The following is a 56,145-nucleotide window of genomic DNA, read 5'->3' on the forward strand; positions in this document are numbered from 1 at the left end:
TTCCGGCTCGCGCCGGCGGGCTGACCCGACCCGCGCGGCGCCGGCGTACGAGGGAGACGCCGGCGCCGCGCGGCACCATGCCCTGAGCGGGCGGCCGAGCGGTACGCCACCCCGGCGCCCGCACCGGCCGCAGCGGGCGCCGGGCACGTCCCGGACGGCCGCACCAGGCCCTTCAGCGGACGGCGGGTACCAGCCGCACCAGGGTGAGGGAGGTGCGGCCGCCGATGTCCGCCTCGACGGCGTGAACCGTCCAACGTCCCGGAGGCAGCGGGACGGAGGCCCGTTCGGGCAGGCCGCCGCCGGCGTGTTCGACGCCGAGCAGGCTGCCCGCCTCCGCTGAGTCCATGAGCACCGCGGGCCCGTCGGTGTCCCATGTCCCGCACTGCTCCCCCGTGATGGCCGGATTCACGAGTGCCGCCTCGGCCGCCCCGGTCGACTCGGCCTCGGAGTCGGAGTCGGCAGCGAGCCGCCGCAGGAAGGCCCGGTGCGCGGGGAGGTGACGCGTGGTGGCGGGCTGGTCCCCAGGACCAGCGCCAGGGCGCCGTCCCGGCCGACGGGTATCACCCCCGCCAGGTCGTCCACGGCGCAGGCCCGATCGTAGTCGTCGGGGACGTCTCGGTCGCCCACGACCATCCCGGCTTCGGTGCAGCCGCCCCAGGCGGGCGGCGCGGAGACGGGCACGACGATCAGCGGACCGCCCATCGACGCGGCCCAGTCGGGCGCGCGGCGGGTTCCGGTGGCGGGGCCGGACGGGAACGCGTTCATGGCACAAGTGTGCCGCCGGGCACCGACAGCGCCGCTGTGAGCCGGTGACGTCGCCGGCGGCGCGGGGAGGAGGGCGGTCGGGGCAGGGCCGTACGCCGTGCGGGACGGGGCCCCTCAGGCCAGCGCCTCCCAGCGCCGCGTGAGGCGGGCCGCGCCCGCGTCCGTCAGCGAGCCCCACAGGCGCAGCCGCGCGACGCCGCCGTCGGGATAGGTCTCGATCCGCACGTGGGTCGCGGCGGGCGCGACCACCACGAACCGGTGGACGGTGTCGGGCTGCAACGGTGTGCGGGGCAGGATCGTGAACCACTCGCCGCTCCGGCCGTCGCGCCCCAGCAACGCCGCCCAGCCCGCGGCGTTGCCCTTGTAGTAGCCGGTGTCGATCTCGACGGCGCGGACCACGCCCTGTTCCGCGAGCCGGTAGCGGGCCCAGTCGTGGCCCTTGTCGCGGCGCCGGCGGGTCTCCCAGCCGTCGCCCATGCGACGGGACCTCCCGGGCAGGATCGGGTTGACCGGCGAGGAGTAGAAGCGGTCGGAGACGTCCTCGGCGGAGCCGCCGTTCTCGAGGGCGACGAGGTCGAAGGTGCCGAGCGCCGCCAGCCACGCGGGATCGGGGACGACCTCGCCGTGGACCCGCAACCGCGCGATGCCCCCGTCGGGGAACTGCCGCAGCCGCAGATGGGTGAAGCGGCGTTCCACGGTCACCTCGAAGCCGTTGGCGGCGTGGCCGCCGACGGCCGTGCGCGGCACCAGTTCGGTCCACTCCACCCCGCCCGCGAGCAGGTGCCCGGGAGCGGCGGACAACGGCGCGGAGGTGGCCTCGACCGCGACCTGCTGGGGGTGGTTGCCGCGGAAGTGGGCCGTGTCCACGACCAGGCCGCGGACGACGCCGGGGGCGGCGAGGCGGATCAGCGCCCAGTCGTGGTCGGCCTCGGCGGGGTGCGGGTCGTCGGGACCCGCGCCGCGCCGCCGCCGGGTCTCCCAGCCGTCCATGACCTGTCCCTTGTGACCGAAGTGCTCGGGCCGGAACTCGGGGCGCCCGGGGACGAGCAGGTTCTCGCGCTCGGCGAAGAACTCGTCGTTGGCGGCGATCACCCCGGCGCCCAGGCGCCGGTCGGCGAGGTCGGTGAGCGTCGTGAACGGCAGGTCGGCACCGCGGTAGTCGGCCCAGGGGTCGCCTCCGGGGTACGGCTGGGCGTCGCCGGTGTACCGGGGTGGGGCGGTCACGCGTCCTCCCTCTCGATGAGGCGGCCTGAGGGGTGTGCCGGGGTGCCCTGGTCGGCGATGCGCTCGCCGCGCAGCCAGGTGCCGCGGACGACCCCCTGGAGGGTGCGGCCGGCGTAGGCGGTGACCTGGTTGCGGTGGTGGAGTGCTGCGGGGTCCACGGTGAAGCTCTCGTCGGGCGCCAGGACGGCGAAGTCGGCGTCGTACCCGGGCGCGATCGCGCCCTTCGTGCGCAGGCCCGCCAGGCGCGCCGGGCCCTGCGCCATCCAGCGCACCACGTCGGTGAGCGAGGCGCCACGCCGGCGGGCCTCGGTCCAGATCGCGGGCAGTCCGAGCTGGAGGGAGGAGATGCCGCCCCAGGCGGCGCCGAAGTCGCCGGTGTCGAAGTGCTTGAGGTCGGCCGTGGAGGGCGAGTGGTCGGAGACGACGCAGTCGATCGTGCCGTCGAGCAGGCCCTGCCAGAGGGCGTCCCGGTTGGCGGCCTCACGGATCGGCGGGCAGCACTTGAACTGGGTGGCGCCGTCCGGCACCTCCTCGGCGGTCAGCGTCAGGTAGTGCGGGCAGCTCTCGGCCGACAGGCGTACGCCCTCGCGGCGCGCGGCGGCGATCAGGGGCAGCGCCTCGGCGGAGGACAGGTGCAGGACGTGCACCCGGCAGTCGAGGCGGCGGGCGAGGGCGATCAGGCCCTCGATCGCGGTGTTCTCCGCTGCGCGCGGGCGGGAGGCGAGGAAGTCGGCGTACTTCCGGCCGGAGGGCCGCGGGGCGCCGTCGATGAGCCCGGGGTCCTCGGCGTGCACGATCAGCAGCCCGTCGAAGCGGGCGATCTCGCGCATCGCCTCCTCCAGCTCCGCGGGACCGAGCTGCGGGAACTCCTCGACGCCGGAGTGCAGGAGGAAGCACTTGAAGCCGAAGACGCCGGCCTCGTGGAGCGGGCGCAGCTCCTTGGCGTTGCCGGGGACGGCTCCGCCCCAGAAGCCGACGTCGGTGTGGACCCTGCCGCGCGCGGTGTCCCGCTTGAGGTCCAGGTGCGCGGTCGTGGTGGTCGGCGGGATGCTGTTGAGCGGCATGTCGATCAGCGTGGTCACGCCCCCGGCGGCGGCCGCGCGGGTGGCGGTCGCGAAGCCCTCCCACTCGGTGCGGCCGGGGTCGTTGATGTGGACGTGGGTGTCGACCAGGCCGGGCAGCAGCGCGTCCTGCCCCAGGTCGACCAGGCGGGCTCCGGACGGCGGCGGGCTCCCGTACGGCAGGACGGCGGCGATCCGGCCGCCGACGACGGCGACGTCGGCGGCGCGTTCGCCCTCGGGCGCGACGACCCGCGTCGAGCGCAGCACCAGCCCGGTCGCGGCGGCGACCTCTGACACGCGTTCCCCTTCCACCGGCGGTGCCCGGAATTCAACGTTCTGTTGAAGCAAATCCTCCGCCGCGCCGTACGACCCGTCAAGACCCGGCCGGGCGCGCGGCACCGGCGGCCGACGGGGCGCGGGCCGGGAGCTTCCGGAGTAGGGTTTGGTGGATTCCGCCGAACGGAATCCGGCTTCCGCCACAGCCGTTCGTGGCTCCGCACAGGGACGCGACCGACGCCGGTCACCCCTGCGTGACCGCCGGTAGGCTGCACCACCACAACGTCCGCCTGGGGAGGAACCGTGGCGTCAGACCGCGCCGGGGGCGTCCAGTCCCTCGAACGCGCCTTCGACCTGCTGGAGCGGATGGCCGACGCGGGGGGCGAGGTCGGCCTCAGCGAGCTGTCCACCAGCAGCGGGCTGCCGCTGCCCACCATCCACCGCCTCATGCGGACCCTCGTCGACTGCGGCTACGTACGCCAGCAGCCCAACCGGCGCTACGCGCTCGGCCCCCGGCTGATCCGCCTCGGCGAGACCGCCTCCCGCCTGCTGGGCACGTGGGCCCGCCCCTACCTCGCCGAACTCGTGGACGCGACCGGGGAGACCGCCAACATGGCCCTCCTCGACGGCGACGAGGTCGTCTACGTCGCCCAGGTCCCCTCGCGCCACTCCATGCGGATGTTCACCGAGGTCGGACGCCGGGTCCTGCCCCACTCCACCGGGGTCGGCAAGGCGCTGCTCGCCCAGGTTCCGCCGGAGGAGGTGCGCGCGTTGCTGGCCCGCACCGGCATGCCGGCCGCCACGGAGCGGACCATCACCGAGCCGGACGCCTTCCTCGCCGAGCTCGCGCACATCCGCGCGCAGGGCTACGCCGTGGACGACAACGAGCAGGAGATGGGGGTCCGCTGCCTCGCCGTCACCGTCCCCGGCTCCCCCTCCGCCGCCGCGATCTCGGTCTCCGGGCCGGCCGGCCGCGTCACCGACGCCGCCACCGAGAAGATCGTCCCCGTCCTCCAGGCCGCGGCCCGTGAGCTGTCCGCGGCCCTCGCGGGTGCCACCGGGACCGGAGCCTGACCCCCTCCCCGCACGGCCCCCGCGGACCCGCGCGGGGAGGGGCTTGACCTGGAGCGCACTCCAAGGCCTAGCGTCGTACGGGACCGCGACAACGACCCGAGGCGGGGAGTGACCGTGCAACTGGGCCTGCATCTCACGAAGTTCGACCACCCGGACGGATCCGCCGGGCTGGGCCCCGCGCTGGCGCAGGCCGGGGCCGCCGCGGAGGCGGCCGGGGTGGGCTGGCTGTCGGTGATGGACCACTACTTCCAGATGGAGCACAACGGCGGCGCCGAGGCGGCGATGCTGGAGTGCTACACGACGCTGGGCTACCTCGCGGCCCGCACGTCCTCCGTACGGCTCGGGGTGCTGGTCACGGGGACGACGTACCGCCACCCCGGGCTGCTGGCCAAGATCGCCACGACGCTCGACGTGCTGTCCGGCGGCCGGGCGACCCTGGGGCTGGGCGCCGCGTGGTACGAGCGCGAGCACCTCGGCCTGGGCGTGCCCTTCCCGCCGCTGGCGGAGCGCTTCGAGCGGCTGGAGGAGACGCTGCGCATCTGCCTGCAGATGTGGGACCAGGAGGACAACGGCCCGTTCGAGGGCAGGCACTACCGGCTCGCGGAGACCCGCTGCACCCCGGCGCCCGTGAGCGCGCCGCATCCCGAGGTCATGGTCGGCGGCGGCGGTGAGCGCAAGACCCTGAGGCTCGTGGCCCGTTACGCGGACGCCTGCAATCTGTTCGGCTCCTCGCAGGCCGAGGTCGCGCACAAGCTGGACGTGCTCCGCAGGCACTGCGACGAGGCGGGCCGGGACTACGACGCGATCCGCAAGACCATGCTGTACCGGGGGACCGCGCTGGGCGACGGGGATCTGGACACCTTCAGCAAGGAGCTGTCCGGGTATGCCGCGCTCGGCGTGCAGACCGCGATCGTGATGCCCCCGGAGGCCGCCTCCGCGGGGTGGATCGAGAGCCGCTGCGCTCCGGCGGTGCGCCGTCTGGCCGAACTCGGCTGACCGGCGTCAGTCGGCGGAGGACGGCGCGCCGAACAGCTCGATCGCGCGCCGGACCTCCGTCAGGGCCGCGGACAGCGCGCTGACGGAGCCGAGGGCGCCCGTGAGGACCAGCAGGCCGCGCCGCAGCCGCGGGACGTCAGGGACACCGGCGGTGGCCGCGGACGCCAGCGCCACGAGTTCGTCCTCGGCGATGTGACGGTCCGGTAAGTTCGAGCGGTACCCGGCGAGCACGCGGCGGCAGTGGGAGACCGCCGCGTGCAGCGCGGCCACTCTCGGGTCCCCGGCCCCGTCCCCGTCCAGCGCAGCACTGGCCGCCATGTCCTTGACCACTGATACGTCCCCCACTGTTCGACCCCCGCTGACCTCACCCGTGCGGGACCGGCCCCACCCGGGCCGCATCGGGGAGGACAGTAAACGCGACGGAGCGCTCCGCCCGCTATACGGAGAGCGAAATCGGCCGTAAGTTCCTCTCGCGCAAGGCGGCTTGCCGACATTCAACGCACGACGGGCGGCGTTCGGTTCCAGTCGGCGAGCTGCCATCCCGAGGCACTGTTCCGCCAGCGGGCGAACGAGCCGTTGGCGACGAAGGCCCCCTCCGGCAGGGGCGGCCCGAGCAGATGACGCAGTGCCAGTACGACGGCGTCGTGGGCCACCAGCAACCACGGCCCGCCGGCGGCGCCGTCCCCGCCCTCCCCGACGATGCGGAAACCGTCCAGCACGGACCGCACGCGCCGCACGACGTCCTCCAGCGACTCCCCGCCGCCGGTCGGCCGGTACGCGCACTCGCCCTCGCGTTCACGGCGGGCGGACTCCTGCGGGAAGCGCTCCCGGACGGCCTGCGGCGTGAGCAGTTCGAGGTCGCCGGTGCCGCGGTCGCGCAACCCGGGCTCGTACCACGCCGGGGGCAGCGGGTACCCGGCGGCGGCATGCACGTCCACGAGCACGTCGAGGGTCTGCCGGGCGCGCTCGTAGGGCGAGCAGAGCACCGTGCGGGGAGGGTCCCCGCCGAGCGCGAGCAGCGCACCGGCGAGCCGCGCCGCCTGGCGACGGCCGCGGTCGGTGAGACCGACGTCTGCGTCGCGGACGCCCTCCATGGAGTCACCGCGCGCGAAGGCCGCGTTCGCGGTGCTTTCGCCGTGCCGCACGGCGATGAGCCAGTTCGCCATGGCGGGTCCTTTCCCTCGCCCGCCATCCACGGTATCCAGGGAGCGTGGAACGGGACGGTTCGAGCGGGACGCGCCCGGCCGTCGCCGGGCTCCTGCTGGCCGCCGGGGCCGGCCGACGGCTCGGCGGGCGGCCGAAGGCGCTGCTGGAGTACGGCGGGCGCCCGCTGGTGGAGCATGCCGCGCGGGCGCTGCGCGACGGCGTGCGCGGGCCGGTGCACATCGTGCTGGGCGCGGCGGCCGGCGAGGTCCGCGCGCGGGCGGCGCTCGACGGCTGCGCGGTGACCGTGAACCCGGACTGGGAGCAGGGCATGGGGTCCTCGCTGCGGGCCGGCCTGGCGTCGCTGGCGGCCACGGGAGCGGCGGCGGCGGTCGTGGCGCTCGTGGACCAGCCCGGCGTGGGCGCCGCGGCCGTGGCGCGGGTGGCGGCGGCGTACGCCTCACCGGAGACGCTGGCCTCCGCCGCGTACGACGGGAGACGGGGGCATCCGATCCTGCTGGGCGCCGGGCACTGGCCCGCGATCGCGGCGAGTGCCGTCGGCGACCAGGGGGCACGCTCGTACCTGAGGCGGCACGAGGCGGCCGTCGTCCTCGTGGAGTGCGCGGACATCGCGCTCCCCGGCGACATCGACACCCCGGACGACCTGTGGCGGCTCGGCAGCGGTCCGCCACGGCCGCCCGCGCCCGGTGCCACAAAACGTTGAAGTTCCGCAATGCAAAAACTATGCTCCACGCAGCAGAAACGCCCGTCCGGCCAGGACGCCCCGCGGCCGCCCGGCACCCTCCACCGCGCCGCGTCAGCCGCGTCCACCCGCAGTGAGAGCAGCCGCAGCCAGAGGAGATCAGCTTCATGTCCGCAGCAGGAGCAGGGCCTTCCCCGCACGCCGTCGTCGCCGGCACCGCGCCCCACGTCGAACGCGCGGAGGAGGTGCTGACCGACGCGGCGCTGGCCTTCCTCGGCGAACTGCACCGCCGGTTCGCCCCGCGCCGCGCCGAACTCCTCGCCCGCCGCAAGGAGCGCCGCGAGGAGATCGCCCGCACCGGCACCCTGGACTTCCTCCCGGACACCGCGCACATCCGCGACGGCGACTGGCGGGTCGCGGACGCCCCCGCCGCACTGAACGACCGCCGGGTGGAGATCACCGGCCCCACCGACCGCAAGATGACGATCAACGCGCTCAACTCCGGCGCGAAGATCTGGCTCGCCGACTTCGAGGACGCCTCCGCGCCCACCTGGGAGAATGTCGTCGGCGGCCAGATCAACCTGATCGACGCCTACGAGCGCCGCATCGACTTCACCTCCCCCGAGGGCAAGTCGTACGCGCTGAAGGACGAGGCCGAACTCGCCACCGTCGTCACCCGCCCCCGCGGGTGGCACCTCGACGAGCGGCACCTCACCGTCGACGGCGAGCCCGTGCCCGGCGCGCTGGTCGACTTCGGGCTCTACTTCTTCCACAACGCGCACCGGCTGCTCGCCAAGGGCAAGGGACCGTACTTCTACCTCCCCAAGACCGAGTCGCACCTCGAAGCCCGCCTGTGGAACGACGTGTTCGTCTTCGCGCAGGACCACGTCGGTGTGGCGCAGGGCACCGTCCGCGCCACCGTGCTCATCGAGACGATCACCGCGGCCTTCGAGATGGAGGAGATCCTCCACGAACTCCGCGACCACGCCGCCGGTTTGAACGCCGGCCGCTGGGACTACCTGTTCTCCATCGTGAAGAACTTCCGCGACGCGGGCGAGCGCTTCGTGCTGCCCGACCGCAACGCCGTGACGATGACCGCGCCCTTCATGCGCGCGTACACCGAACTGCTGGTGCGCACCTGCCACAAGCGCGGCGCCCACGCCATCGGCGGCATGGCCGCCTTCATCCCCTCCCGGCGGGACGCCGAGGTCAACAAGGTCGCCTTCGAGAAGGTCAAGGCCGACAAGGACCGCGAGGCCGGCGACGGTTTCGACGGCTCCTGGGTCGCCCACCCGGACCTGGTGCCGATCGCCCGCGCCTCCTTCGACGCGGTCCTCGGCGACCGGCCGCACCAGAAGGAGCGGCTGCGCGAGGACGTCCACGTCACGGCCGCCGATCTGCTGGCCGTCGACTCGCTGGAGGCGAAGCCCACGTTCGAAGGGCTGCGGAACGCCGTCCAGGTCGGCACCCGCTACATCGAGGCCTGGCTGCGCGGCCTCGGCGCGGTCGCCATCTTCAACCTCATGGAGGACGCCGCCACCGCCGAGATCTCCCGCTCGCAGATCTGGCAGTGGGTCAACGCGGGCGTGGTCTTCGCCGACAACGGCGAGAAGGCCACCGCCGAACTGGTGCGCGTCGTGGCGGGCCGGGAACTGGCCGCGATCCGCGCCGAGGTGGGCGAGGAGGCCTTCGCCGCGGGCCGCTGGCAGCAGGCCCACGACCTGCTGCTGAGGACGGCGCTCGACGAGACCTACGTCGACTTCCTCACGCTGCCCGCCTACGAGTTGCTCGGCTGACCGGCCCGGCGACCCGGACCCCGGGGCCCCGGCGACGGAAGCCGGGGCCCTGCCGTTCGGCGAGCCGACGGCGTGGGAAGGGTCCGGGCATGCCTTTCGACCACAACGACCACTACCACCGGCTGCTGCTGCGCCGCGTGCCGCCCGGCGCGCTCACCGCGCTGGACGTGGGATGCGGCACCGGCCGCTTCGCGCGCAAGCTTGCGGAACGAGGGCTGCGGGTGGAGGCGGTGGACGCCTCCGAGCAGGCCGTCGCGGCGGCCGGCACCGCGCCGGGTGTGGTCTTCCGGGTGGCCGACGTGACGGCCGTCCGCCTGCCCGAGGGCCGCTACGACGTGATCACCTGCCTGGCGAGCCTGCACCACGTCCCGTTCTCCACCGTCACCACCCTGCGGGCCTCGCTCGCGCCGGACGGGGTGCTCCTCGTCCTCGGCTGCTATCCCGAACGCACCGCCGCCGACTGGGCGGTGAGCCTGCTCGCCGTTCCGGTCAACGCCGTCGCCCGGCTCGCCTGCGCCGTCCGGGACCGGCTGCGCGGCCGCACCCGCCCGGCCGTGAACGCGCCGGTACGGCCGCCCACGATGCCCCTGCCGGAGATCCGCGCCGAGGCGGAGCGCCTCCTGCCGGGCAGCCGGGTGCGCCGGCTGCTGTTCTGGCGCTACCTCCTGGTCTTCCACGAGGACGCCGCGCGCTGACCCGCTCCGGTCAGGCCTGGCCGGTGTCGAAGCGGCTGATCTTCCCGTCGTCGACGGTGAAGTGCCACTTGGTGCGCATCTCGCCCCAGGTGTCGTTGCGGTAGTCGGCGATCAGGGTGCGGCCCGCGGCGTCCTGCGACTGGACGTCCATGTGGCCGTGCGAGTCGAAGATCTCCCGGTCGGCCCACTCGTCGAGGCTGCGGTCGGAGCCGTCGTCCGACATGGTCGCGTTCTCGGTGAGCGCCCGGTGGAAGGCCTCGCGGTCACCGGCGTTGACCGCCGAGACGAAGGCGCGGACGGCCGGCTCGTTGAGGGCGTCGGTGCGGATCATCGTCGGACTCCCTGTTCGGTGCGGTGACCACCAGCCTGGTCGGCCGCCGTGTCCTGCGCCACCCGGCGGACCGCGGTTCACCCAGGGGGCGGCCACCGCTGGCCGGGTGGCGCGGACGCGGGGAGTCTGGGACGACAGCCCGGCGGGCCGGGACGGACGGCAGGAGCGCGCGCGTGGCAAGTGTCGACGAGGACGGCACCGACGACCGCAGGGACGTGGCGCGCTACGTCCGGCTGCTGCCCGTCGTGCTGCTCCTCGGCGGCTTCCTCGTGGACTACCTGACTCCCGCCGAGTTCAGCGGCACGGCCTTCTACTCCGTCGCCCCGATGATCGCCGCGCCGCTGATGTCACTGGGCGGCACGTGCCTGATCGGCCTCGGGGCCGTCGCGGCGGACGCGGGCATCCTCAACCACTTCGGCTACATCGACGGGGCGGGCGGCGTCAGCGAGCTGCTGTCGATCACGGCGGTGGCGGCGGTCGCGGTCTTCATCAACCGGATACTGCACGTCCGCGAGATGCGGCTGCGCTCCGCCCGGGGCATCGCAGCGGCGGTGCAGCGGGCGGTGCTGCCCGAGCCGCCGCAGCACGTCGGGCCGTTCCGGATCGCGGCCCGCTACGAGGCCGCCGAGCAGGACGCGGACATCGGCGGCGACCTCTACGCGGTCCAGAACACCCCCTTCGGGCTGCGCTGCGTCATCGGCGACGTCCGCGGCAAGGGCATGGAGGCGGTCGAGGCGGCCACGGTCGTGCTGGGCGCCTTCCGCATGGCGGCCGACGAGGAGCCGACGCTCGCCGGGCTGGCCGCCCGCATGGACCGCGCCCTGTGGCGGGAGTCCGAACGGCGCGAGGGCCTGGACCGGCTGGAGGGCTTCACCACCGCCGTCCTGGTGGAGATCGCTCTCGGCGGCGGGGAGCTCCGCCTGGTCAACCGTGGCCACCCCTCGCCGCTCGTGCTCCGCGAGGGCGGGGTCCACTACGCCGAGCCCTCCCAGCACGCCCTGCCCCTCGGCATGGGCCTGGAGACCGGAGTGGCCGCGGTGGACGCCCTGGCCTTCCCGCCCGGCGCCTGCCTGCTGATGCACACGGACGGCGTCACCGAGGCGCGCAATGCCGACGGCACCTTCTACGACCCGGTCACCCGGCTCACCGGCGTGCGCTTCGACGGGCCCGCCGAACTGCTGCAGGCCCTGCTGGACGACGTCCACCTGCACACCGGCGGCCCCCGCAACGACGACATGGCCCTGCTGGCCGTCACGCACGACCCGCGGCCCTGAGGACCGCCCCGCACGAGGCCCGTACCCGCAGAGCGGGCAGCAGCTCGACGTGCCGTCGCGGCCCGCGGTCCCCGCGGCGGTCCTCGGCGAGCCGCTCCAGCAGCAGCGCCACGGCGGCCTCGCCGACCGCGCGATTCGGCGGCGCGACCGCTGTGAGCGGGGGGTCGGCCAGGCTCGCCACCTGGTCGCCGTGGACGACGATCGCCAGGTCCTCGGGGACGAGCACGCCGAGCGCCCGCAGCCGGGGGACGAGCACGACCGCGAACTCGTCGCCGTGCAGCAGCACCGCACGCACGCCGTGCTCCTCGGCCAGCGCCCGCAGGTGTTCGGCCGTCCGCTCGATCCGCTCGGCCTCGGGCAGCCGCGCGGACGCGACGTAGGGCGAGCCGGGCGCCGGCGTCAGCTCCAGCGCCTTGACGGCGGCGGCGTGGCCGGCCCGCAACTGTTCCGCGGACGCGGCCTCCCGCAGCACCAGAGCGACCGAGTGGTGGCCGAGCGAGACCAGGTGGCGCACGGCCGTCGCCGCGCCGTGCGCGGCGTCGGAGCGGACGTGGTCCAGATCGGCCCAGCGGCTGCCCGGCGGGCCGGCCCGCTCCACGAGCACCACGGGCACCCCGGTCCCGGGGATCCAGCCGCCGGAGTCGGGGCCGGGCGCCGGGGCGCAGGTGAGCAGCAGTCCGTCCGCACCGGCGGCGACCAGCCGCCCGGCCTGCTCGGCGTCGCCCTCGGCGTGTCCGCACAGGCCGAGCACCAGCCGCCCGCCGCGGGCTTCCAGGGCGTCGCGGGCACCCTCGACGATCTCGCCGAAGGGGCAGTCGAGTGTGGGGACGACCATGCCGGCGACCACGCCCTCGGCGTCCCGGACCCCGGCGGGAGCGGGAGCGGTGTCCGGAGCGGCGCCGGCCGTCGCGCCCGGCCACACGACCGAGCCGTGCACGCGGCGCAGCCTCCCCTGGGTCGCCAGCGTCTCGACGTCCCGGCGCAGCGTGACGGCGGAGACGCCCAGTTCCCCGGCCAGGTCCGCGACTCGTAGGCTGCCGCGTTCACGGACCAGTGCGAGGACCCGTTCGTGGCGCTGGTCGACATGGAACCGCACGGCCTTCTCCCTGATCAGGACCGTCGGGACGGTGATCCGCACTCCCTTGTCACTGTACGCCGCGCCGCGGCCCCGCCCGCTTGCGGTAGCCGTCCAGCACGTCCTGCCGCAGCAGGAACCCGAGACCGGCAGACTCCAGGCGCAGGCCGAGGGCCGCCTCGTCGATGCCGAGGCCGGCCGCCGTGTCCGCCAGGTGCCAGTCGTGGGCGGCCAGGCGGCCGAGGAGGTGGCCGCGGCGGACCTGGCTCTCCGAGAGCCGGAAGGACTTGAGGTACACCGTCCGCCCCGCGCGGTCCGTGATGGCCTCGCCGATGTGGTTCTCCTGCTTGGGCCGGAACTCCGGCAGGAAGCGGGCGAGGGCGAAGGGCCCCATCCGGTACACCGTCCGCCAGGTCCCGTCCTGTTCCGTCGCGCCCGCGGCCATCGTCGTGTCGTGGAAGTCGGCCCAGGCGCGCTCCTGTTCCCCGGCCGCCGCGCGCAGCCGGGCCAGGGAGTCGACGCCCTCGTCGGCCACGCGGGCCCGGAACTCCGGCACCGGCGGCATCAGGAGCGCGTAGTGGTGGACGAGTTCGCCGTACAGGTCCTGCACGAGGGTGGGATGGAGCACGCGGTAGTCGTCCGGGTGCGGCACGACGAACACCGCCGCCAGGGCGTCGGCGACGTAGAGCAGCACACCGCACTGCCCGGGGTGGATCTCGAAGACCCGCAGCGCGTCCGCGATTCCGGTGACCTGGGCGCCGGTGTACGCCTGCTCCACGCGCGGCGACAGACCGCGGCGCAGCGCCCGTTGCGACCACTCCTCCCAGGCGACCGAGGGGCCGCCGAAGTGCAGCGCCAGGTAGCCCTCCAGGGCGAGGTGCAGCGGGAGGAAGCGCAGCCGGTGCTTCTCCTCGCGGCGGGCCATTCTGCGGTGGAAGCGCAGGCCGGCGGAGGCGGGCGGTGCCGCGTCCGCCGCGGTGGCCAACTGGGTGCCGTAGGCGGCCGCCGGGGTGCCGTCGCCGTTCCAGTCGGCGACGAAGGCGTGCGGGATGTAGGAGAAGTAGTCGGTGCGCGGGCCGACGTTCACCACCGCGGGGCCGTCGCCCAGGATCCGCGGGTGCAGGCGCAGGTCCTCGACGGGTGCGGGGCGCACCAGCGGCACCAGGCGCACGGCGCCCCACACCTGGGAGGGGCGGGTGTCGAGGCCGGTCAGGTCCATCGCGGTCACCGGGCAGGCTCCTTGGGCGGCACGGTCTGCGCGGCCGTCATGCGGGCGGCGCGGGCGTCCATGTAGGCGACGAGTCCGGCCAGTTCGGTGCGGCCCTCGGCGAACTGGGCGATCTCCACGAGCGCGGGCAGGTCCTCGGCGTCGCGGATCCCGGCCGTGGCGACGGCCGCGGACAGCCGGCGCACGTCGAACGCGTCCGCGTCGTACACGGGGTTGAGGTGGACGACGCTGGTCCGCCCGGCGGGATCGAGGCGGGCACGCCAGACCCGCAGCACCTCGGCGGCCAGGCCCGGGGGCGCGTTGTCCCAGCCGTCGGAGACGATCACCAGTCGGGACGGCGCGGTCTCCAGGGCATCGAGCACGCGCCGGCCGAGCGGTGTCGGACCGTACGGGTGGACCAGCAGCGCGTCGTCCCGGCCGGAGGTCCACAGCCCGGTGTACTCGCCTGCCAGGGCCGCGAGCAGATGGTGGCAGGCCAGGGCGACGGCCAGCGGGCGGCGGCGCTTGGTGCCCGATCCGGAGGCGGAGAAGCTGTCGTCCAGGACGGCGGCCACCTTGCCCCAGCTTCCGCGGTGCCGGCCCGCCACCCGCGCCGCGGCCGCCTCCAGGGCGCCGGTCAGCTCACCGCGCCGGCGCCGGCGCTCGTCGAGCGGCAGCGCCAGCACGTAGGAGGCCAGCCGGGTCAGCGGCATGCGGTCCAGCTCACCGGGCACGGGCGCCGTGCCGCGTTCCCTGGCGGCCTCCCGCAGACGCAGCGTCTCCAGGCGCGTCATGCGCGGGGCGATGCGCTCCAGGAACACGTCCCGGGGAACGCCGTGCTTGGCGGCGAATCCCTCGGCGACGGTGTAGGGCAGCTCGTACAGGGCCTCCTGCTCGTAGTGCGCGCGGCGCCAGGCCTCCAGCAGGGGCGTCGCGTAGCGGGTCCGGGTCAGCGGCCGGAAGACGAACGTGCCCAGTTCGCCGCCGGCGGGTATCAGATGGGTGTGCCGCAGGGTCTCCCGCAGCCCGCCGCGGTACTTGACGGCGTCGAACGCGAGGTCCGGGCGCGCGGCCAGCCAGTCGCGGACGATGGCACGGGTGCGCCGGTTGTTCACCCCGGCCCGGCGCAGCGCGCCGAAGAGCCCGTACACCCGCTGCGGCGGCAGCATCGCCAGCCGGGCGGCGATCAGCCGGCCCTCCGCGCGCCGCTGTTCGGGGGTCGCCTCGGCCGCGGTCTCCAGCAGCCGACGGACGATCAGGACCGCGTTGTGGTCGTTGATGTCCAGCGCGAGCACCCCGGCGTACAGGTCGCGGTAGTTGCCCAGCATGTACGCGTGGAGGAAGTCCAGCGACAGCCGCTGCTGCCCGGCGCTGTCGCGGAACTCGCGCTGCCCTGTGGCCGTGATCGCCGCGTTGACGAACAGGAGCACGTCCTCTGCCGCGACGGCCGCCCCCCGCTCACCCATGCCTCGTCCGCTCCCCCGGTTGTGGACGCCGGCCGGGGAATGGGGGCGCGAGCAGCGAATCATTGCTTCAGAGGCAGGTTCCGGAAGTCGCACCGAAGTCCCGCGGCCGGCACCGGGACCGTAACAGAGCGCCTGCCGGCGGCTCCACCGCATTCCCCGCCGCACGCCCCGAGTGGCGGGCACTGCCCTTGGTGGCTCCGCGCCTGCCACCCGTCCTGGCGGCCCACCCGCGGGGCACCCTTCCGGGCCCCCTCGCGGAGCCGGCGACGGGCCGGGCCGGGCCGGGCCGGAAGCCTGGCCGGTGTCCCCGGCCCGCACGGACCGGCACTTCTCCCGTTGTCCCGTTCCGGGCTCCCGCGGGCGGGACCACGGCCTCGGGCGCCGGCCCCGCGAACACCGTCGCACCCGCGCAGGACCCGGCCTGCAGGTCAGCGGTGACCGTGGCCGATCAGCCCGTCAGGCCCGCGATCCGCGCGAGGCGCCGGGCCTCGGCGCGGGTGGCGCGGGCGATGGCGTCCTCGTCGGCGGTGACCAGGCGACCCTCCTCCACCACCGGCCGGCCGTTCACCAGCGACAGGGTGACGGGGGCCGCGGCTCCGAGGACCAGGGCGGTGACCGGGTCGGCGATCGAGGCGTGGGCGAGGGTGTCCATCCGCCACAGGACGAGGTCGGCGAGCTTGCCCGGCTCCAGGGAGCCGATCTGCTCGGCCCGGCCGAGTACCTGGGCCCCTCCGTACGTGCCCAGCCGCAGCGCCTGACGGGTGGTCAGCGCAGCCTCGCGGTGAGGGCCGAGGCGGTTGACGAGCAGCGTGTTGCGCAACTCGGTGTGCAGCTCGCCCGATTCGTTGGAGGCGGTGCCGTCCACGCCGAGGCCGACGGGGACCCCGGCCGCGAGCATGTCGGGGACGCGGGCGATGCCGGCGGCGAGGCGGGCGTTGGAGGAGGGGCAGTGGGCGACGCCGGTCCGCGTGCGGGCGAAGGCGGCGATGTCGGCGTCGTTCATGTGGACGCAGTGCGCCATCCACACGTCCGCGCCGAGCCAGCCGGTGGACTCGAAGTAGTCCGTCGGCCCCATGCCGAACAGTTCCTTGCAGAACTGCTCCTCCTCGACGGTCTCGCTGCCGTGGGTGTGCAGGCGCACGCCCCTGCGCCGGGCCAGCTCGGCGCCCTGGCGCAGCAGTTCGGTGGAGACCGAGAACGGCGAGCAGGGCGCGACGGCGATCTGCGTCATGGCGTCGAAGGAGGCGTCGTGGTGCCGGTCGATCGTCTCCTCGGTCGCGGCGAGCGCGCCGTCCAGCGTCTCGACGGCGAAGTCCGGCGGCAGGCCGCCGTCCGACGCGCCGCGGTCCATGGAGCCGCGGGCGAGGGTGAAGCGCACGCCCATGCCGGCGGCGGCCCGGATGATCGAGCCGGACAGGTCGCCGGTGCCGCGCGGGAAGACGTAGTGGTGGTCCATGGCGGTGGTGACCCCGCCCCGGGCCATCATCGCCAGGGAGCCCTGGGCGGCCGCGTGGGTCATCGGTTCGTCGATGCGCGCCCAGGTGGGGTAGAGGGCGACGAGCCAGTCGAAGAGGTTGTGGTCGGTGGCCAGGCCCCGGGTGATCCACTGGTAGAAGTGGTGGTGGGTGTTGACCAGGCCCGGGGTGAGCAGATGGCCGGTCCCGTCCACCCTGCGCACGACGTCCGCCAGTCCCGCGGGGGCCGGGCCGGCGCCGACGGACTCGATGCGGTTGCCGGCGACGACGACATGGCCGTCCGCGTACTCCGTGCCGTGCGCGTCGACGGTGGCGACGGCGCAGTTCTCGATGACGATGCGCGCTGCTGCGGCGGTCATGGCGGGCCTCTCAGTCCGTTCGGTCCGGTCGGTCCGGTCAGTCCGTCACCGGGATGCGGGGCTCGGCGCCTTCGCGCAGGACCGTGCCCTCGATGAGTCCGTAGGGACGGTCGGCCGCGAAGTACACCGCGCTGTCGGGGGTGTCGTTGACCAGGCCGAAGGGTTCGAGGTCGACGAGGAAGTGGTGCTTGTTGGGAAGCGAGAGCCGCACCTCGTCGATCTCCGGGCGGTGCTCGACGACCCGTTCCCCCATCGCGTACAGCGTCTGCTGGAGCGAGAGCGAGTAGGTACCGGCGAAGGCCTCCAGGAGGTGGCGGCGGACCTCGGCGTACGACTCCTCCCAGCGGGGGGCCGGGTCCTCCTCGCGGGTCCAGCCGAACCGCCACCGGGCGGCGACCTCGGTGGCGAGGACGCGGTCGCGGGTCTCCGGCAGCGTCGTGTAGGGGTCCTTGACGAAGCCCCAGAACTCGGAGTCGGTGGAGTTCATGACGACGAGGTCCTTCAGGCCGGACACGACCTGCCAGTGCGTGCCGTCGTAGGCGACCTCGGCGGTGCGGGTCTCCCGGCCGCCGCGGACGAAGGAGTGCTCGTCGGTGATGCGGTCCCAGGCGTACTCCTCGATGCGGATCCTGGCCCGCTCGATCGCGTCCTGGCTGGTGACGAAGTGCCGGGCGAGCCGGATGCCGAACTGCTCGGCGGAGTCGATCCCGTACTGCTTGGCGAACGCGAACACCGTGTTCTTGGTGGTGTCGGTGGGCAGGACGTTGGCGTTGCTGCCGGAGTAGTGGACCTCGTCCATGGCGCCGGACAGCGCGACGGAGACGTTGAGGTCCCTGACGTGGTGCGTACGGCCCTCTCGGGTGACGTGGACGACGCGGGTCTCCGCTTTGCCGTACTGGTTCTGGCCGAGACGGGTGGGCGACATGACGGTGCTAGCTCCCTCGGTATACGGAGTAGCCGAACGGGTTGAGCAGCAGCGGTACGTGGTAGTGCTCGCCCGGCTCGACGGCGAGGACGACCGCCACTTCGGGGAAGAAGGCCCCGCTGTCCCCGGCGCGGGCGGCGTCCTGCCGGCCCACGGCCCGGGTGCGGGTGAGGTACGGCCCGGTGGCGAACTGCAGGCGGGCGTGGGTCGCGGTGCCTGGCAGTGCCGGCAGGTCCTTGCAGCGGCCGTCGGCGTCCGTCGCCGAGGCGCCGTGCGGCACCCAGGGGGCGTCGCCCCCGGCGCGCACCTCCAGCAGGACGGCGACGTCCGCGGCGGGGCGGCCGATGCTGGTGTCCAGGACGTGGGTGGACACGGACGTCATGCGGGGTCCTCCTCGGCGGGCGCGACGAGCCGGGTGAGCCGGATGCGGTTGATCTTCCCCAGTTCGGTGCGGACGATCCCGCGTTCGGTGGCGGGGTCGTTCCCGATCCGCTCGCCCAGGGCTGCCAGCATCTCGTCGCCGGTCCGGCCGGTGGCGCAGATGAGGAAGACGTGGCCGTGCCGCTCCTGGTACGCGAGGTTCAGCTCCAGCAGCCGCGCGCGCAGGGAGTCCTGGACGCCGCTCTGCTCGCGGGCGGAGGCCGGGTCGCCGGGCTTCGGCCGGCCGATCGGCGGGTGCGCCGCCATCGCCGCGGCCAGGTCGTCGGCCGTGAGTCCCGAGGTCGCCGCGTCGCTCGCGGCGAGCAGGGTCTCGACGCTGCCGTAGGGGCGGCCTGCGGCCACCTCCGCGCCCCAGGAACGGCTCGCGCACACCTCGCGCAGCAGGGCGGCCGCCTCCGCCGCTCCGGCGCTGTTGAACCGGGCCAGGCCCGGGGAGGGACGGGAAGTCACATCAGCACGCTAGGAGCGCCTGCCGCGTGACGTCAACACTTTGTTGAAAGATGCCCCTGTGCGGCGGCCTCGCACCGACCGGACGGGCGACGCGAGCGGCTACTCGCGCTCCTTCGCCGCGTTCTCCCGGTTCAGGTAGTTGTAGACGGTGAAGCGGCTCACCCCGAGGGCCGAGGCGACCGTCTCCACCCCGTGCCGCACCGAGAACGCACCGCGTTCCTCCAGGATGCGCACGACCGTCTGCTTCTCCTTGCGGCCGAGTTCGGCCAGCGCCCTGCCGTGCCGGCGCTCCAGGTCCGCCAGGAGGTGATCGAGGGAGTCGGCCAGGTGCGGCAGGCGTACGGCGACCACCGCCCGACCCTCCCAGCTCAGCACGACGTCGTCGCCGCGCGCCTCGCCGGGCGGCACCATCTCCGCGCCCATCGCGGCGACCAGCGGCGTGATGGCCGCGCTGAACGGGTGCTCGCCGGCCGCGGTCATCGATCCGCCTCCCCGATGACACTGATCTGCAGCGACACCCGCGTGGCCCCGGCGTCCAGGGTGCGCCGCAGCAGGTCGCCGACCGCGTCCACCACCTGGTCGGCGGCGCCTTCCGCCGTGTTGCCGAACGGCCCGACGTCGACCTTCTCCAGCGCGGCCGAGCCGACGACGTCCCGGGCCACGGCGGCGTGCTCCGGAAGCACGTCGAGATCGAAGGGCTCGGTGGTGAATTCCAGTCTCAGGCGCACGCCTTCAACCTAGCTGGTCAGCGGCTTTCGAGGACATCCCCCTTGACAGTCCCCGGCCAGGTGATCCAGTCTTCCGTTAGGCAGAATTCAGTTTCCGCAATACGGAATCAATGGGGACCGACACACCGGACGGAAGGGGCGCACGAGATGGGCTTCGACTCCACGCGCTGCGATGTGAACCTCTCGATCCTCTTCACCGAACTCCCGCTCCTGGAACGCCCGGCCGCCGCCGCGGCCGCGGGCTTCGACGCGGTGGAGCTGTGGTGGCCGTGGCCGGACGCCCCCACCCCGCCGAAGGCGCGGCTCGACGAACTGCGCTCCGCCCTGGAGGACGCGGGCACCCGGCTGGTGGGACTGAACTTCTACGCGGGGCAACTGCCGGGACCCGACCGCGGCGCGCTGTCCGTGCCCGGCGAGGAGTCCGCCCGCTTCCGCGCCAACATCGACATCGCCGCGGACTTCGCGCGCTCGGTCGGCTGCACCGCCCTCAACGCCCTGTACGGCAACCGGGTCGACGGCTCGAGCGCCGAGGCGCAGGACGAACTCGCCCTCGAGAACCTGGTCCGGGCCGCGCACGCCGCCCACCGGGTCGGCGCCACCTTGCTCGTCGAGGCCCTCAACGCGGCGGAGTCGCCGCGCTGTCCGCTGGTCAGCGCGCCCGCCGCCGTCGAGGTCGTCGACAAGGTCAACGCGGAGACCGGTCTCGGCAACGCCGCCTTCCTGCTCGACCTCTACCACCTGTCGATGAACGGCGAGGACCTGCCCGCCGTGATCGACGCCTACGCCGACCGCACCGGCCACGTCCAGATCGCCGACAACCCCGGCCGCGGCGCCCCGGGAACGGGCTCGCTGCCGCTGGCCGGCCTCGTCGACCGGCTGCGCACCGCGGGCTACGACGGCTGGATCGGCCTGGAGTACAAGCCGGGACCGGAGGGGAGCGCCGCCTCCTTCGGCTGGCTCACCGGCGCCGCCCAGCACCCCGAGAGGACATCATGACCACCACGCCCCCGGCATCCTCCGGCTCCGCCCGCCCCTCCCTTCCGAAGGTGGCCTGGATCGGCCTCGGCATCATGGGCTCGCCCATGGCGGAGAACCTGATCAAGGCCGGGTACTCCGTCACCGGCTACACCCTGGAGCAGGACAAGCTCGACCGCCTCGCGGCCGCCGGCGGGACCGCCGCGGGCTCGGTCGCCGAGGCGGTCAAGGACGCCGACGTCGTCGTCACGATGGTCCCGGCCTCCCCGCAGGTCGAGGCGGTCGCGTACGGGGACGACGGCATCCTCGCCCACGCGAGGGCGGGCGCCCTGCTGGTCGACATGTCGTCGATCACGCCGCAGACCTCCGTCGACCTGGCCGACGCCGCGGCGGCCAGGGGCATCCGGGTCCTGGACGCCCCGGTCTCCGGCGGCGAGGCGGGGGCGATCGAGGCGGTGCTGTCCATCATGGTGGGCGGCGCCCAGGCCGACTTCGACGAGGCCCGCCCGCTGTTCGAGGCACTCGGCAGGACCATCGTCCTGTGCGGCCCGCACGGCGCGGGCCAGACGGTGAAGGCCGCCAACCAGCTGATCGTCGCCGTCAACATCCAGGCCTGTGCCGAGGCCGTGGTCTTCCTGGAGAAGTCGGGCGTCGACCTCGGCGCCGCGCTGGAGGTACTGGGCGGCGGTCTGGCCGGCTCCACGGTGCTGGACCGCAAGAAGCGCAACTTCCTGGACCGCGAGTTCGCCCCCGGCTTCCGCGTCGACCTCCACCACAAGGACATGGGCATCGTCACCGACGCCGCGCGCTCCGTCGGCGCCGCGCTGCCGGTCGGCTCCGTCGTCGCGGGCCTGGTGGCCTCGCTGCGCGCCCAGGGCGACGGCGGCCTGGACCACTCCGCCCTGCTGCGCGGCGTGGAGCGCCTGTCCGGCCTGCCGGCCTCCGGCTGACCCCGTCTTCCGGGCGGTGGCGTCCGCACGTCCTGTCGCGCCCGGCGGACGCCGCCGCCCGGAACTCCTCCCGACTGCCCGGGAGAACCACGCACCGTCCGCGCCGCCATGAACTTCCGAGGGGTTGGTCCTGGCGGCGCGGACCCCTGCCCGCGCGCCAACCGGCGCGCGCGGGACGGCAGGAGAGCTGCGGGAGCGGCGTACCGTGGGGGAACATGAAGGGTACGTCCGCCGCCCGGTAAGCACCCGCCCTGGAGTCTCGAACCATGGCAGAGAGCGTGCCCGTGCGCTGCCCGGCCTGCCGCCGGGAGCACACGTACACCGCCCCCGTCTTCCCCTGTGCCTGCGGCACGCCCCTGGCACTGCCGCTGCTGCGCGGCGGCATCCCGCTGCTGATCCGCCACCGGTCCTGGTCCGACTCGTGGGTGGGCATGCGCTGCCCCGACTGCCACCGCGAGGACCAGTGGCCGCAACCCGAACTGGGCTGCGAGTGCGGGGCGGTGATCCGGCTGCCGGTGGACACGCGGGCGCTGCGGATGCCGCCGTCCCGGCCCGCCGCCGTCGAGCACCCCGCAGGGACGGCGCCCACGACACCGGGGCAGCGGGCCCCCTTCCGGCCGGTGACGATCCGCACCGCGCGGGACGCGCTCACCGCGGCCGCGCAGTATCTGAAGTGGCTCGGCTTCGGCGGTGTACGGATCGCCTCGGAGCTTGCGGCGAACGGGATCGACCTGCGCGGCGACGGTCTCGTCGCCCAGGTGGACCCGACCACCCGGCCGAGCGTGCTGCGGGATGTGGAGACCCTCTGGCTGAACTGCCTCAACGAGGACGCCTCCGGCGCCTTCTTCTCGCTGGCCGGCTACGCGCACGACGCCCGGCTGCGGGCCGACCAGCTCGGGGTGCCGCTCTTCGTCATGGACCTCACCGGCACCCCGCAGCCGGTGAACGACGCCGCGGACGCCCTCATCCGCACCGGTCCGCGCGCCCGGCCCTGAGGGCCGCCGCCCGAGGGCCCGGGCGCGTCGGCCCTGCCCCCGGCCTCACCCTGCGTGCTCACTCGGGTCGCGCGAGCGGCGCTCCCGGGGGAACATCGAGAGGTTCCCCTCTCCCGACTCCAGGAGACCCCAGGACTACGTCAGGACGCAGCGATGTCTACCGCCCTCTTGAAGCGCAAACTCGACATATCCTTCCGCCGTCTGGACACGGACGGCAACGGGTATGCCGAGCGCGCCGACTTGCAGGACGTCGGCGCGCGGCTGATTCACGGTTTCGGCCAGTCCCCCACCTCGCCGAAGGGCAGGTCGGTCGTGGTGCGCCTCGACGCCGTCTGGGCGGAGCTCGCGGCCTATGCCGACGGCGACCGCGACGGGCGGCTGTCCTCCGAGGAGTACCGCCACGGCATGACCCGGGCCTTCATCGAGGGCCCGGCCTTCGACCCCGTCTTCCATCCCGCCGCCGAGGCGGTCGTCCAGCTCTGCGACACCGACGGTGACGGGCGGGTCCAGCGCGGGGAGTTCGAGATCCTGCAGCGTGCGTTCAACACCCCGGCCTCCGCGGTCGTCGCGGCCTTCGACCGTCTCGACACCGACGGCGACGGCCTGGTGAGCACGTCCGACCTCGTGACGGCGATCCGCGCCTACTACATCGGCACCGATCCCGCGGCCCCCGGCAACTGGCTCTTCGGACCGCTGTAGGCGGGGCGGCCGCACGCTCCGGGTGAGGCCGGCCGCCGCACCCGCCGGAATCGGGCCGGGATGCGGCGGCCGGACACCACGCCGGCGGTCAGGTGCCGGCGAGCGGGAGGATCTCGGTGGGAGCGTGGCCCGGCTCGGTGGCCAGTTCCTCGAACTCCACCACGTTGCCGATGTCGTTGGTGACGCTCATCGCGATGTTGGTGACGCGCTCCAGGATCGCCTCGACCACCACCGGCACCCGGTGCTCGGCGGCGAGCTTCTTCGCCAGTTCGAAGGCGGCGCCCAGTTCCGCCGGGTCGGTGACCCGCAGCGCCTTGCAGCCCAGGCCCTCCGCGACCTTGACGTGGTCGACGCCGTAGCCGCCCAGTTCGGGCGAGTTGACGTTCTCGAACTCCAGGTTGACCTCGAAGTCGATGTCGAAGGCGCGCTGCGCCTGGCGGATCAGGCCCAGATAGGCGTTGTTCACCAGGACGTGCACGTACGGGATGCGGTGCTGCGCGCCGACCGCCAGTTCCTCGATCATGAACTGGAAGTCGTAGTCGCCGGACAGGGCCACCACGGACGCCTCCGGGTCCGCCTTCGCCACCCCCAGGGCCGCCGGGACCGTCCAGCCCAGCGGCCCGGCCTGACCGCAGTTGATCCAGTGCCGCGGCCGGTAGACGTGCAGCATCTGGGCCCCGGCGATCTGGGAGAGCCCGATGGTGGAGACGTACCGGGTCTCGGGTCCGAACGCCTTGTTCATCTCCTCGTACACCCGCTGCGGCTTCATCGGGATGTCGTCGAAGTGCGTGCGGCGGTGCAGCGTGGCCTTGCGCTCGCGCGCGGACGCCGCCCAGGCGGCGCGGTCCGGCAGCCGCCCGGCCTCCTTCAGCTCCCGGGCGACGTCGACGAAGAGTTCCAGGGCGGCCGCGGCGTCGGAGGTGATGCCGTAGTCCGGCGCGAAGATCCTGCCGATCTGGGTGGGCTCGATGTCGACGTGCACGAAGGTGCGGCCCGCGGTGTAGACGTCGATGCGGCCGGTGTGCCGGTTGGCCCAGCGGTTGCCGATGCCGAGCACGAAGTCGGATTCCAGGAACGTCGCGTTGCCGTAGCGGTGCGAGGTCTGCAGGCCCACCATCCCGGCGTTCAGCGGATGGTCGTCCGCGATGGCTCCCCAGCCCATCAGGGTCGGCACGACCGGGGTGCCGGTCAGCTCGGCGAACTCCACGAGCAGGGAGGAGGCGTCGGCGTTGATGACGCCGCCGCCGGCGACGATCAGCGGGCGCTGCGCGGCGTTCAGCATCGCCAGCGCCTTCTCGATCTGCCGCCGGCCGGCCGCGGGCTTCCAGACCGGCAGCGGCTCGTACGTCTCGGGGTCGAACTCGATCTCGGTGAGCTGGACGTCCACCGGCAGGTCGACCAGGACCGGGCCGGGGCGGCCGGAGCGCATCAGGTGGAACGCCTTCTGGAAGACGCCGGGGACCTGCGCGGCCTCCAGCACGGTGGTCGCGGCCTTGGTGACGGGCCCGGCGATGGAGGCGATGTCGACGGCCTGGAAGTCCTCCTTGTGGATCACCGCGGTGGGTGCCTGGCCGGTGATGCACAGGATCGGTATCGAGTCGCCGATGGCCGAGTAGAGACCGGTGATCATGTCGGTGCCCGCCGGGCCGGAGGTGCCGATGCAGACGCCGATGTTCCCCGGCGCGGTACGGGTGTAGCCCTCCGCCATGTGGGAGGCGCCCTCGACATGGCGGGCGAGGGTGTGGGCGATGCCGCCGGAGGCCCTGAGGGCCGCGTAGAAGGGGTTGATCGCGGCACCGGGCACACCGAACGCGGTGTCGACGCCTTCCCGCTTGAGGATCTCCACAGCCGCTCGGGCGGCGGTCATTCGAGGCATTCGCTCACTCCTGCGTCGTCCTGCGGTCCAGGTGTCGCGCCCTAGCCCACCCTCTATATTTCCGCGATACGGAAAGATACTTTTGCCATGTGGAACTACATCGAACATAGGGCGTGCCGAGCGCACCGGTCAAGAAGATGGGGCGGTGCCGGTGCCGAAATCCGTGGTGGAACACCTGTACGGACCAGTAGGGTGCGGAGGCTCCATCCGCACATCAGCACCGCGCTTCAGCACCGCAGATCCCGGGGGGGACCTCCGTGACCACACCGACTCCGCCCGCGCCCGCGCCTCAGCCCGCGACGCAGACCCAGGCGCGGGAACAGCCGCAGGGACAACCCCAGTCCGATGCGCAGCGGCCGCCGTCGCTCTACCCGTTCCCGTGGCCGTACCTGCCGCAGAAGTCGATGAGCGTCGACGTCCCGGGTTACGGCCCCTCGTGCAGCTACTGCGGCTCGGTGCCCGCGACGGCCGCCACCGTGCGCGGCCATCAGGGCATGATCGTCATCATGAAGTGGCTGAAGGTCCGGGGCATGTTCTGCCGGTCCTGCGGCCTCGCCGCGGTCCGCAAGATGACCGGCGACAGCATGGTGCAGGGCTGGTGGGGCGCGGCGTCGATGCTGATCAACCCCATCGTCATGCTGCTCAACATCAGGCAGTGGGTGAAGATCAAGCGGCTCGGCGAGCCCGTGCCCGGCGCCCCGCGCAGACCCGCCGACCCCGGCAGGCCCCTGTTCCTTCGTCCGGTCGCCCTCGGCCTGCTGCTCCCGTTCGCGATCGTCGGGGCGCTCTGGTTCTTCCTTCACGACGACGCCGAGTACGCCGCCGTCGGCGACTGCGTGCACGCCGGCGGCGACCCGCTCTTCCCCGATGTCTCGGTCGTGGACTGCGCCTCCCCCAAGGCCCAGTACAAGGTGGTCGACCGCCTGGAGGGCACCACCGACACCAGCCTGTGCGGCGCGCACCCCGGCAGTGTGGCCGCCTTCTCCCAGGAGCACGGGTCCACCCGGTTCGTCCTGTGCCTGGGCCCCAACCGCGGCGACGCACCGGACAGCGGCGCCGCCGGGAGCGACAGCGTCTGACGCGCGCATGGGGTCACGGGCACGAAGGGCGGGGCGGGCGGCGACGGCCGCGCTGGCGGCGGCCGTGGTGTGGGGAACGGCCGGCGACGCGGCGATCGCGGAGAAGCCGATGAGCAGGGCGGCCGTCACGGCCGACATCGCCGCCGTGACGCAGGAGGCGGGTGCCGTGTCCGAGACGCACACCGTGACCGGCGTGCTCGTCGCCGGCACCGGCGGGCACGGGCGCCCACTGCGCGAGGAGTGCCTGGTGACGAAGGACATCGGCCCCGTGGAGGCGCGCGGTACGGCCTCCCGCATCACCGCGAGCCTGCGCCGGCACGGCTGGCGGCGGCTCGACCGTGCGCCGAGGCAGTCGCCCGGCTCCGTCCGGTACGCCCGGCGCGGCTGGACCCTGTCCGTCACCCACTCCGCGTGGCCCTTCGCGAACCTCGGAACCCGTGAGGACTGGACGTTCATCGCCCTCAGGGACAGGTGCTGATCCGGTGATCCGGCCCGCAGGCGAGCGCGACCGCGGTGCCATAATCGCCCGATGAGCGCGATCGTCTGGCTGAACGGGGCCTTCGGGGCGGGCAAGACCACGACCTCCGCGGAACTAACCCGCCTGCTGCCCGGGGCCCATGTCCTCGACACCGAGTACGTCGGCTTCATGCTGCGCCATGTGCTGGCGGAGCCCGCGCCGGTGCGGGACTTCCAGGAGTGGCCGCCGTGGCGCGCCCTGGCCGTGGAGTCGATCGCGCAGGTGCAGCGCTTCCTCGGCGGTCCGCTGATCGTTCCGCAGACCGTGGTCGTGCGGGCGTACTGGACGGAGATCCGCGACGGCCTGGCCCGACAGGGCCTGACCGTGCGGCACTTCGTCCTGCACACCGACAGCGCGACCCTGACGCGACGCATCGAGGACGACGCCGTCGAGACCGGCGGACGGCAGTGGCGGCTGGACCACCTCGCGGCGTACGAGGCGGCCCTGCCGTGGCTGCGTGCCGAGGGCACCGTGGTGGACACCACGGGCGTGCCGCCGCGCGAGGTGGCCCTGCGGATCGCGGCGGCCACCGAAGCCGTCACCGCGGGCTGAACGACTCCCGCAGCTCGATCTTGCGCACCTTGCCGCTGACCGTCATCGGGAAGGCCTCCATGAGCCGCAGATGGCGGGGCACCTTGTAGTGCGCCAGCCGGCCGCGGCAGTAGTCGGCGAGATCCTGGACGGTGAGCGCCTCGGCCGGGTCCTTGAGGATCACGCAGGCGAGGATCTCCTCGCCGTAGTGCTCGTCGGGGACGCCGACCACCTGCACATCGGCGATCTTGGGGTGCCCGTACAGGAACTCCTCGATCTCTCGCGGATAGACGTTCTCCCCGCCGCGGATGATCATGTCCTTGATGCGGCCGACGATCTGCAGGTAGCCGTCCTCGCGCATCACCGCGAGGTCGCCGGTGTGCATCCAGCGGCCCGCGTCGATCGCCTCGGCGGTCTTCTCCGGCTCGTCCCAGTAACCGAGCATCACCGAGTAGCCGCGGGTGCACAGTTCGCCCGCCACGCCGCGCGGGACGGTCACGCCGTCCGGGTCGACGACCTTGACCTCGATGTGCGGCAGGACCCGGCCGACGGTGCCCGTACGGCGTTCGAGGTCGTCGTCGCGGCGGGTCTGGCAGGAGACCGGCGACGTCTCGGTCATCCCGTAGCAGATGGAGACCTCGGCCATGTGCATCTCGGCGACGACCCGCTTCATGACCTCCACCGGGCAGGGCGAGCCCGCCATGATGCCGGTGCGCAGCGAGGACAGGTCGTACGTCGCGAAGTCGGGCAGGTTGAGCTCCGCGATGAACATCGTCGGCACCCCGTAGAGCGAGGTGCAGCGCTCCCGCTCCACCGCCCGCAGTGTGGCCGCCGGGTCGAAGGTGGGTGCCGGAATGACGATGCAGCCGCCGTGCGAGGTGACGCCGAGGTTGCCCATCACCATGCCGAAGCAGTGGTAGAAGGGCACCGGCAGGCAGACCCGGTCCTGCTCGGTGTACGCGATCGACTCCCCCACGAAGAAGCCGTTGTTGAGGATGTTGTGGTGCGAGAGCGTCGCGCCCTTGGGGAAGCCGGTGGTGCCGGAGGTGTACTGGATGTTGACCGGGTCGTCGCAGGACAACTCGGCGGCGCGTTCCTCCAGTTGCTCGTACGGCACATGGGCGCCGGCTGCCACGAGCGCGTCCCAGCCGGGGTCGCCGATGTACACGACCTCGCTCAGCGACCGGCACTGCGGGCGGACCTGGTCGACCATGGCCCGGTAGTCGCTGTCGCGGTACGCGGTGGAGGAGACCAGGACCTCGATGCCGGCCTGGCGCAGGACGTAGGCCAGTTCGTGCACCCGGTAGGCCGGGTTGATGTTGACCATGATCGCGCCGATGCGGGCGGTGGCGTACTGCACGAACACCCACTCCGGGCAGTTGACCGCCCAGATCCCGACCCGGTCTCCCTTGGCGACGCCCTTGGCGAGCAGACCGCGCGCCACGTCGTCCACGGCGGCGGAGAACTGCGCGTACGTCCAGCGGCGGCCGCCGGCCACGTCGACCAGGGCCTCGCGGTCCGGCCAGGCGGCCACGGCGCGGGCGAGGTTGCGGCCGATGGTGTCGCCGAGCAGCGGGGTGGTGCCGGTGCCGCTCGCGTAGGAGAGCTCCATGGGCTCCACGGTCGCCGCCGGTTCCGCGGGTGCGGTCACGTGTGGTCCTCCTCGCGGTACTCGGTGCCGGTGGAGCGCTCGGCGGTGCGCTGCCGCAACTCGATGCGGCGGATCTTGCCGGAGACGGTCTTGGGCAGGTCGGCGAACTCCAGGACGCGCACCCGCTTGTACGGGGCGAGCACCTCCCGGGAGTGCGCGAAGAGCGCTGCCGCGGTCTCCGCGCCCGGCTCCCAGCCCTCGGCGAGCACCACGTACGCCTTGGGCACGGCCAGCCGCAGCGGATCGGGCGACGGGACGACGGCCGCCTCGGCGACGGCGTCGTGCTCCAGCAGGGCGCTCTCCAGCTCGAACGGGCTGATCTTGTAGTCGGAGGCCTTGAAGACGTCGTCCGAGCGGCCCACGTAGGTGATGTAGCCGTCGGCGTCGCGCGAGCCGATGTCACCGGTGCGGTAGTAGCCGCCGGCCATCGCCTCTGCGGTCCGCTCCGGCTCCCCCGCGTAGCCGGTCATCAGGCCGACCGGACGGGCGGACAGGTCCAGGCAGATCTCGCCCTCGTCGCCGGGCTTGCCGGTGACGGGGTCCACCAGCTCCACGACGTAGCCCGGGCTCGGACGGCCCATCGAGCCCGCCTTGAGCGGCTGGCCGGGCGGGTTGGCGACCTGGACGGCGGTCTCGGTCTGGCCGAAGCCGTCCCGGATGGTGAGCCCCCAGGCGCGCCGCACGTGCTCGATGACCTCGGGGTTCAGCGGTTCCCCGGCGGCGACGACCTCGCGCGGCGGCGTGCGCAGCGCGCTCAGGTCGGCCTGGATCAGCATGCGCCACACGGTCGGCGGGGCACAGAAGCTGGTGACGCCGGCCCGGTCCATCTCGGCCATGAGGCGGCCCGCGTCGAAGCGCGTGTAGTTGTGGATGAAGACGGTCGCCTCGGCGCTCCACGGCGCGAACAGGTTGGACCAGGCGTGCTTGGCCCAGCCCGGCGAGGAGATGTTGAGGTGGACGTCGCCGGGGCGCAGGCCGATCCAGTACATGGTGGCCAGGTGGCCCACGGGATAGGACACATGGGTGTGCTCGACGAGCTTGGGCCGGGCGGTGGTGCCCGAGGTGAAGTAGAGCATCAGCGGCTCGTCGGCGCGGGTCTCGCCGTCCGGCGTGAAGTCCGCGGCGGCCGCCGCGGCGTCCTCGTACGCGAGCCAGCCCTCCGGAGCGCCGCCGACCGCGATCCGGGTGTACTCGCCCGGCACCGCGTCGAACTTGGCGGTGTCCGCGGAGCGGACGACCACATGCCGGGCCCGCCCGCGCTCCACACGGTCGGTGAGGTCGGCGGGCCCCAGCAGGGGGGTGGCCGGGATGACCACGGCGCGCAGTTTCATGGCGGCCAGCGCGGTCTCCCACAACTCGACCTGGTTGCCGAGCATGACGACGATCCGGTCACCGGCGCGCACGCCCCGCTCACGCAGCCAGCCGGCCACCCGGTGGGACCGCTCGGACATGGCGGCGAACGAGACGACGGTCTCGGCGCCGTCCTCCTCGACGATGTGCAACGCCGGGCGGTCGTTGCCCTCGGCGATCACGTCGAACCACTCGAGCGCCCAGTTGAAGTGCTCGGGCCGCGGCCAGCGGAAGCCCTCGTACGCCGTCTTGTAGTCCTCCCGGTGGCGCAGCAGGAAGTCCCGGGCCGACCGGAACTCGTCTGTCCGGCTGGTTGCCGCCATGTGTCCTCCTTATTGCCTGCCCCCTCAGTAGCATCCTGTTGTCAGCGGCAGAGCTCTACCCCCGATCGGGGGTGAAGGCGCGGCGGGGAGATGACGGGAAGCGGGACGGGCACGGGCGAGGCGGCGGAGCTGCGGGCGGCACTGCTGCGGATGCGGCGTGCCAGCGGGCTGCCGGTGGCCTTCGGCGGGCTGCTCCCCGACCCCCGTGAACTGCGCATATCCGAGCTGTCCGGCACCGCCACCGCCTCGTTGCAGGGGCTCGCCGTCACCCTGGGCAACGGCCTGGGCGGAAAGACCATCGCGCTGGGCCGGCCGCTGGCGGTCACCGACTACGGCGCCTCGCGCGTGATCAGCCACGAGTACGACGCGGCCGTGGCCGCCGAGGGTCTGCGCTCGGTGCTCGCGGTACCGGTGGTCGTACGCCGCCGGGTGCGGGGCGTCCTGTACGGCGCGCTGCGCCACCCGGCCGCGCTCGGCGACCGGCCGGTCAGCGCCGCCGTCGAGGCCGCCCGCGAACTGGAGCACCGGCTCGTGGTGCGCGACGAGGCGGACCGACTGCTCTCCACCTGCCGCCAGCCGACGGCCGGCGACCCGGCGGCGTGGGAGGAGGTCCGCGAGGCCCACGGGGAACTGCGCGCCCTCGCCCACCGCGTCGCCGACCCCCTGCTGCGGCAGGAACTGCTCGCCGCCTGCGGCCGGCTGGCCGCCGCGTCCCTCGCCTCGGCCGCCCCGCCCGATCCGGGGGCCCGGCACACCCCGCTGTCCGTCCGCGAGATCGACGTCCTCGCCTGCGTCGCCGGCGGCGCCACCAACGCCGCGGCGGCCGACCGGCTGGGGCTGCGCCCGGAAACCGTCAAGAGCTATCTGCGCTCCGCCATGCGCAAGCTCGGCGCGCACAGCCGCCTGGAGGCCGTGGTCAGGGCGCGCCGGGCGGGGCTGCTGCCGTAGCGGCCGGCCAGGGAACGCCGACAGGTCCGTGGCCGCCGCTGGAGGCGTGGCGGCGGCCACGGCATGGGCGGGGCTGACGCTCCGTCACCATTCCCACAGCGACGATCGGCCACCGGACGCCCCGAGGAGGCCACGACACGTCGCTGTGCGTCAACCCCGCCCGTATGGCTCAGCGCGCGGGTCGCCGGAGGCCGGCGACGGTCACCGAGGGAACCGGGGTTCACCACCGGGCAGCGCGGGCACTGAAAGGACGTCAGGACGGAGCGAGTCCCGGCTTTTTCCGGACTTCGTCCCTCATCGCCGGATATAAATTCTGCACCAGAGGGATATTCCGCATAGCGGACAATCACTAAACTCTGCCAGCCACATACCTGTCGGGTTTCAATGGCCCTTTGCTTAACATTGTCCCGAACACGAGACTGAGGGGAGCGGCGACCGTGGAGCAGGTCTTCGACGTGCCGGCCAGACCCCGTCCCGACCAGGTGATTGGGCGAGGTGATGTGCTCGCGCGCGCCCGCGGGCATGTGACCGACGGGGGCAGCCTCCTGCTGTACGGCCCGGCCGGAATCGGTAAGTCCACCGTCCTGCGGACCCTCGCGGCCGAATGCGCCGGCGGGGCCACCGCCGTGCTGCGTTGTTCCGCGACGGAATCGGAGTCCCATCTCCCCTTCATCGCTCTGGTCGACCTGCTGGGGCTCGTCGCCGGCGAGGTGTCCGAGGGCCTGCCCGCTCCGCAGCGCGCCGCGCTGGAGTCGGCGCTGACCGGACGCGGCGAGTCCTCGCTGCAACGGGACGGACTGGCCCTGCGGCTGGCGGTGCTGTCGGTGCTGCGCGCGCTCGCCGCGCGCGGACCGGTGCTGATCGTCGTGGACGACCTGCAGTGGATGGACCCGGCGAGCGCCGAACTGCTGGCGTTCGCCGCCCGCCGCGTGGCGGGACTGCCGGTGCGGGTGCTCGGCGCCGTGCGCACCGACGCCGATCCGCAGGACCAGCAGGAACGCTACCTGTGGGCGTTCCCGCACGACGCGCTGACGCTGCGCGTGACGCCGCTGTCCCGCCCCCAGGTCTCCGAACTCCTCGAAGCGCGCGGGCACACCGGGCTGCCGCGCGCCGTCGTCCGGGACATCCATGTCACCAGCGGCGGCAATCCGCTGTTCGCGCTGGAGCTGGGCCGCGCGCTGGCGGAGAGCCGGACGCCGCCGCAGCCCGGCGAACCGCTGCCGGTGCCGACCTCGCTGCGCGCGCTCGTGCTCAACCGGCTGGAGATGCTGTCCGCCGAGACCCGCCGCACCCTCCTGATCGCCAGCGCGGGAGCCCGCCCCACCCTGGCGACACTGCGCAGCGCCGGGCGGGCCAATGCCGAGAGCGAGACCGGGGTCGCGGCCTCGCTCGGCCTGGTCGAGATGGACCACGACCACAGCGGGCTCATCCGCTTCGCCCACCCGCTGATATCCGCGGCGCTGTACGCGGAGGCCACCCCCGAGGACCGGCGCAGCGCCCACGCCGCACTGGCCGCGGCGGCCGGCGACCCGATCGAGCGCGCCCGGCACCTGGCACTGGCGACGACCGGCAAGGACCGCCGGGTCGCGGCGAGCCTGGCCGAGGCCGCGGACGAGGCCCGGCTGCGCGGCGCCCCGTCGATGGCCGCGCAACTGGGCCTGCTGGCGGCCCGGCACACCCCGGCTGGCGCGCTCCCGACCGCCGACCAGCGGCGGCTGCGGGCCGCCGAGGACGCGCTGACCGCCGCGGAGCCCGAACTGGCCCGTGCCACCGCCCGCGAGGTGCTGGCGGTCGCGACCACACCCGCCGACCGCGTGCGGGCGTGGATCGTGGTGATCGACTCCGTCGGCCAGGCTCTGTCCGAGGTCGACGACGTCTACCCGCAAGCCCTGGCGGACGCGGGTGACGACCCGCGGTTGCAGGCCCTGGTCCGCTACCAGGTCGCCTGGCGGGCCCTGGTGGACGGCCAGATCAACCAGGCCCGCGCCGAGGCCGCCCGGTCGGCGGCGCTCGCCGCGCAGGCGGGCGACCGGCGGACCGAACTGCTCGCGCTGTCCTTCAAGGCGCTCAACGAGACGACGATGGGCCACCCGGACGCCGCCGCCACCCTGGCGCTGGCCTCCGCGGAACCGCAGGACCCCGACGTCGCCATGAACCACAACGGCCCGGTCTACATCCGTTCCCGCTACCTGCTGATGAGCGACCAGCTCGACGAGGCGCGCACCGCGCTGACCTGGCTGGTCGGCGAGGCACGGCAGCGCGGCGCGGTGGAGAGCGAGGTCTACTCCGTGCGCAGCCTGGCCGAGATCGAGCTGCGCTCCGGCCGCTGCGCAACGGCCCTCGAACTGGCCAGGGAGAGCCTGCGGCTGGCCGAGGACATCGGCATCGGCGAGGGCTTCGCGCTGCAGATCGCCGCTCTGGCCGAGGCCGGGGGCGGCACGGTGGAGCGCGCCCTGTCGCTGGCCGGGGACGCGGTGCGGCGGGCCGAGGCCGACAGCGACATGCCCTACATGACGCGGGCGTTGTACGCGCTCGGGCACGCGCGACTGGTCGGCGCGGACCCGCAGGGCGCGGTGGAGGCACTGCGCCGGGTGCGGGAACTGGAACGCGAGATGGGCGTGACCGAGCCCGCGCGCGGCCGGTGGCAGGGCGACCTGGCCGAGGCGCTCGTCCTCACCGGCGCGCTCGGCGAGGCGCGCGAGGTCATCGACGAGACCCGCGCGCACGCCGTCCGGCTGAGGCGGCACAGCATCCTCGCCGTGCTGGAGCGCGCCGAGGGCATGCTGCTGTCGGCCCGTGGCAGCGCCGAGAGCGCGGTGGCCGTCCTCACCGTGGCCCGGCAGCGGCTCTCCGGGCTGGGCTACGGCCTGGAGGAGGCGCGGGCGGTCCTCGCCCTCGCCCAGGTCGAGGCCGAACGCCGCAACCGGGTCGCCGCCCAGGCCGCGCTGGACGAGGCGGCCCGTCTCTTCCGCCGCGCCAAGGCCCTGCCGTGGCTCGAACAGGTCGGTCCCGCGACGGAGTCGCCGACGGCCGCTCCCCCGGAACTGGACGGGCTGGCCACGATGGAGCGGCAGGTCGCCTCCCTGGTCCTGGAGGGTTCCACCAACCGGGAGATCGCCGCGACCCTGTTCATCAGCGTCAAGACCGTCGAGGCGACCCTCACCCGGGTCTACCGCAAGCTCGGCATCCGCTCACGGGTCGACATCGTCCGCCTCGCCGCGGCCCGCCGCGCGGGCTGACCCGCGCGGCCGGCCGGCGCGACATCCGGCCGGATCCGGTGCCTGTGAGTCACCGAGGGATTCCCCTACGCAACCGGGCGAGGGGCATCCCTCGTTGAGCGGCCACCGGGCCGCCCCTAGCGTAAGTACCGCACGCAGCACAGCAGTTCCGCACCACAGGACGCCGTGCGCGCCCTGTCTCTTCGTTTCACGGTCGTCGACGACGACGTCGGCTCGGGCCGTGCCGTTCGCGCGGGTTCCCCTGCCGCCCCACCGGCAGCCGCGCGTCCCCCCACCGGCAACCCGAGGAGCGTCATGTCCCGGCTCAACCGTGCGAGGAAGGCCGCCGCCGCGGTCACGGCGACCGCGGCGACCGCGGCGTACCCCTTCACGTTCTCCCCGGTGAAGGCCCCGTTGAACTCCTGACCATCCGTCAGGGAGCGCCGGGGGCGCCGCGGGTCGGCCACGAGCCACCCGCGGCGCCCCTCTCCACGTCCGGCGGCGTCAGCGCCGGCACTCGGCCGCGTCGATGGCGGCGAAGATGCGGTCGAAGGCGGGCTTGAGGGACTCGATCTCACCGGGCTCCAGCGCGTCGAGGACGAGTTCCCGTACCGCCTCGACGTGCGCCGGCGCGGCGGCGACCAGCTTCGCGTACCCCTCGGGCGTGAGGATCGCCATGGTGTACCGGCCGTCGTCCGGGTCGGTCTCGCGGCGGATGAAGCCCTGCTTCTCCAGACGCTTGACCACATGGGACAGCCGCGACAGGGACGAGCTCGCACGGTCGGCCAGCACGCTCATCCGCACCGTGCGGCCCTCCTGCTCGGAGAGCATCGCGAGGACGTGGTACTCCATCCAGTTCAGGTCGGCGTCGCGCTCCAGCTCCCGCTCCAGCGCCGGCAGCAGCAGCGTCATGACCCGGGACATCGACATCCACGCCGCCAGCTCGGAGCCGCGCAGCCAGCGTGGCTCCGTCGCCTCGCGGTCCCGCGGCCCACCCGGTTTCTCGGTCATGGGTACCAGGCTATCGGATGGGCTTGAAGCTTCAAGTTCGTCTGTTAGGGTGCGGAGGTCGCTTCACTTGAAGCTTCAACGCCATATTCCACTTGCACAGATCAGGGATTCCCGACATGACCAGGATCGGCATCATCCTCGGCAGCACCCGCCCCGGCCGCAACGGCGAGAAGGTGGCCCACTGGGTCGTCGAGCAGGCCGCGGGCCACGGCAGTGACGCGACCTTCGAACTGGTGGACCTCGCGGACTACCCGCTTCCCCACCTCGACGAGCCCCTGCCGCCGTCCATGGGCCAGTACCAGAACGCCCACACCAAGGAGTGGGCCCAGAAGATCGCGAGCTTCGACGGCTTCGTCTTCGTCACCCCGGAGTACAACCACTCCACCTCGGGCGTGCTGAAGAACGCGATCGACTACCTCTTCTCCGAGTGGAACAACAAGGCCGTCGGCATCGTCTCCTACGGCGCCGTCGGCGGCGCCCGCGCCGCCGAGCACCTGCGGCTGATCGCCGGCGAGCTGAAGATGGCCGACGTGCGCACCCAGGTCGCCCTGTCGCTCTTCACCGACTTCGTCAACTTCTCCGAGTTCGCCCCCGGCGAGCACCAGGCCGCCACCCTGTCGACCCTCATCGACGAGGTCGTCGCCTGGAGCCGCGCCCTGGCCCCCCTGCGCGGCTGACCACCGCGCACCCGCCGCCGGACGGTACCGCCGGTCCCGTCCGGCGGTGCCCCGGCGGTCCCGTACGGGCGGACGGTCGGTCGCCGAACGTACTCCGGCGTACCAGTCGCCTCATCGGTTCCGTGCGTGTAGACATAGCCCTATGGCGGGCCCCATCGACCAGCAGGCCTCGCGAAAACCGCCGGCCCGGGGCCTGCGCGTTCTGCTGGCCGGACGCAGTGTCGCCGGTCAGGTGTTCCTGCTGCAGGTCGTGGTCGTGCTCCTGCTGGTCGCCGCCGCGGTGGTCGAACTGCTCGTCCAGGCGCAGCACGACAGCCGGCTGGAAGTGGGCCACCGCTCGGTGGCCGTGGCCACCGCCTTCGCCAGCGCCCCAGGGGTCGCCCAGGCGCTGACGTCGCCGGACCCCTCGGCGGCCCTCCAGCCGCGGGCCGAGGAGGCCCGCAAACGCTCCGGTGTGGACTTCATCGTCGTGACCGACACCGAGGGGACCCGGTACACCCATCCCGTACCGGACCGCATCGGCGAGAAGTTCGTCGGCGACATCGGCCCCGCGCTGCACGGAGAGGTGGTGACGGAGACCGTCACCGGCACCCTCGGGCCGCTCATCCAGGCGAACGTGCCGGTGTTCGACGCGCAGGGCAAGGTCGTCGGCATCGTGTCCGCGGGCATCACGATCGCCAAGGTCAGCGGGGTGGTCAACCACATGCTGCCCATCCTGCTGGGCAGCGCGGCCGTGGCGATGGCGCTCGCCATGGGCGGCACCTGGCTGATCAGCAGACGGCTGCTGCGCCAGACCGGCGGCCTCGGGCCGCTGGAGATGACCCGCATGTACGAGCACCACGACGCGGTGCTGCACGCGGTCCGCGAGGGCGTCCTCATCTTCGACGGGGACGGCCGGCTGCAGCTCGCCAACGACGAGGCGCGGCGGCTGCTCCGGCTGCCCGCGGACTCCGAGGGCCGGTTGGTCGGCGACCTCGGCCTGGACGAGCGGGCCCACGAGCTGCTGTCCTCGGGCCGGACCGTGACGGACGAGGTGCTGCCGGCCGGCGACCGCCTCCTGGTGCTGAACAACCGGCCCACCGACCGCAACGGCGGCCCGCCCGGCTCCGTGGCCACCCTGCGCGACGCCACCGAGCTGCGCGCCCTGTCCGGCCGCGCCGAGACGGCCAGGACCCGGCTGCGGCTGCTGTACGACGCGAGCGTGGCGATCGGCACCACGCTGGACGTCACCCGCACCGCGGAGGAGCTCGCGGAGATCGCCGTCCCGCGCTTCGCCGACTACGTCACCGTGGACCTGGCCGAACCGGTGCTGCACGGCGAGGAGCCGCTGCGGCCCGGCCCGGCGGTGACGATGCGCCGGGTGGCGGTGAACGGGGTCCGCCCGGACCCGCCGCTGGGCCCGGAGGGGCACCCGGTGGTGGTCGAGCCGTCGAGTCCGCAGGCCGCCGGGCTGGTTACCGGCCGGGCGGTCCTGGAACCGTGCCTCCCGGACTCCCCGCGCTGGCAGCGGCAGGACCCGGAGCGCAACGCCAAGATCATCTCCTTCGGCATCCACTCCCTGATCTGCGCGCCGCTGAGCGCACGCGGCGTGCTGCTCGGCATGGTCAACTTCTGGCGTTCCCAGGAGACCCTGCCCTTCGACGAGGAGGACCTGTCGCTGGCCGAGGAGCTGGCGGCACGCGCGGCGGTGTGCATCGACAACGCCCGACGGTTCACCCGCGAGCACACCATGGCGGAGACCCTGCAACGCAGTCTGCTGCCGCAGAAACTTCCCCGGCTGAACGCGATCGACGCGGCCTACCGCTACCTGCCCGCGCAGGCGGGGGTGAGCGGCGACTGGTTCGACGTGCTCGCCCTGCCCGGGGCCCGGGTCGCCCTGGTGGTGGGGGACGTGGTGGGCCACGGCCTGCACGCGGCGGCCACGATGGGGCGGCTGCGCACGGCGGTGCACAACTTCACCGCCCTGGACCTGCCCCCCGACGAGCTGCTGAGCCACCTGGACGAACTGGTCGGCCGGATGGACCAGCCCGACGCGCTCCCCGAAGCGGACGCGGACCCGGACCCGGACCCGGACGCCGCCTCCGGCGCCGGGCCCGGTGGCACCGGTGCCGTGGTCTCCGGCGCCACCTGCCTCTACGCGGTCTACGACCCGGTCTCCGGGGTGTGCACCCTGGCCCGCGCCGGGCATCTGCTGCCCGCCGTCGTGCGTCCCGACGGCGCGGTGGAGTTCCCCGAACTGCCCCAGGCACCGCCGCTGGGCCTCGGCGGGATGCCCTTCACGGCGGTGGAGCTGGCGCTGCCCGAGGGCAGCACCCTGGTCCTGTACACCGACGGACTCGTCGAGGACCGCGAGCGCGACGTCGACGAGGGCCTGGAGCAGCTGCGCGGGGTGCTGGCCGAGCGGCCGGGCCGGGGCCCCGAGGCGATCTGCCGTGACGTGCTGGACGCAATGCTGCCGTCCGATCCCGAGGACGACATCGCCCTGCTCGTCGCCCGGACCCGGGTGCTGGACGGCGACCGGGTCGCCGAGTGGGACGTGCCCGGCGACCCGGCGGCGGTCTCCGGTGTCAGGGCGTCGGTGGCACGGCAACTGGCGGCCTGGGGTCTGGAGGAGCTCTCCTTCACCACCGAGCTGCTGCTGAGCGAGCTGATCACCAACGCCATCCGCTACGGGGCCGAGCCCATCCACGTCCGGCTGATCCTGGACCGCGCCCTCATCTGCGAGGTCTCCGACGCCGGCAGCACCGCGCCGCACCTGCGGTACGCGGCCACCACGGACGAGGGCGGCCGGGGGCTCTTCCTCGTCGCCCAGTTCGCCGAGCGCTGGGGGACCCGCTACACCGCCCAGGGCAAGGTCATCTGGGCGGAGCAGGCACTCGCGCCGGTCACGCCGCCGGAGTGACGGGCACCGCCGGCACGGTGTCGTCGCGGTGGATGGGCGTGTGCGCCCCGGTCAGGGGCACACCGGAGCCGCCACGCCGGTGGGCGACGATCTCGGCGGCGATGGACAGCGCGGTCTCCTCCGGGGTGCGGGCGCCGAGGTCGAGCCCGATGGGGCTGTGCAGCCGGGCGAGTTCCTCCTCCCTCAGGCCCGTCGCGCGCAGCCGCTCCAGGCGCTGCTCATGGGTGCGGCGGGAGCCCATGGCACCGACGTACCCGACCGGCAGCCGCAGGGCGCGCTCCAGCAGCGGCACGTCGAACTTGGCGTCGTGGGTGAGCACGCAGACCACGGTGCGACCGTCGACCGGGGTCCGGTCGAGGTAGCGGTGCGGCCAGTCGACGACCACCTCGTCCGCGTCGGGGAAGCGGCGCGCGGTCGCGAAGACCGGACGGGCGTCGCAGACCGTCACGGTGTACCCCAGGAACCTGCCGACCCGCACCAGGGCGGCGGCGAAGTCCACGGCGCCGAACACCAGCATGCGCGGCGGCGGGACGGCGGACTCGACCAGCAGCGTCACCGGTTCGCCGCAGCGGCTGCCGTCCGCGCCGATGTACGCGGCGGCGGTGCGTCCGGCGTCCAGCAGCGCGTGGGCCTCGGCGGCCGCGGTGCGGTCCAGGCGCGGGTCGCCGAGGGTGCCCTCGTACGCCCCGCCGGGGCGCACGAGCAGTCCCCTGCCCAGCAGCGCGGCCGGGCCCCGTACGACCCTGGCCAGCGCGGCCGCGTCGCCCGCGACGGCGGCGGCCAGCGCCGCGGCGTAATGCGGCTCGGCGCCCGGGTCGATCCGCTGGACGAGGACGTCGATGACGCCTCCGCAGGTCAGGCCGACGGCGAAGGCGTCGTCGTCGGCGTAGCCGAAGCGCTGGAGCACCGGATCGCCGGACTCCAGCACCTCCCGGCACAACTCGTAGACGGCCCCTTCGACGCAGCCGCCGGACACACTGCCGACGGCGGCGCCCCCGGCGTCGACGGCCAGGGCGGCGCCGGGCTGCCGCGGGGCGCTGCCGCCGACCGCGACGACGGTCGCGACGGCGAACGGCCTGCCCTGCCCGGCCCAGTGGTGCAGTTCGGCGGCGATGTCCAGCATGGCGGAGGCTCCTTGACCCTGTGTCACATCCCGGTGAGGTGCTCAGGCCGTACCGGTACGCGCTTGAGGGGCAGTCCGGTCGCCGCGCGGATGGCGGCGACGACGGCCGGGGTGGAGGACAGGGTGGGCGCCTCGCCGGCGCCGCGCAGCCCGTACGGGGCGTGGTGGTCGGCGAGTTCGAGCACGTCGACGGGGATGGGCGGCGTGTCGAGGATGGTGGGGATCAGGTAGTCCGTGAAGGACGGGTTCCGCACCTCGGCCCCCTCGGAGACGATGATCTCCTCCATGACGGCCAGGCCCAGGCCCTGGGTCGTGCCGCCCTGGATCTGGCCGACGACCGACAGCGGGTTCAGTGCCTTGCCGACATCCTGGGCGCAGGCCAGTTCCACGACCTTCACCAGCCCCAGTTCGGTGTCGACCTCCACGACCGCGCGGTGCGCGGCGAAGGAGTACTGGACGTGACCGGAGCCCTGACCGGTGCGCAGGTCGAACGGCTCGGTCGGGCGGTGCCGCCACTCCAGCTCGATGTCGACGGCCTCGTCGCCGAGGACCTCGGCCAGCGGGGCCAGCACCTCGCCGCCGTCGGTGACCACCTTGCCGCTCTCCAGGAGCAGTTCGGCGTTGGCCCAGGCCGGGTGGTACGTCCCGAACCTGGCCCGGCCCCGCTCCAGGACGCGCTCGCGCACGGCCTCGCAGGCGTGCCGGACCGCGCCGCCGGTGACGTAGGTCTGCCGGGAGGCGGACGTCGAACCGGCCGAACCCACCCGGGTGTCGGCCGGTTCGATGGTGACCTGGGTGACGCCGAGCTCGGTGCGGGCGATCTGCGCGTGCACCGTGATCCCGCCCTGGCCGACCTCGGCCATCGCGGTGTGCACGGTCGCGACGGCCTCGCCGCCGACGACCTCCAGCCGGACCCGGGCGGTGGAGTAGTCGTCGAAGCCCTCGGAGAACCCGACGTTCTTGATGCCGACCGCGTAGCCCACGCCGCGCACGACGCCCTCGCCGTGCGTGGTGTTGGACAGCCCGCCCGGCAGGGCGCGCACGTCGACCGCGCCGCCCGCGCCCTGCCACTGCGCCTTCGGCGGCATCGGCATCGCCTTGACGCGGCGCAGGAGTTCGGCGACCGGCGCCGGGGAGTCCACGACCTGACCGGTGGGCATGACCGCACCCTGCGACATGGCGTTGAGCTGCCGGAACTCGACCGGGTCCATGTCGAGTGCGGCGGCCAGCCGGTCCATCTGCGCCTCGTAGGCGAAGCACGCCTGGACGGCGCCGAAGCCGCGCATGGCGCCGCAGGGCGGGTTGTTGGTGTACAGCGCGATCGCCTCGATGTCCACGTCGTCGATGACGTACGGGCCGGCGCCCAGCGACGCGGCGTTGCCGACGACAGCCGGGGAGGAGGAGGCGTAGGCGCCGCCGTCGAGCACGATCCGGCACTTCATGTGGGTGATCCGGCCGTCGCGGGTGGCGCCGTGCTCGTAATGGAGTTTCGCCGGGTGCCGGTGGACGTGGCCGAAGAAGGACTCGAAGCGGTTGTAGACCATCTTCACGGGCTTGCCGGTGCGCAGCGCCAGCAGGCAGGCGTGGATCTGCATCGACAGGTCCTCGCGCCCGCCGAAAGCGCCGCCCACTCCGGAGAGCGTCATGCGCACCTTGTCCTCCGGCAGCCCGAGGACCGGGGCGATCTGGCGGAGGTCGGCGTGCAGCCACTGGGTGGCGATGTACAGGTCCACGCCGCCGTCCTCGGCCGGGACGGCGAGCCCCGACTCTGGGCCGAGGAAGGCCTGGTCCTGCATACCGACCTCGTAGTCGCCGGTGACGACGACGTCGGCGCGCCGGGCCGCCTCCTCGGCGTTCCCGCGCACGATCGGCTGCCGGTGCACGATGTTGGGGTGCGGGACGTGGCCGATGTGGTGGTCGGTGCGGCCCTCGTGCAGGAGGGGCGCGTCCGGTGCGGTCGCCGTGGCCTCGTCCACCACGACGGGCAACGGCCGGTACTCGACGCGGATCTTCGCGGCGGCGCGGCGTGCGGTCTCCGGGTGGTCGGCGGCCACCAGGGCCACCGGCTCGCCCTGGTGGCGGACCCGGCCGTGGGCGAGGACGGGGGTGTCCCGGATCTCCAGCCCGTAGTGCCGCACCCGGGTCGGCAGGTCCTCGTAGGTGAGGACCGCGTACACGCCGGGCTGCGCGAGGGCGGCGGAGATGTCGATGGCAACGATCTCGGCGTGCGCGTGCGGGCTGCGGAGCGTGTGCCCCCACAGCATGTCCTCGTGCCACAGGTCCGAGGCGTAGGCGAACTCGCCGGTGGTCTTGAGCAGGCCGTCGGGGCGCAGCGTGGACTCGCCGACGCCGCCCTTGGTCGCACTGCCCTGGGTGGTGGGCCTCGGGGTACGGGTCACGCCCATCGCGGTCAGTCCTCCGCCCCGGTGCGGGCGGCCGCGAGGCGGACCGCGTCGAGGATCTTCTCGTAGCCGGTGCAGCGGCACAGGTTGCCGGACAGCGCCTCGCGGATGTCGGCGTCGGTGGGCCGGGCGTTGTGCTCCAGCAGTTCGTCGGCGGCGACCAGCAGGCCGGGGGTGCAGAAGCCGCACTGCACGGCGCCGGCGTCGAGGAACGCCTGCTGGACGGGCGACAGTACGGTGTCCGCGTCGCCGGGGTGGGCCTGCCACTGCTGGGCGGTGTCCAGGCCGGTGCCGCCGGCGGGGGCGCCGGCCTCGCGCTCCTTGGCGTACTGAGCCAGCCCCTCGACGGTGACGACGTCCCGGTCCTGCACCTGTCCGGCGGCGACCAGGCAGGCGCACACCGGGACACCGTCCAGGCGGACCGTGCACGAGCCGCACTCGCCCTGCTCGCAGGCGTTCTTGGAGCCGGGCAAGCCCATCCGCTCGCGCAGGACGTACAGCAGGCTCTCGCCCTCCCAGACGTCGTCGGCCTCCTGGCGGCGGCCGTTGACGGTGAAGGTCACGCGCATCGGGGGCCCTCCTTCCCTCCGCGGGCGCTGCCGCGGTACTCGTCCCACGTCCAGCCGAGGGTGCGGCGGGCCATGACGGTCAGTGCGTGGCGCCGGTAGGCGGCGCTGCCGCGTACGTCGTCGATGGGGCTCGCGCAGGCGGCCACCAGCTCGGCGAACTGCCGGGCCACGGAGGGCGTGATGATCCGGCCGTTGTCCCAGAATCCGCCCTCCTCCAGGGCCGCGTTCAAGAACTCCTCCGCGATGGTGGCGCGGATCGGGGTGGGCGCCGCCGATCCGATGCCGGTGCGCACCGTGCGGGTGGCGGGGTGCAGGGCGAGGCCGAAGGCGCAGACCGCGATGACCATCGCGTTGCGGGTGCCGACCTTGGAGAACTGCTGGGGGCCGTCGGCACGGTCGATGTGGACGGCGCGGATCAGCTCGTCCGGGGCGAGCGCGTTGCGCTTCACACCGGTGTAGAACTCCTCGACCGGGATCATCCGGGTGCCGCGCACCGACACGGCCTCGACCTCGGCGCCGGCGGCCAGCAGCGCCGGGTGCGCGTCGCCGGCCGGGGAGGCGGCGCCGAGGTTGCCCCCGACGCTGCCGCGGTTGCGGATCTGGGGGGAGCCGACGGTGTGGGCGGCCAGGGCCAGGCCCGGCAGCTGCGGCCGCAGGTGCTCCATGATGCGGGAGTAGGGAACGGAGGCGCCCAGCCGCACGGTGCTCTCCCCCACCTCCCACTCCTCGAGCTCGGCCACGCGGTTCAGGTCGAGCAGGACATCGGGGCGGCGCCGGTCGAAGTTGATCTCGACCATCACGTCGGTACCCCCCGCGATGGGCACGGCCGAGGGACGCTCCGCCTTCGCGGCGAGCGCCTCCTCCCAGCTCGCGGGACGCAGGAAGTCCATGCGGTGCTCTCTTCTCGTCGAGGATCGGGATGGCTCGTCCACATCTCCTGTTCACGCGATGTGACTCAGTACACTTCCAGGCACCCGTCCGGGTGCAGTCACCGAACACATGAAGCACTTGGCTGGTCGGTAGGCTTGCCTTGTAGATTCCTCCGAACATCGCGGACCGGAAACCTGTCGGCATCGTGGTGGCAACACCGACGCAATGCACCGGGCGCCACCCTGGTACCGCCCCGGACCGGAGGCGGACGAGACAAGGCGACGACGATGCGGCTGCGCGCACTCCTGGACACCGATGCCCTCGGCCTGCGGCTGCTCGGCGGCGAGGAGGAACTCGACCGCACCGTCCGCGGGGTGATGACCACCGACCTGAAGGACCCCAGCCGCTACCTCACCGGCGGCGAGCTCGTGCTGACCGGTCTGGCCTGGCGCCGCGAGCCCGCCGACTCCGAACGCTTCGTCCGCATCCTCACCGCGGCCGGGGTCGCGGGCCTCGCGGCGGGCGAGGCCGAGCTCGGCCCCGTCCCGGACGACCTGGTGCTGGCCTGCGCCCGGCACCGGCTGCCGCTCTTCGCGGTGGACGAGGACGTGTCGTTCGCCTCCATCACCGAGCACGTCGTACGGCAGGTCTCCACCGAGCGCGCGGGCGACCTGGCCGCCGTCGTCGAGCGGCACCGCCGGCTGATGGCCTCGGGTCCTGCGGGCGGGGGCCCGGACGCCGTCCTCGACCTGCTCGGCAGCGACCTGGACCTGCGTGCCTGGGTGCTGTCCACGACCGGGCGCCGCATCGCCGGGTCCGGGCACCCGCTGCCCGCGCCGGTCCGCGCCGAACTGGCCGGCGAGCACCTCGCCGCGTCCCGGACGGGGCGGCCCGCCCCGCACCGCGCGTACGCGGCGGGCCGCCCCTTCTCCCTCTTCCCGATCCGCAGCGGCGACCCGGCGGCCGACGTCCGGGCCACCCTGCTCTCCGACTGGTTCCTGGCCGTCGACGCCGACGCCGGCGAGTGGCCCGCCGAGCGGCTCGACCTGCTCCATGGCGTCACCCAGCTCATCTCCGTCGAACGCGAGCGCCGCGACGCCTCCCGGACCGTGCGGCGGCGGCTCGCCGCGGAGGTGATGGACCTGGTCCAGGCCGGCGCGCCCCCGTCCGAGATCGCCGCGCGGCTGCGGGTCGCCGCTCCGGTGCTCGCGCCGGGGCTCGGCGCGGCACCCCACTGGCAGATCGTCGTCGCCCGCGTCGACTGGACGGGCGGCGGCGTGCCGTCCGGGCCGGTGGCCCAGGCACTGCTGGAGGAGGCCCTCGTCGATCCCACCGCGGTCGGCTCGGACCCCGCGGACCGCATCGCCGTGGCCCACGCGGGCGACGAGGCTCTGGCACTCGTCCCGCTCTCCTCCGTCGACACCGGGGGCCCCGCGGCCGAGCTCTCCGCACAGCGGCTGCTCGGCATGCTCCGCGCCCCCCTCACCCGCGGACTCGACGGCGACGGCCGCCTCTCCATAGGCGTCAGTGCCGCCGTCCACTCCGCCGACGGGCTGCGCGGCGCCTTGGAGGAGGCCCGTCACGCCCGCCGGGTCGCCGCCGCCCGCCCCGGCCGCGTGTGCGCCGCGGGCCACGAGGAACTGGCCTCCCACGTCCTGCTGCTGCCTTTCGTGCCCGACGACGTCCGCCGCGCCTTCACGGCCCGGCTGCTGGACCCGCTGTGGGCGTACGACCAGCGGCACCGCGCGGAGCTGATCCCCACCCTGGGGGCGTTCCTGGAATGCGACGGCTCCTGGACGCGCTGCGCGAACCGACTGCACCTGCACGTCAACACCCTGCGCTACCGGATCGGTCGCATCGAGCAGTTGACGGGCCGTGACCTGTCCCGGCTGGAGGACAAGGTCGACTTCTTCCTCGCCCTGCGGATGAGCTGACCCCGCTCGGCCCGCTCGCGGTCAGGCCGCGCCGAGGCCGTTCAGGAGGGTCGCGGCGACGAGGTCGGCGGCCCGCGGGGGGTCCACGTCGGGGAAGCGGTGGGCGACGGAGTCGACCAGACCGTCGAGGACCGCCCGCGCCCACGCCGCGTCGACGTCCGCCCGCAGGAAGCCCTCGTCGATGGCGCGCCGGACGAAGGCGTCGAGCCGTGCGCTCTGCTCCTCGCGGCGGACGCGGGACCCGGGGTCCTTCTGCATCATGCGCCGCGTGTCGACGGGCCATTGGCGGCTGACGGGGATGATCCCCTCCAGGTAGCGGTGGAGGGCGACCTGGACCGGTGCCTCGGTCAGACGGGCCTCGTCCAGCACGCGTTCCGCGGAGTCGAGCTTGGCCTGGAAGACGGCGCTGAGCAGGGCCTCTCGGTTGGCGAAGCGGCGGTGGACCGTCGTGCGGTCCACTCCCGCCGCCGCCGCGATGGCCGCCATGGAGGTGCCCGGGTCCTCGGCCAGGAGACGGGCCCCGGCCTGGAGCACGGCGGTCAGGTTGCGTGCGGCGTCAGCTCTCATGATCCGGCGATTCTACCGTTCGGCATCACTTGACCCGGCAAAAGTTGCCGGTGAGATGCAACACGCCTCTGTATCGCAACACTCATGTTGCGTTTCTTGGAAAACCATCTACGTTGGAGTGGCCGTCGGAGGAAGGCGGCGCGGGCGGCAGCACAGCCTCCGAGACGACATGTCGATGAAACGAGGAACGCGCAATGGCACGGACGTGGCTGATCACCGGTGGCTCGCAGGGACTGGGCAAGGCTCTGGTCCTGGCGGCGCTGGAGGCCGGCGACCAGGTCGTGGTGACCTCACGCACGCCGGAGTCCCTGGCCTGGCTGAGGGCCGAGTACCCCGGGCGCCTGGAGGCGGTGGCCCTGGACGTCACCTCCCCGTCGCAGTCCCGGGAGGTGGTGGCACGGGCCGTGGAGCGGTTCGGCGCGGTCGACGTACTGGTCAACAACGCCGGTTACGCCACCACCGGCTCGATCGAGGACTTCCCCGAGGACGAGTTCCGCGCGCAGGTGGAGGCCAACCTCTACGGCGTGGTCCATATGACCCGGTCGGTGCTGCCGGTGATGCGCCGCCGGCGGTCCGGGCACGTGGTGCAGATCTCCTCCATCGGCGGACGCGTCGGCGGCACCCCCGGCCTCAGCGCCTATCAGACGGCCAAGTTCGCCGTGGAGGGCTTCTCCGAGGTCCTCGCGGGCGAGGTGGCACCGTTCGGCGTCAGGGTCACCATCGTCGAGCCGGGCGGCATCCGCACCGGCTGGGCCGCCGGGGCCGCGAAGCCGTCCGGTCCGGTGACCCCCGACTACGAGCCGACGGTGGGCGCGTGGCTGGCCAGGTTCGCCGAGTACGCCGGCAACGAGCCCGGCGATCCGGACCGCATGGCCCGCGCGATCATCGCCGCGGTCGAGGCCGAGGAACCCCCGCGCCGGCTTCTGCTCGGCAGCGACGCCCTGGGCATCGCCATCGCCTCGGAGCAGGGCCGTCTCGCCGAGGCGCAGCGCTGGGCCGAGGTCAGCCGGTCCACGGACCGCCCCACGGGCTGACGGCAGGCCAGGACCCTGTCCGGAGGTGTGCCGCGTCCCCCCGGCCGCCCCCTTTTCACCACCTTTCCCACCACGTCCCGTTCGAAGGAACACACAGACATGACCGTCCGAGACAAGCTCTACATCGGTGGTTCCTGGGTCGCGCCCAGCGACCCGGACCTGCTGCTCGACATCCTCTCCCCGCACGACCGGTCCCTGCTGGGCAGCGTGGCGCAGGCCGCGCCCGCCGATGTGGACGCGGCCGTCGCCGCGGCCCGGCAGGCCTTCGACCACGGACCCTGGCCGCACAGCACGCCCGAGGAACGGCAGGAGATCGTCCGGCGCTACGACGCCCTGCGCGCGGCGCGTGCCGACGAGGTCGCCGCGGCGATATCCGCCGAGAACGGCTCGGCGGGCTGGTTCACCAAGGCCGGCCAGCCGTTCCTGACCCGGCAGGTGGAGGCCTATCTGAAGGCGGCCGAGGAGTTCGGCTGGGAGGAGGTCGTCGAGCCGTCCGATCCGTCGGTGGCCTTCGACACCATCGTGCGGCGCGAGGCGATCGGCGTGGTCGCCGCCGTCATCCCGTGGAACTCGCCGTTCTCCGCCGCCACCGCCAAGCTGGTGCCTGCCCTGCTGGCCGGCAACACCGTCGTGCTGAAGGTCTCCCCGGAGAACTCGCTGAGCATGATGCTGCTGGCGGACCTGTGGCACGAGGCGGGGCTTCCCGAGGGCGTGCTCAGCGTCCTGCCCGCGGACCGCGCGACCAGCGAGTACCTCGTCTCGCACCCGGGCGTGGACAAGATCTCCTTCACCGGCTCGACGCGCGCCGGACGGCGTATCGCCTCGATCGCGGGTGAGCACCTCAAGCGGGTCGGCCTGGAACTGGGCGGCAAGTCGGCCGCGCTCGTCCTGGAGGACGCCGACCTGGCGGCCGCGGTGCGGGGCCTGCGTTTCGGTGCGATGGCCAACAACGGCGAGGCCTGCATCCTGCAGACCCGCATCCTGGCGCCGCGCAGCCGGTACGAGGAGGTCGTCGCCGCGGTGAAGGAGATGGTGGAGTCGCTGAAGGTCGGCGACCCGTCCGCCCCCGACACGTTCATCGGCCCGATGATCCGCCGCGACCAGCAGGAGCGGGTCATCGACTACATCAACGTCGGCATCGAGGAGGGCGCCCGCCTGGTCACCGGTGGCCCGCGGGTCCCCGAGGGCCTGGAGAAGGGCCACTACGTCACCCCGACCGTGTTCGCCGACGTCGACAACTCCATGCGCATCGCCCAGGAGGAGATCTTCGGCCCGGTCCTGTCCGTGATCGCCTACGACGACGAGGACGACGCCGTCCGGATCGCCAACGACTCCGAGTACGGCCTGTCCGGCGGCGTCTGGTCGGCGGACCCGGAGCGGGCCCTGGCCGTCGCCCGCCGGCTGCGGACCGGAACGGTCACCCTGAACGGCTCGCCGATGAGCTTCGACGGCCCGTTCGGCGGTTACAAGGCGAGCGGCGTGGGCCGCGAGTACGGCAAGGTCGGCCTGACCGGCTACGTCGAGCACAAATCGATCACCCGCAACCGTTAGGCGCACTCCCCCGCCCGGCGGGCCGGGGAGCCGGCCCGGACTGGCGGTGAACTCGCCTCCACCGCTGGTCAGTTGAGGACCGTGAGTCGCTGGGCGGCACCCGGCGGGCGATCCGGCCCGGTCCGCAGGGGCCGCAGGGAGCGCGTGCGGCGGGGCGCGCCGCGATCAAGCCGTGTCCGCCCTCTTGGCGCGGCACCCCGTGCCGTGCTGGACTTCGCCCAACGGGCTCGATGACGCGCTTCGGGAGGGCAAGTGGCGGACACCGCCATGTCGGACGCAGAGGTGGGACCGACGGCCGAAGGCGGCGGTGCGCCACCGGACGTGGCACGGCTGCGCGGCCGGGGCTGCTGGACGGAGGCCGCGGCGCTGCTGGCGCCGTACGCGGCCGAACGGCCGGAGGTCGCCACGCGGCGGGCGGCGCTGCTGATCGAGCGGTGCATGTACACCCTCGACGGCTGGGCGGAGGCCGAGGACGCGCTGCGCACGGCGGAGGCCCTGGCCCGGACGGACAACGAGCGCGGTGAGGCCTCCTGCGAACGGGGGAATCTGGCGTACCTGGTGACCCTCTTCGGCCCGCGGGACCGGGCCGACGAGGCGCGGGCCGCCCTGATGCGCAGTGCCGCGCTGCTGGAGCCCGGTGCGCCCGGACGGCCGCTGCTGGACTTCCGCCGGGGCCTGGTGGCCGAGAAGCTGGGCGACGACGCGACGGCGGCCCGGGCCTCCTACCTGCGCGCGCACGCCGGGGCCGAGGCGCACGGCGACGCGCTGCTGACCTCCTTCACCCGTGGCCACCTGGCGGGGCTGGCGGCCCGCGACGGCGACGTCACCGCTGCCCGGCACGGTTTCGCGGAGTCGTTGCGGCTGCGCGTCGAGACGGGGTACCTCATCGGGACGGCCCCGGCCCTCGCCGCCCTGGCGACCGTCGAGCCCGAGCCGGAGGCGGCCCGGCTGCGGGCCGAGGCCGCGCGGCTGTTCCGGCTGCTCGGCGGCGTACCCGTGTGGCTCGCGGAGACCCTGGACGCCGAAGGGGCCGCTTAGGAGCGGCGGCCCTGGCAGGGAGGACGGCCCGGGGGAGGTGTGCGCGGCGCTCGTCGCGCGCAGCCGCTCACCCCATCGGGTGATGAGCGATCACATCGCCGCAGGCGACGGCGCCGGCGGTCGGAAGAGAACGCCCGCGACCCCCGTGCCGGGGGTCGCGGGCGTCCGGCGGCCGGGCTCCAGGCTTCCATGCCGGCCGCGGCGCCTCGATTCAGCCGCGGCGGGCGCCGGCACGCGGGCCGCGGACCGCGCTTCGGGCCCGCGCGACGGGGCGGGCGCTCACTGCCCGGCGGGCGGAGCCTGGATGTAGTCCTCCAAGCGGGCCACGGTGAAACCCTGTTCGCGGATGTGGCGGAGCATGTTGGCGAACATGTGCGTCATGGTGACGCCCTTGAGTTCCGCGGGGCCGCGGAAATGCGCGAGGATGATGTCCCCGGGGCGCAGACGCTTGTCCGCGGTCTGATACTGCATTTGCTTGATCTGCATGGATTCACGCCACAGCACTATCGCCCCCGGACCGCACTGCCGCACCGCCGCGTTGAGGGAGTCCCCATACGCGCCGGCACCGTACGGCGGGCGGAACAGGAGGGGGGCCGAGCCGTACCGCTGAGCGAGGATCTCCTGGTTCCCGCATATCTCGGCGCGCTGCCGGGCGGGCGACAGCCGATTCATCTCCGGGTGGTGCAGGGTGTGGTTCTGGATATGGTTTCCCAGCCCCTGGAGCTGTGTGAAATACCCGTAGTCGCTCTTGATCGCGTCATTCGTGAGGAACATGGTGACGGGGACCTTCAGATCCTTCAGCATCCGCACGAACGCGGGACTCTTCTCCTGGCCGTCGTCGATCGTTATGAAGACGATCTTCTCCTTGGTCGGCACGTCGGAGATCACCGGGACCGGACCGTGCGCGGTGAGTCGGACCGGCTTGACGGCCGGCGGCCCCGGGGCCGGTGCCAGCGGTTTCAGCCCCCACTTCGCCCAGGCGTCCACCGCCGGCGCCGACGGGCTCGGGGAGAGGGGCGGCAGGGACCCGCTCATCGGCGAACCGGCCGCGTCGGGCCCGGAGGCGGGCGCTCGTACCCCCTGTCCGGCCGCCGCACCGCTGTCCTTCGCGCATCCGGTCACGACAGTGGTGAGGACGAGTGCGCCCAGAGCCGCTCCGAGCAGCAAATTCCGTCGGCACCGCACCCGCCCGCGCAATGGCCGGAGATATCCATGATTCATGCACGAACCGTATACGCACGCTATTTCCGCGGAACGGCGGGGGCGGCCCGTTCCCCGGGACCGCCCGAAAGCGGCGAAACGGGCGCCCAATGCGGCCCATTGGGCGGGCGCGAAAAGTTTATCGCGTTCCGGCCGGCCCGCCGAGAATTCCGCGCGGGACCACGGGAACAGGAACGGTTCCCGACAGGTTCCCCACATTCACCCGCCGTATGTGACGGGAACCACACGCCCCGAACGGGCGGGAGGCCTCTTCAGCCGCCGTAGTGGCCGCGGGCGAGGGCCTCGACCTCGGAGATGTCCCCACCGACGAGGGCCTCCAGGAGCGCGGCGTGTTCACCGGCGTCCGCGACGAGTTCGGCGCGGATGCCGCGAGGGCCGCCGCCGGCGCGTGCGTGGTCCTCGGCGACGGGCCACTGGGCACGGCGGTGCAGTTCCTCCGCCACGGCGACGAGCTGCCGGTTGCCGGAGACCTCCAGGAGCGCGCGGTGGAAGGCCCGGTCGGCCTCGGCGTAGGCGACGCGGTCGCCGAGCGCGGCGGCGGCGACGGTGGCCTCGGCCAGGGGCCGCAACTGCTCCCAGCGGGAGGGCGGCACGGTGCGGGCCAGCCGCAGCACGACGGGGACCTCCAGGAGCGCGCGCACCTCGGCGAGTTCGGCGCGGTCCCGGCGGCTGCGCTCGGCGACCCGGAAGCCCTTGTTGGGCAGGGCCTCGACGGCGCCTTCCCGGGCCAGCAGCTGCATGGCCTCGCGGACGGGTGTGGCCGAGACCCCGAATCGCTCGGCGAGCGCCGGGGCGGAGTACACGGCGCCCGGCCGCAGCTCGCCGGTCACCAGGGCGCCGCGCAGCGCCCGCAGGACCTGGTCGCGCACGGAGTGCCGCTCGGGCATCCGGCGCGGCCGGGGCAGCGCCTCGGCCCGGCCCGGTGCGGCGTCCCGACGGGACCCGGTCTCCTGGCGGGGCTCGGCATGCGGATGGGCACCCCGGACGAGTTCGTCGTGGCCGGGCGGCAGCCCTGGGGCCGCTGCGGCGGCCGCCTCGGGGCGCCGCGCGGCTCGGGGGGCGTACTCCACGGGGGGCTCCTTCGGACGGATCGGTGTGCGCCTGGCGCACTCCTACGTTCGGTGCGCGCCGCCCTCTATTGCACCACTCTCCACGACCTGCTTCGAGAAGGTACCTCCCGCCGTGCCCCCGGAAGCGAGGCAAGGCCGGTACCACCTCGTGTGGATCTTTTGTCCGGGCCGCCCGGCACGGCTTCCCGGACTCCGCCCGCCGAGGGGCCCGGCGCCAGGTCGGCCCGGAACTTCGCTAGGTCAACTGCGCTAAGAACGCTCCTCAGTTCGAGTATTCTGTCGGTCTCTCCCCACGCCACCACTCCGTTGGCGTTCTCTTGTCCCGAAACCGCTTCACGCGCCCGAGGCGTTCGCCAGGATGTCGCGCGAACGCCGTCTCGCGGCCCGAGCGCGACGGTACTGCGACGCAAGGAATCGCACGTATGAGATTTACGGACATAACGCTTGACTGGACGCTCTCGGGCGCCGTGTGCGTGGCGGTCCTCGCCGCCGCGGCGGTGTTCCTGCGCAACCGCAAGGCCCGCAAGGAGGAGGCCGCCCAGGGCGACTCCTGGGAGCGTTCGGAGGAGCGGCGCCGCAAGAAGGAGGCCATGTACGGCACGGCCTCCTACGTCCTGCTCTTCGGCTGTGCCTCGGTCGCGGCGGCCCTGTCCTTCCACGGCCTGGTCGGCTTCGGCCAGCAGAATCTGGGCCTGTCCGGGGGCTGGGAGTACCTGGTGCCCTTCGGTCTCGACGGCGCCGCGATGTTCTGCTCCGTGCTCGCCGTCCGCGAGGCCAGCCACGGCGACGCGGCCCTCGGCTCGCGCATCCTGGTCTGGCTGTTCGCGGGCGCCGCGGCCTGGTTCAACTGGGTGCACGCCCCGCGCGGCGGCGGCCACGCCGGCGCCCCGGAGTTCTTCGCGGGCATGTCGCTCTCCGCGGCGGTGCTCTTCGACCGGGCCCTGAAGCAGACCCGTCGCGCGGCCCTGCGCGAGCAGGGCCTCATCCCGCGCCCGCTGCCGCAGATCCGCATGGTCCGCTGGCTGCGCGCCCCGCGCGAGACCTACGGCGCCTGGTCCCTGATGCTGCTCGAGAACGTCCGCACGCTGGACGAGGCCGTCGAGGAGGTCCGCGACGAGCGGGTCCGCAAGGACCAGGAGGCGATGCGCCGCCGCGAGCACGAGCGGCTGGAGCGCGCGCGCATCAAGGCCATCAACCGGCAGCACCGCGTCTGGAACCGCGGCGGCAGCAAGTACGAACTGCCCGGCTCCAACCCCGCCGGCACCCAGGCCTCCGCGGAGCCTGCCATAGAACCGGAGAAGGCCGAACTGCCCTCGCGCTCCCGTCCCGCGCTGTCGCCCGTCCGTGAAGAGGCGCTGCGCACCACCATCGACCTCACCGCCGAGGACGACACCATGGCGCTGCCCAAGCTCGACTCCCTCGAGCGCAAGCTGGCGGATCTGGAGCGCCAGTACGGCTGATTCCCCCCGCACCTCCTCGCGTCACATCGCTGCCCCGGCCGGGTCTTCCCGGCCGGGGCAGCGGCGTTGCGGGGCGAGTGGATCGACGTTCCGTCAGGACGGCGAGGCCGCGTCCAGTTCGAACCACACGACCTTCCCGGAACCGTCCCCCTCGGCGTGAACGCCCCAGGCGTCGGCGAGGGACTGCACGAGCTGCAGGCCGCGTCCGGAGGTGCCGCGTGTCGAGGGCGCGCGCAGCCGGGGATGGCGGGAGGTGAAGTCGCGTACCTCCACGCGCAGTCGGTGCGCCGGGGCCGGTGCGAAGGTCGCGGTGAGGACGGCGCCCCGGTCGGTGTGCCGCAGGGCGTTGGTGACGAGTTCGGTGGTGAGCAGGACGGCGGTGTCGGCAAGGGCGGGGACGCCCCAGTCCCGTAAGGACTCGCGCAGCAGCCTGCGGACGTCCGCCACCGCCGGCAGGTCGGCGTGCTGGAGCGGACGGTGCAGGTGGTGCGCTTCGGTGGTGTCCCCGGCCTCCCGGTCGCTCGCCTGCGCAGGCTGACGTTCCATCGGCTCCGCTCCGGCAGCTCGCGCCCTTCCGGGGTCGAACATCTACGCGCAATGCATGCCCCGGCGCGGCCACTTCCAGTCATGGGCCGTGGACGCTGCGCTCTTGTATCCATTGCATGCAATGGATACAGTGGCCGGGTGCAGCAGACGGACGCCGCCCATCGGCGGCTGCGGGAACTGATCCTGGACGGGGTGTACGCCCCCGGCCAGCGCCTGACCGAGCTGGAGACGGCCGCGGCGCTGGCGATGAGCCGTACACCGGTGCGCGAGGCGTTCCGCGCGCTGGTGGCGGACGGCCTGGTGCGTTCGGCGGGGCGCGGGGTGAGCGTGGTCGAACTGGGCCCGGAGGCGCTGCGCCACGCCTACCAGGTACGCGGCGCCCTGGAGGCGCTCACCGCCGAACTGGCCGCCGGGCGGCAGCGGCGCGGGGAGGTGGCACCCGCCGAACTGACCGCGCTGGAACGCGTGGCGGCGCAGGCCGAGGAGGCCACGGCGGCAGGGCGCCTGGAGGAAGCGGTCCGGCACAACCGGCGCTTCCACAGCGGCATCGCCGCCCTGTCGGCGAACCCGGTGGCGGCCGGCACGCTGGACCGGCTGTGGGACCAGATCCAGGTCTCCACCCGTCTGTCCCTCGCCGCACCGGAGCGACCCGACCAGGTCGCCGACCAGCACCGCCGGCTGCTCGCCGCCGTCGTCGCGGGCCGCGAGGCGGAGGCGCACGCGGCCGCCCGTGAGCATGTGGCCGACACCTGCGCCGCCTCCGAGCGGGCCGGGGCGCCGGCGGACGACCGCACCGACGACCCACACGAGAGGACGCGTTAGCCGTGCCGGACATCAGCAAGCAGCACACCTACGCCATCGAGGTCGCCTGGAGCGGCAACCGCGGCTCGGGGACGAGCGCGTACCGCGCCTACGGCAGGGAGCACGAGGTCTCCGCGCCCGGCCTGCCGGTGCCGGTGATCCCCGGCAGCTCCGACCCCGCCTTCCGCGGCGACCCGGCCCGCTGGAACCCCGAACAGCTCCAACTGGCCGCCCTGTCGCAGTGCCACATGCTCTCCTACCTGCATGTGTGCACGGTCGCGGGAGTGGTCGTCACCGCCTACACCGACCGCGCCGAGGCCACCTTGCGGGAAACCGGCGACGGCGGCGGCCACTTCACCGAGGCCGTGCTCCGGCCCCGTGTGGAGGTCGCCTCGGCCGCCATGGTGGACGCCGCCGTCGCGCTGCACGAGGACGCCCACCGGCTCTGCTTCATCGCCAGTTCCGTCAACTTCCCGGTCCGGCACGAGGCGGACGTGGCCGTCGCCGGCTGAGCCGGCCGGTCGGCACCGCCGGCGTCGCGGGCACGGTCAGCGCAGCCCGCGCAGGACGTTGCCCTCCGTGGTGAGGTAGTTGGAGGCGTAGTCGAAGCGGCGCGCCCGGGCGAAGAGCAGGTAGTAGTACTTGGCGTTCTCGCTGAACCAGTACGCCGGGGTGAGGTCCGCCTGTTTCATCGGACGGGTCGTCACATCGGCGATGGCCGTGTACCCGTTGCGGACCTTGCAGTACTTCTTCTGCCGCTGGAACATGTCCGCCGCCCGGGCGCGGTAGCGCT

General features: G+C 73.6%; 52 protein-coding genes and 1 pseudogene (2 of these 53 running past the window's edge). 25 read left to right on the forward strand and 28 right to left on the reverse strand.

What is annotated here, in order from left to right; translation table 11 throughout:
- Positions 1-24 carry the 3' end of an RICIN domain-containing protein gene (locus PV364_RS07250; RefSeq protein WP_319658885.1) on the forward strand. It extends 1,923 nt beyond the left edge of the window, so only the last 24 of its 1,947 coding nucleotides appear in the window; its start codon lies off the left edge, out of view; the stop codon is at positions 22-24.
- Between the two features lie 148 nt (positions 25-172).
- On the opposite strand, the pseudogene PV364_RS41210 reads toward PV364_RS07250, so the two are convergent.
- The 3 genes and pseudogenes from PV364_RS41210 to allB all read right to left on the reverse strand — a co-directional run bounded on the left by PV364_RS41210 (position 173) and on the right by allB (position 3,347).
- Positions 173-765 (reverse strand): annotated as a pseudogene (locus PV364_RS41210) (Imm21 family immunity protein).
- A 114-nt stretch (positions 766-879) separates the two neighbouring features.
- Entirely contained in the window at positions 880-1,989 is a 1,110-nt protein-coding gene (gene alc / locus PV364_RS07265) for an allantoicase (protein ID WP_319658887.1), read from the reverse strand.
- On the reverse strand, positions 1,986-3,347 hold the full coding sequence (gene allB / locus PV364_RS07270; RefSeq protein WP_319658888.1) for an allantoinase AllB: 1,362 nt from the start codon (positions 3,345-3,347) through the stop codon (positions 1,986-1,988). The genes alc and allB overlap by 4 nt, the downstream gene beginning before the upstream one ends.
- A 282-nt stretch (positions 3,348-3,629) precedes the next feature.
- Between allB and PV364_RS07275 the strand changes: the two genes are divergently transcribed.
- Positions 3,630-4,400, forward strand: coding sequence for an IclR family transcriptional regulator (locus tag PV364_RS07275; protein ID WP_319658889.1), 771 nt, complete (start codon positions 3,630-3,632; stop codon positions 4,398-4,400).
- A 114-nt stretch (positions 4,401-4,514) separates the two neighbouring features.
- Entirely contained in the window at positions 4,515-5,396 is an 882-nt protein-coding gene (locus PV364_RS07280; protein ID WP_319658890.1) for an LLM class F420-dependent oxidoreductase, read from the forward strand.
- A gap of 6 nt (positions 5,397-5,402) precedes the next feature.
- On the opposite strand, the gene PV364_RS07285 is transcribed toward PV364_RS07280, so the two are convergent.
- Together PV364_RS07285 and PV364_RS07290 are read right to left on the reverse strand one after the other, a co-directional pair.
- Positions 5,403-5,714, reverse strand: coding sequence for a DUF5955 family protein (locus tag PV364_RS07285; RefSeq protein ID WP_319658891.1), 312 nt, complete (start codon positions 5,712-5,714; stop codon positions 5,403-5,405).
- Positions 5,715-5,890: 176 nt separating this feature from the next.
- Positions 5,891-6,562, reverse strand: a complete 672-nt coding sequence (locus tag PV364_RS07290) for a histidine phosphatase family protein (RefSeq protein ID WP_319658892.1) — start codon at positions 6,560-6,562, stop codon at positions 5,891-5,893.
- A gap of 44 nt (positions 6,563-6,606) precedes the next feature.
- Here PV364_RS07290 and PV364_RS07295 point away from each other — a divergent pair, with 44 nt between their 5' ends.
- The 3 genes from PV364_RS07295 to PV364_RS07305 all read left to right on the forward strand — a co-directional run bounded on the left by PV364_RS07295 (position 6,607) and on the right by PV364_RS07305 (position 9,733).
- Positions 6,607-7,263, forward strand: a complete 657-nt coding sequence (locus PV364_RS07295) for an NTP transferase domain-containing protein (protein ID WP_319658893.1) — start codon at positions 6,607-6,609, stop codon at positions 7,261-7,263.
- Between the two features lie 146 nt (positions 7,264-7,409).
- Positions 7,410-9,038: a malate synthase A gene (gene aceB, locus PV364_RS07300; RefSeq protein ID WP_319658894.1), complete on the forward strand. Its 1,629-nt coding sequence runs from the start codon at positions 7,410-7,412 to the stop codon at positions 9,036-9,038.
- An 89-nt stretch (positions 9,039-9,127) separates the two neighbouring features.
- Positions 9,128-9,733 (forward strand): class I SAM-dependent methyltransferase, encoded by a 606-nt coding sequence (locus PV364_RS07305; RefSeq protein WP_319658895.1) that lies wholly within the window; start codon positions 9,128-9,130, stop codon positions 9,731-9,733.
- 10 nt (positions 9,734-9,743) lie between these two features.
- Here the strand turns inward: PV364_RS07305 and PV364_RS07310 are convergent, their stop codons facing one another.
- Positions 9,744-10,064 (reverse strand): nuclear transport factor 2 family protein, encoded by a 321-nt coding sequence (locus PV364_RS07310; protein WP_319658896.1) that lies wholly within the window; start codon positions 10,062-10,064, stop codon positions 9,744-9,746.
- Between the two features lie 173 nt (positions 10,065-10,237).
- On the opposite strand from PV364_RS07310, the gene PV364_RS07315 reads away from it, so the two are divergent.
- Positions 10,238-11,338, forward strand: a complete 1,101-nt coding sequence (locus tag PV364_RS07315) for a PP2C family protein-serine/threonine phosphatase (RefSeq protein ID WP_319658897.1) — start codon at positions 10,238-10,240, stop codon at positions 11,336-11,338.
- Here PV364_RS07315 and PV364_RS07320 read toward each other — a convergent pair.
- The 9 genes from PV364_RS07320 to PV364_RS07360 all read right to left on the reverse strand — a co-directional run bounded on the left by PV364_RS07320 (position 11,316) and on the right by PV364_RS07360 (position 19,464).
- Positions 11,316-12,434, reverse strand: coding sequence for a substrate-binding domain-containing protein (locus PV364_RS07320; protein WP_319659236.1), 1,119 nt, complete (start codon positions 12,432-12,434; stop codon positions 11,316-11,318). The genes PV364_RS07315 and PV364_RS07320 overlap by 23 nt on opposite strands.
- Positions 12,435-12,483: 49 nt before the next feature.
- Positions 12,484-13,641 (reverse strand): ARPP-2 domain-containing protein, encoded by a 1,158-nt coding sequence (locus tag PV364_RS07325; RefSeq protein ID WP_319658898.1) that lies wholly within the window; start codon positions 13,639-13,641, stop codon positions 12,484-12,486.
- A complete protein-coding gene (locus PV364_RS07330) occupies positions 13,638-15,086 on the reverse strand; it encodes a hypothetical protein (protein ID WP_319658899.1) in 1,449 nt (482 codons plus the stop codon). The genes PV364_RS07325 and PV364_RS07330 overlap by 4 nt, the downstream gene beginning before the upstream one ends.
- 448 nt (positions 15,087-15,534) lie before the next feature.
- Positions 15,535-16,920, reverse strand: a complete 1,386-nt coding sequence (locus PV364_RS07335; RefSeq protein ID WP_319658900.1) for an 8-oxoguanine deaminase — start codon at positions 16,918-16,920, stop codon at positions 15,535-15,537.
- Positions 16,921-16,957: 37 nt separating this feature from the next.
- The gene (gene pucL / locus PV364_RS07340) at positions 16,958-17,845 is read right to left on the reverse strand and encodes a factor-independent urate hydroxylase (protein ID WP_319658901.1); all 888 of its coding nucleotides are present in this window, start codon (positions 17,843-17,845) and stop codon (positions 16,958-16,960) included.
- A gap of 7 nt (positions 17,846-17,852) precedes the next feature.
- Entirely contained in the window at positions 17,853-18,227 is a 375-nt protein-coding gene (uraH, locus tag PV364_RS07345; protein ID WP_319658902.1) for a hydroxyisourate hydrolase, read from the reverse strand.
- The gene (uraD, locus tag PV364_RS07350) at positions 18,224-18,736 is read right to left on the reverse strand and encodes a 2-oxo-4-hydroxy-4-carboxy-5-ureidoimidazoline decarboxylase (RefSeq protein WP_319658903.1); all 513 of its coding nucleotides are present in this window, start codon (positions 18,734-18,736) and stop codon (positions 18,224-18,226) included. The genes uraH and uraD overlap by 4 nt, the downstream gene beginning before the upstream one ends.
- A gap of 99 nt (positions 18,737-18,835) precedes the next feature.
- A complete protein-coding gene (locus PV364_RS07355; protein WP_319658904.1) occupies positions 18,836-19,216 on the reverse strand; it encodes a helix-turn-helix domain-containing protein in 381 nt (126 codons plus the stop codon).
- On the reverse strand, positions 19,213-19,464 hold the full coding sequence (locus PV364_RS07360) for a hypothetical protein (protein ID WP_319658905.1): 252 nt from the start codon (positions 19,462-19,464) through the stop codon (positions 19,213-19,215). Before PV364_RS07360 ends, PV364_RS07355 begins: the two co-directional genes overlap by 4 nt.
- 147 nt (positions 19,465-19,611) lie before the next feature.
- Between PV364_RS07360 and PV364_RS07365 the strand changes: the two genes are divergently transcribed.
- The 4 genes from PV364_RS07365 (at position 19,612) to PV364_RS07380 (ending at position 23,083) form a co-directional block, all read left to right on the forward strand.
- Positions 19,612-20,460 carry a TIM barrel protein gene (locus PV364_RS07365; protein ID WP_319658906.1) on the forward strand — a complete coding sequence of 283 codons (849 nt, stop codon included), beginning with the start codon at positions 19,612-19,614 and terminating at the stop codon, positions 20,458-20,460.
- Positions 20,457-21,389 carry a 2-hydroxy-3-oxopropionate reductase gene (locus PV364_RS07370; RefSeq protein ID WP_319658907.1) on the forward strand — a complete coding sequence of 311 codons (933 nt, stop codon included), beginning with the start codon at positions 20,457-20,459 and terminating at the stop codon, positions 21,387-21,389. The genes PV364_RS07365 and PV364_RS07370 overlap by 4 nt, the downstream gene beginning before the upstream one ends.
- 266 nt (positions 21,390-21,655) lie before the next feature.
- Positions 21,656-22,384, forward strand: coding sequence for a hypothetical protein (locus PV364_RS07375; protein WP_319658908.1), 729 nt, complete (start codon positions 21,656-21,658; stop codon positions 22,382-22,384).
- Positions 22,385-22,537: 153 nt separating this feature from the next.
- The gene (locus PV364_RS07380; RefSeq protein WP_319658909.1) at positions 22,538-23,083 is read left to right on the forward strand and encodes an EF-hand domain-containing protein; all 546 of its coding nucleotides are present in this window, start codon (positions 22,538-22,540) and stop codon (positions 23,081-23,083) included.
- Between the two features lie 88 nt (positions 23,084-23,171).
- On the opposite strand, the gene gcl is transcribed toward PV364_RS07380, so the two are convergent.
- Positions 23,172-24,959, reverse strand: coding sequence for a glyoxylate carboligase (gene gcl, locus PV364_RS07385; protein WP_319658910.1), 1,788 nt, complete (start codon positions 24,957-24,959; stop codon positions 23,172-23,174).
- 257 nt (positions 24,960-25,216) lie between these two features.
- Between gcl and PV364_RS07390 the strand changes: the two genes are divergently transcribed.
- The 3 genes from PV364_RS07390 to PV364_RS07400 are packed head-to-tail and all read left to right on the forward strand — an operon-like array spanning position 25,217 to position 27,107.
- On the forward strand, positions 25,217-26,038 hold the full coding sequence (locus PV364_RS07390; RefSeq protein ID WP_319658911.1) for a hypothetical protein: 822 nt from the start codon (positions 25,217-25,219) through the stop codon (positions 26,036-26,038).
- A gap of 7 nt (positions 26,039-26,045) precedes the next feature.
- Complete coding sequence (locus PV364_RS07395) at positions 26,046-26,516, forward strand: hypothetical protein (RefSeq protein ID WP_319658912.1); 471 nt, start codon at positions 26,046-26,048, stop codon at positions 26,514-26,516.
- Positions 26,517-26,567: 51 nt separating this feature from the next.
- Positions 26,568-27,107, forward strand: coding sequence for an AAA family ATPase (locus PV364_RS07400; protein WP_319658913.1), 540 nt, complete (start codon positions 26,568-26,570; stop codon positions 27,105-27,107).
- Here PV364_RS07400 and PV364_RS07405 read toward each other — a convergent pair.
- Together PV364_RS07405 and PV364_RS07410 are read right to left on the reverse strand one after the other, a co-directional pair.
- A complete protein-coding gene (locus PV364_RS07405) occupies positions 27,094-28,698 on the reverse strand; it encodes an AMP-binding protein (protein ID WP_319659237.1) in 1,605 nt (534 codons plus the stop codon). The two genes, PV364_RS07400 and PV364_RS07405, sit on opposite strands and share 14 nt — an antisense overlap.
- A gap of 35 nt (positions 28,699-28,733) precedes the next feature.
- Positions 28,734-30,410, reverse strand: a complete 1,677-nt coding sequence (locus PV364_RS07410; RefSeq protein WP_319658914.1) for an AMP-binding protein — start codon at positions 30,408-30,410, stop codon at positions 28,734-28,736.
- Positions 30,411-30,500: 90 nt separating this feature from the next.
- Between PV364_RS07410 and PV364_RS07415 the strand changes: the two genes are divergently transcribed.
- Positions 30,501-31,358, forward strand: a complete 858-nt coding sequence (locus PV364_RS07415) for a helix-turn-helix transcriptional regulator (RefSeq protein ID WP_319658915.1) — start codon at positions 30,501-30,503, stop codon at positions 31,356-31,358.
- 437 nt (positions 31,359-31,795) lie between these two features.
- Positions 31,796-34,597, forward strand: a complete 2,802-nt coding sequence (locus tag PV364_RS07420) for an ATP-binding protein (RefSeq protein WP_319658916.1) — start codon at positions 31,796-31,798, stop codon at positions 34,595-34,597.
- Positions 34,598-35,080: 483 nt separating this feature from the next.
- On the opposite strand, the gene PV364_RS07425 is transcribed toward PV364_RS07420, so the two are convergent.
- Positions 35,081-35,587 carry a MarR family winged helix-turn-helix transcriptional regulator gene (locus PV364_RS07425; RefSeq protein WP_319658917.1) on the reverse strand — a complete coding sequence of 169 codons (507 nt, stop codon included), beginning with the start codon at positions 35,585-35,587 and terminating at the stop codon, positions 35,081-35,083.
- Positions 35,588-35,703: 116 nt separating this feature from the next.
- On the opposite strand from PV364_RS07425, the gene PV364_RS07430 reads away from it, so the two are divergent.
- Positions 35,704-36,264 (forward strand): NAD(P)H-dependent oxidoreductase, encoded by a 561-nt coding sequence (locus PV364_RS07430; protein WP_319658918.1) that lies wholly within the window; start codon positions 35,704-35,706, stop codon positions 36,262-36,264.
- A gap of 142 nt (positions 36,265-36,406) precedes the next feature.
- The gene (locus PV364_RS07435) at positions 36,407-39,166 is read left to right on the forward strand and encodes a SpoIIE family protein phosphatase (protein WP_319658919.1); all 2,760 of its coding nucleotides are present in this window, start codon (positions 36,407-36,409) and stop codon (positions 39,164-39,166) included.
- On the opposite strand, the gene PV364_RS07440 is transcribed toward PV364_RS07435, so the two are convergent.
- Genes PV364_RS07440 through PV364_RS07455 form a run of 4 tightly spaced genes read right to left on the reverse strand, consistent with a single transcriptional unit; the run spans position 39,150 to position 44,150 of the window.
- The gene (locus PV364_RS07440; RefSeq protein ID WP_319658920.1) at positions 39,150-40,289 is read right to left on the reverse strand and encodes an XdhC/CoxI family protein; all 1,140 of its coding nucleotides are present in this window, start codon (positions 40,287-40,289) and stop codon (positions 39,150-39,152) included. The genes PV364_RS07435 and PV364_RS07440 overlap by 17 nt on opposite strands.
- Positions 40,290-40,312: 23 nt before the next feature.
- Positions 40,313-42,694, reverse strand: a complete 2,382-nt coding sequence (gene pucD / locus PV364_RS07445; RefSeq protein WP_319658921.1) for a xanthine dehydrogenase subunit D — start codon at positions 42,692-42,694, stop codon at positions 40,313-40,315.
- 5 nt (positions 42,695-42,699) lie between these two features.
- Positions 42,700-43,260, reverse strand: a complete 561-nt coding sequence (locus PV364_RS07450; RefSeq protein ID WP_319658922.1) for a (2Fe-2S)-binding protein — start codon at positions 43,258-43,260, stop codon at positions 42,700-42,702.
- Positions 43,251-44,150, reverse strand: a complete 900-nt coding sequence (locus PV364_RS07455) for an FAD binding domain-containing protein (RefSeq protein ID WP_319658923.1) — start codon at positions 44,148-44,150, stop codon at positions 43,251-43,253. Before PV364_RS07455 ends, PV364_RS07450 begins: the two co-directional genes overlap by 10 nt.
- Before the next feature lie 267 nt (positions 44,151-44,417).
- On the opposite strand from PV364_RS07455, the gene PV364_RS07460 reads away from it, so the two are divergent.
- Positions 44,418-46,064, forward strand: a complete 1,647-nt coding sequence (locus PV364_RS07460) for a PucR family transcriptional regulator (protein WP_319658924.1) — start codon at positions 44,418-44,420, stop codon at positions 46,062-46,064.
- A gap of 21 nt (positions 46,065-46,085) precedes the next feature.
- On the opposite strand, the gene PV364_RS07465 is transcribed toward PV364_RS07460, so the two are convergent.
- On the reverse strand, positions 46,086-46,631 hold the full coding sequence (locus tag PV364_RS07465; RefSeq protein WP_319658925.1) for a TetR/AcrR family transcriptional regulator: 546 nt from the start codon (positions 46,629-46,631) through the stop codon (positions 46,086-46,088).
- Between the two features lie 194 nt (positions 46,632-46,825).
- On the opposite strand from PV364_RS07465, the gene PV364_RS07470 reads away from it, so the two are divergent.
- The 3 genes from PV364_RS07470 (at position 46,826) to PV364_RS07480 (ending at position 50,254) form a co-directional block, all read left to right on the forward strand.
- On the forward strand, positions 46,826-47,665 hold the full coding sequence (locus PV364_RS07470) for an oxidoreductase (protein ID WP_319658926.1): 840 nt from the start codon (positions 46,826-46,828) through the stop codon (positions 47,663-47,665).
- A gap of 99 nt (positions 47,666-47,764) precedes the next feature.
- On the forward strand, positions 47,765-49,216 hold the full coding sequence (locus tag PV364_RS07475; RefSeq protein ID WP_319658927.1) for an aldehyde dehydrogenase: 1,452 nt from the start codon (positions 47,765-47,767) through the stop codon (positions 49,214-49,216).
- 267 nt (positions 49,217-49,483) lie between these two features.
- On the forward strand, positions 49,484-50,254 hold the full coding sequence (locus tag PV364_RS07480) for a hypothetical protein (RefSeq protein ID WP_319658928.1): 771 nt from the start codon (positions 49,484-49,486) through the stop codon (positions 50,252-50,254).
- A gap of 279 nt (positions 50,255-50,533) precedes the next feature.
- Here the strand turns inward: PV364_RS07480 and PV364_RS07485 are convergent, their stop codons facing one another.
- Entirely contained in the window at positions 50,534-51,142 is a 609-nt protein-coding gene (locus PV364_RS07485) for a polysaccharide deacetylase family protein (protein ID WP_319658929.1), read from the reverse strand.
- Positions 51,143-51,726: 584 nt separating this feature from the next.
- Positions 51,727-52,545, reverse strand: a complete 819-nt coding sequence (locus tag PV364_RS07490; RefSeq protein ID WP_319658930.1) for a GntR family transcriptional regulator — start codon at positions 52,543-52,545, stop codon at positions 51,727-51,729.
- Between the two features lie 422 nt (positions 52,546-52,967).
- Between PV364_RS07490 and PV364_RS07495 the strand changes: the two genes are divergently transcribed.
- The gene (locus PV364_RS07495) at positions 52,968-54,005 is read left to right on the forward strand and encodes a DUF2637 domain-containing protein (RefSeq protein ID WP_319658931.1); all 1,038 of its coding nucleotides are present in this window, start codon (positions 52,968-52,970) and stop codon (positions 54,003-54,005) included.
- A gap of 93 nt (positions 54,006-54,098) precedes the next feature.
- On the opposite strand, the gene PV364_RS07500 is transcribed toward PV364_RS07495, so the two are convergent.
- Positions 54,099-54,551, reverse strand: a complete 453-nt coding sequence (locus PV364_RS07500; protein WP_319658932.1) for an ATP-binding protein — start codon at positions 54,549-54,551, stop codon at positions 54,099-54,101.
- 138 nt (positions 54,552-54,689) lie between these two features.
- Here PV364_RS07500 and PV364_RS07505 point away from each other — a divergent pair, with 138 nt between their 5' ends.
- Positions 54,690-55,373 (forward strand): GntR family transcriptional regulator, encoded by a 684-nt coding sequence (locus tag PV364_RS07505; protein ID WP_319658933.1) that lies wholly within the window; start codon positions 54,690-54,692, stop codon positions 55,371-55,373.
- 2 nt (positions 55,374-55,375) lie between these two features.
- Positions 55,376-55,864 (forward strand): OsmC family protein, encoded by a 489-nt coding sequence (locus tag PV364_RS07510; RefSeq protein ID WP_401975214.1) that lies wholly within the window; start codon positions 55,376-55,378, stop codon positions 55,862-55,864.
- A 36-nt stretch (positions 55,865-55,900) separates the two neighbouring features.
- Here the strand turns inward: PV364_RS07510 and PV364_RS07515 are convergent, their stop codons facing one another.
- A protein-coding gene (locus tag PV364_RS07515) for a glycoside hydrolase family 47 protein (RefSeq protein ID WP_319658934.1) crosses the window boundary here: on the reverse strand, positions 55,901-56,145 show its 3' end. 1,174 nt of this gene lie beyond the right edge of the window; the window shows 245 of its 1,419 coding nt (coding positions 1,175-1,419); the start codon falls outside the window, past its right edge; it ends in the stop codon at positions 55,901-55,903.

The organism is Streptomyces sp. MI02-7b, from assembly GCF_033793585.1.
Classification (GTDB): Bacteria; Actinomycetota; Actinomycetes; order Streptomycetales; family Streptomycetaceae; genus Actinacidiphila.

Coding starts and splice junctions, on each gene's coding strand:
- PV364_RS07285 (WP_319658891.1), bottom strand. CDS start 5,714: ATGGCGGCCAGTGCTGCGCTGGACGGGGACGGGGCCGGGGACCCGAGA.
- PV364_RS07290 (WP_319658892.1), bottom strand. CDS start 6,562: ATGGCGAACTGGCTCATCGCCGTGCGGCACGGCGAAAGCACCGCGAAC.
- aceB (WP_319658894.1), top strand. CDS start 7,410: ATGTCCGCAGCAGGAGCAGGGCCTTCCCCGCACGCCGTCGTCGCCGGC.
- PV364_RS07305 (WP_319658895.1), top strand. CDS start 9,128: ATGCCTTTCGACCACAACGACCACTACCACCGGCTGCTGCTGCGCCGC.
- PV364_RS07310 (WP_319658896.1), bottom strand. CDS start 10,064: ATGATCCGCACCGACGCCCTCAACGAGCCGGCCGTCCGCGCCTTCGTC.
- PV364_RS07330 (WP_319658899.1), bottom strand. CDS start 15,086: ATGGGTGAGCGGGGGGCGGCCGTCGCGGCAGAGGACGTGCTCCTGTTC.
- PV364_RS07335 (WP_319658900.1), bottom strand. CDS start 16,920: ATGACCGCCGCAGCAGCGCGCATCGTCATCGAGAACTGCGCCGTCGCC.
- pucL (WP_319658901.1), bottom strand. CDS start 17,845: ATGTCGCCCACCCGTCTCGGCCAGAACCAGTACGGCAAAGCGGAGACC.
- uraH (WP_319658902.1), bottom strand. CDS start 18,227: ATGACGTCCGTGTCCACCCACGTCCTGGACACCAGCATCGGCCGCCCC.
- PV364_RS07355 (WP_319658904.1), bottom strand. CDS start 19,216: ATGACCGCGGCCGGCGAGCACCCGTTCAGCGCGGCCATCACGCCGCTG.
- PV364_RS07365 (WP_319658906.1), top strand. CDS start 19,612: ATGGGCTTCGACTCCACGCGCTGCGATGTGAACCTCTCGATCCTCTTC.
- PV364_RS07370 (WP_319658907.1), top strand. CDS start 20,457: ATGACCACCACGCCCCCGGCATCCTCCGGCTCCGCCCGCCCCTCCCTT.
- PV364_RS07375 (WP_319658908.1), top strand. CDS start 21,656: ATGGCAGAGAGCGTGCCCGTGCGCTGCCCGGCCTGCCGCCGGGAGCAC.
- PV364_RS07380 (WP_319658909.1), top strand. CDS start 22,538: ATGTCTACCGCCCTCTTGAAGCGCAAACTCGACATATCCTTCCGCCGT.
- gcl (WP_319658910.1), bottom strand. CDS start 24,959: ATGCCTCGAATGACCGCCGCCCGAGCGGCTGTGGAGATCCTCAAGCGG.
- PV364_RS07395 (WP_319658912.1), top strand. CDS start 26,046: ATGGGGTCACGGGCACGAAGGGCGGGGCGGGCGGCGACGGCCGCGCTG.
- PV364_RS07400 (WP_319658913.1), top strand. CDS start 26,568: ATGAGCGCGATCGTCTGGCTGAACGGGGCCTTCGGGGCGGGCAAGACC.
- PV364_RS07405 (WP_319659237.1), bottom strand. CDS start 28,698: ATGGAGCTCTCCTACGCGAGCGGCACCGGCACCACCCCGCTGCTCGGC.
- PV364_RS07410 (WP_319658914.1), bottom strand. CDS start 30,410: ATGGCGGCAACCAGCCGGACAGACGAGTTCCGGTCGGCCCGGGACTTC.
- PV364_RS07415 (WP_319658915.1), top strand. CDS start 30,501: ATGACGGGAAGCGGGACGGGCACGGGCGAGGCGGCGGAGCTGCGGGCG.
- PV364_RS07425 (WP_319658917.1), bottom strand. CDS start 35,587: ATGACCGAGAAACCGGGTGGGCCGCGGGACCGCGAGGCGACGGAGCCA.
- PV364_RS07430 (WP_319658918.1), top strand. CDS start 35,704: ATGACCAGGATCGGCATCATCCTCGGCAGCACCCGCCCCGGCCGCAAC.
- PV364_RS07435 (WP_319658919.1), top strand. CDS start 36,407: ATGGCGGGCCCCATCGACCAGCAGGCCTCGCGAAAACCGCCGGCCCGG.
- PV364_RS07440 (WP_319658920.1), bottom strand. CDS start 40,289: ATGCTGGACATCGCCGCCGAACTGCACCACTGGGCCGGGCAGGGCAGG.
- pucD (WP_319658921.1), bottom strand. CDS start 42,694: ATGGGCGTGACCCGTACCCCGAGGCCCACCACCCAGGGCAGTGCGACC.
- PV364_RS07450 (WP_319658922.1), bottom strand. CDS start 43,260: ATGCGCGTGACCTTCACCGTCAACGGCCGCCGCCAGGAGGCCGACGAC.
- PV364_RS07455 (WP_319658923.1), bottom strand. CDS start 44,150: ATGGACTTCCTGCGTCCCGCGAGCTGGGAGGAGGCGCTCGCCGCGAAG.
- PV364_RS07460 (WP_319658924.1), top strand. CDS start 44,418: ATGCGGCTGCGCGCACTCCTGGACACCGATGCCCTCGGCCTGCGGCTG.
- PV364_RS07465 (WP_319658925.1), bottom strand. CDS start 46,631: ATGAGAGCTGACGCCGCACGCAACCTGACCGCCGTGCTCCAGGCCGGG.
- PV364_RS07470 (WP_319658926.1), top strand. CDS start 46,826: ATGGCACGGACGTGGCTGATCACCGGTGGCTCGCAGGGACTGGGCAAG.
- PV364_RS07475 (WP_319658927.1), top strand. CDS start 47,765: ATGACCGTCCGAGACAAGCTCTACATCGGTGGTTCCTGGGTCGCGCCC.
- PV364_RS07480 (WP_319658928.1), top strand. CDS start 49,484: ATGTCGGACGCAGAGGTGGGACCGACGGCCGAAGGCGGCGGTGCGCCA.
- PV364_RS07495 (WP_319658931.1), top strand. CDS start 52,968: ATGAGATTTACGGACATAACGCTTGACTGGACGCTCTCGGGCGCCGTG.
- PV364_RS07500 (WP_319658932.1), bottom strand. CDS start 54,551: ATGGAACGTCAGCCTGCGCAGGCGAGCGACCGGGAGGCCGGGGACACC.